Origin of the sequence: Sagittula sp. S175, assembly GCF_049800975.1 — a bacterium.
Taxonomy (GTDB): domain Bacteria; phylum Pseudomonadota; class Alphaproteobacteria; order Rhodobacterales; family Rhodobacteraceae; genus Sagittula.
Genome location: NZ_JBNAGB010000001.1, coordinates 413,715 through 469,673, shown reverse-complemented (window position 1 = coordinate 469,673; position 55,959 = coordinate 413,715). Strand labels below are relative to the sequence as shown.

The 55,959-nt window shown below is 66.4% G+C and carries 50 protein-coding genes, 1 pseudogene and 1 riboswitch (1 of these 52 cut by a window edge); of the genes and pseudogenes, 23 read left to right on the top strand and 28 right to left on the bottom strand.

The annotated features are described in order from the left end of the window. On the top strand, positions 1 to 567 hold the 3' portion of the coding sequence (locus tag ACP16H_RS02270; RefSeq protein ID WP_425070609.1) for a pilus assembly protein TadG-related protein. 1,185 nt of this gene lie to the left of the window's left edge; the window shows 567 of its 1,752 coding nt (coding positions 1,186-1,752); the start codon falls outside the window, past its left edge; it ends in the stop codon at positions 565 to 567. On the opposite strand, the gene ACP16H_RS02265 is transcribed toward ACP16H_RS02270, so the two are convergent. The 6 genes from ACP16H_RS02265 to ACP16H_RS02240 all read right to left on the bottom strand — a co-directional run bounded on the left by ACP16H_RS02265 (position 568) and on the right by ACP16H_RS02240 (position 5,994). Continuing rightward, positions 568 to 1,134, bottom strand: a complete 567-nt coding sequence (locus ACP16H_RS02265; RefSeq protein ID WP_425070608.1) for a helix-turn-helix transcriptional regulator — start codon at positions 1,132 to 1,134, stop codon at positions 568 to 570. It lies immediately after the preceding gene. Positions 1,135 to 1,263: 129 nt separating this feature from the next. Beyond that, positions 1,264 to 2,445: a vWA domain-containing protein gene (locus ACP16H_RS02260; RefSeq protein ID WP_425070607.1), complete on the bottom strand. Its 1,182-nt coding sequence runs from the start codon at positions 2,443 to 2,445 to the stop codon at positions 1,264 to 1,266. Between the two features lie 301 nt (positions 2,446 to 2,746). Next, a complete protein-coding gene (locus ACP16H_RS02255) occupies positions 2,747 to 2,914 on the bottom strand; it encodes an apolipoprotein acyltransferase (protein WP_425070606.1) in 168 nt (55 codons plus the stop codon). After that, positions 2,911 to 4,311, bottom strand: coding sequence for a DUF2927 domain-containing protein (locus ACP16H_RS02250; RefSeq protein WP_425070605.1), 1,401 nt, complete (start codon positions 4,309 to 4,311; stop codon positions 2,911 to 2,913). Before ACP16H_RS02250 ends, ACP16H_RS02255 begins: the two co-directional genes overlap by 4 nt. Continuing rightward, on the bottom strand, positions 4,311 to 4,766 hold the full coding sequence (locus ACP16H_RS02245) for an N-acetyltransferase family protein (protein WP_425070604.1): 456 nt from the start codon (positions 4,764 to 4,766) through the stop codon (positions 4,311 to 4,313). The genes ACP16H_RS02250 and ACP16H_RS02245 overlap by 1 nt, the downstream gene beginning before the upstream one ends. A gap of 325 nt (positions 4,767 to 5,091) precedes the next feature. Continuing rightward, positions 5,092 to 5,994, bottom strand: a complete 903-nt coding sequence (locus tag ACP16H_RS02240) for an AEC family transporter (RefSeq protein WP_425070603.1) — start codon at positions 5,992 to 5,994, stop codon at positions 5,092 to 5,094. Between the two features lie 151 nt (positions 5,995 to 6,145). Here ACP16H_RS02240 and ACP16H_RS02235 point away from each other — a divergent pair, with 151 nt between their 5' ends. Together ACP16H_RS02235 and ACP16H_RS02230 are read left to right on the top strand one after the other, a co-directional pair. Further along, a complete protein-coding gene (locus ACP16H_RS02235; protein WP_425070602.1) occupies positions 6,146 to 6,376 on the top strand; it encodes a hypothetical protein in 231 nt (76 codons plus the stop codon). Positions 6,377 to 6,798: 422 nt separating this feature from the next. Continuing rightward, a complete protein-coding gene (locus ACP16H_RS02230; RefSeq protein WP_425070601.1) occupies positions 6,799 to 8,559 on the top strand; it encodes a thiamine pyrophosphate-requiring protein in 1,761 nt (586 codons plus the stop codon). Positions 8,560 to 8,562: 3 nt separating this feature from the next. On the opposite strand, the gene ACP16H_RS02225 is transcribed toward ACP16H_RS02230, so the two are convergent. Together ACP16H_RS02225 and ACP16H_RS02220 are read right to left on the bottom strand one after the other, a co-directional pair. Next, positions 8,563 to 9,066, bottom strand: a complete 504-nt coding sequence (locus tag ACP16H_RS02225; RefSeq protein WP_425070600.1) for a hypothetical protein — start codon at positions 9,064 to 9,066, stop codon at positions 8,563 to 8,565. A 15-nt stretch (positions 9,067 to 9,081) separates the two neighbouring features. Next, positions 9,082 to 9,921: an AAA family ATPase gene (locus tag ACP16H_RS02220; protein ID WP_425070599.1), complete on the bottom strand. Its 840-nt coding sequence runs from the start codon at positions 9,919 to 9,921 to the stop codon at positions 9,082 to 9,084. A 688-nt stretch (positions 9,922 to 10,609) separates the two neighbouring features. On the opposite strand from ACP16H_RS02220, the gene dksA reads away from it, so the two are divergent. The 4 genes from dksA (at position 10,610) to ACP16H_RS02200 (ending at position 14,706) form a co-directional block, all read left to right on the top strand. Continuing rightward, positions 10,610 to 11,032, top strand: coding sequence for an RNA polymerase-binding protein DksA (dksA, locus tag ACP16H_RS02215; RefSeq protein WP_425070598.1), 423 nt, complete (start codon positions 10,610 to 10,612; stop codon positions 11,030 to 11,032). A 196-nt stretch (positions 11,033 to 11,228) separates the two neighbouring features. Then, the gene (locus ACP16H_RS02210; RefSeq protein WP_425070597.1) at positions 11,229 to 12,398 is read left to right on the top strand and encodes an FAD-dependent monooxygenase; all 1,170 of its coding nucleotides are present in this window, start codon (positions 11,229 to 11,231) and stop codon (positions 12,396 to 12,398) included. Between the two features lie 335 nt (positions 12,399 to 12,733). Beyond that, a complete protein-coding gene (locus ACP16H_RS02205; RefSeq protein WP_425070596.1) occupies positions 12,734 to 13,717 on the top strand; it encodes an XdhC family protein in 984 nt (327 codons plus the stop codon). Next, the gene (locus ACP16H_RS02200) at positions 13,714 to 14,706 is read left to right on the top strand and encodes a molybdopterin-binding protein (RefSeq protein ID WP_425070595.1); all 993 of its coding nucleotides are present in this window, start codon (positions 13,714 to 13,716) and stop codon (positions 14,704 to 14,706) included. Before ACP16H_RS02205 ends, ACP16H_RS02200 begins: the two co-directional genes overlap by 4 nt. Before the next feature lie 515 nt (positions 14,707 to 15,221). Here the strand turns inward: ACP16H_RS02200 and ACP16H_RS02195 are convergent. Continuing rightward, positions 15,222 to 15,830, bottom strand: coding sequence for a class I SAM-dependent methyltransferase (locus ACP16H_RS02195; protein WP_425070594.1), 609 nt, complete (start codon positions 15,828 to 15,830; stop codon positions 15,222 to 15,224). A gap of 169 nt (positions 15,831 to 15,999) precedes the next feature. Then, complete coding sequence (infC, locus tag ACP16H_RS02190) at positions 16,000 to 16,548, bottom strand: translation initiation factor IF-3 (RefSeq protein ID WP_425070786.1); 549 nt, start codon at positions 16,546 to 16,548, stop codon at positions 16,000 to 16,002. 194 nt (positions 16,549 to 16,742) lie between these two features. Between infC and ACP16H_RS02185 the strand changes: the two genes are divergently transcribed. Further along, a complete protein-coding gene (locus ACP16H_RS02185; RefSeq protein WP_425070593.1) occupies positions 16,743 to 18,071 on the top strand; it encodes a hypothetical protein in 1,329 nt (442 codons plus the stop codon). A gap of 328 nt (positions 18,072 to 18,399) precedes the next feature. Here ACP16H_RS02185 and ACP16H_RS02180 read toward each other — a convergent pair whose 3' ends face one another. From ACP16H_RS02180 to cysG, 6 genes are all read right to left on the bottom strand, one after another. Then, the gene (locus ACP16H_RS02180; protein WP_425070592.1) at positions 18,400 to 19,263 is read right to left on the bottom strand and encodes a ferredoxin--NADP reductase; all 864 of its coding nucleotides are present in this window, start codon (positions 19,261 to 19,263) and stop codon (positions 18,400 to 18,402) included. A gap of 93 nt (positions 19,264 to 19,356) precedes the next feature. After that, positions 19,357 to 19,719, bottom strand: coding sequence for a DUF934 domain-containing protein (locus ACP16H_RS02175; protein ID WP_425070591.1), 363 nt, complete (start codon positions 19,717 to 19,719; stop codon positions 19,357 to 19,359). A gap of 52 nt (positions 19,720 to 19,771) precedes the next feature. Continuing rightward, on the bottom strand, positions 19,772 to 20,548 hold the full coding sequence (locus ACP16H_RS02170) for a phosphoadenylyl-sulfate reductase (RefSeq protein WP_425070590.1): 777 nt from the start codon (positions 20,546 to 20,548) through the stop codon (positions 19,772 to 19,774). 1 nt (position 20,549) lies between these two features. Continuing rightward, positions 20,550 to 22,220, bottom strand: coding sequence for a nitrite/sulfite reductase (locus tag ACP16H_RS02165; RefSeq protein ID WP_425070589.1), 1,671 nt, complete (start codon positions 22,218 to 22,220; stop codon positions 20,550 to 20,552). Between the two features lie 15 nt (positions 22,221 to 22,235). Continuing rightward, positions 22,236 to 22,535: a DUF2849 domain-containing protein gene (locus ACP16H_RS02160; protein WP_425070588.1), complete on the bottom strand. Its 300-nt coding sequence runs from the start codon at positions 22,533 to 22,535 to the stop codon at positions 22,236 to 22,238. After that, on the bottom strand, positions 22,535 to 23,926 hold the full coding sequence (gene cysG / locus ACP16H_RS02155) for a siroheme synthase CysG (RefSeq protein ID WP_425070587.1): 1,392 nt from the start codon (positions 23,924 to 23,926) through the stop codon (positions 22,535 to 22,537). The genes ACP16H_RS02160 and cysG overlap by 1 nt, the downstream gene beginning before the upstream one ends. A gap of 140 nt (positions 23,927 to 24,066) precedes the next feature. Here cysG and ACP16H_RS02150 point away from each other — a divergent pair, with 140 nt between their 5' ends. Continuing rightward, on the top strand, positions 24,067 to 24,522 hold the full coding sequence (locus tag ACP16H_RS02150; RefSeq protein WP_425070586.1) for an Lrp/AsnC family transcriptional regulator: 456 nt from the start codon (positions 24,067 to 24,069) through the stop codon (positions 24,520 to 24,522). 202 nt (positions 24,523 to 24,724) lie between these two features. On the opposite strand, the gene ACP16H_RS02145 is transcribed toward ACP16H_RS02150, so the two are convergent. Beyond that, the gene (locus ACP16H_RS02145; protein WP_425070785.1) at positions 24,725 to 25,891 is read right to left on the bottom strand and encodes a cytochrome P450; all 1,167 of its coding nucleotides are present in this window, start codon (positions 25,889 to 25,891) and stop codon (positions 24,725 to 24,727) included. Between the two features lie 64 nt (positions 25,892 to 25,955). Between ACP16H_RS02145 and ACP16H_RS02140 the strand changes: the two genes are divergently transcribed. From ACP16H_RS02140 to ACP16H_RS02110, 7 genes and pseudogenes are all read left to right on the top strand, one after another. Continuing rightward, entirely contained in the window at positions 25,956 to 27,692 is a 1,737-nt protein-coding gene (locus tag ACP16H_RS02140; protein WP_425070585.1) for a sensor histidine kinase, read from the top strand. Positions 27,693 to 27,992: 300 nt separating this feature from the next. Further along, positions 27,993 to 28,876 (top strand): annotated as a pseudogene (gene purU / locus ACP16H_RS02135) (formyltetrahydrofolate deformylase). Between the two features lie 102 nt (positions 28,877 to 28,978). Further along, on the top strand, positions 28,979 to 30,217 hold the full coding sequence (locus ACP16H_RS02130; protein ID WP_425070584.1) for a sigma-54-dependent transcriptional regulator: 1,239 nt from the start codon (positions 28,979 to 28,981) through the stop codon (positions 30,215 to 30,217). Positions 30,218 to 30,324: 107 nt separating this feature from the next. Further along, positions 30,325 to 31,686: an FAD-dependent oxidoreductase gene (locus ACP16H_RS02125; RefSeq protein ID WP_425070583.1), complete on the top strand. Its 1,362-nt coding sequence runs from the start codon at positions 30,325 to 30,327 to the stop codon at positions 31,684 to 31,686. A gap of 276 nt (positions 31,687 to 31,962) precedes the next feature. Next, on the top strand, positions 31,963 to 32,967 hold the full coding sequence (locus ACP16H_RS02120) for a DctP family TRAP transporter solute-binding subunit (protein ID WP_425070582.1): 1,005 nt from the start codon (positions 31,963 to 31,965) through the stop codon (positions 32,965 to 32,967). A 172-nt stretch (positions 32,968 to 33,139) separates the two neighbouring features. After that, on the top strand, positions 33,140 to 33,826 hold the full coding sequence (locus ACP16H_RS02115; protein ID WP_425070581.1) for a TRAP transporter small permease: 687 nt from the start codon (positions 33,140 to 33,142) through the stop codon (positions 33,824 to 33,826). Between the two features lie 4 nt (positions 33,827 to 33,830). After that, entirely contained in the window at positions 33,831 to 35,258 is a 1,428-nt protein-coding gene (locus ACP16H_RS02110) for a TRAP transporter large permease (protein ID WP_425070580.1), read from the top strand. Between the two features lie 73 nt (positions 35,259 to 35,331). Here ACP16H_RS02110 and ACP16H_RS02105 read toward each other — a convergent pair whose 3' ends face one another. Beyond that, entirely contained in the window at positions 35,332 to 35,574 is a 243-nt protein-coding gene (locus ACP16H_RS02105) for a hypothetical protein (protein ID WP_425070579.1), read from the bottom strand. Between the two features lie 359 nt (positions 35,575 to 35,933). Between ACP16H_RS02105 and ACP16H_RS02100 the strand changes: the two genes are divergently transcribed. After that, positions 35,934 to 36,413, top strand: a complete 480-nt coding sequence (locus tag ACP16H_RS02100; protein WP_425070578.1) for a hypothetical protein — start codon at positions 35,934 to 35,936, stop codon at positions 36,411 to 36,413. Between the two features lie 268 nt (positions 36,414 to 36,681). On the opposite strand, the gene tpiA is transcribed toward ACP16H_RS02100, so the two are convergent. After that, on the bottom strand, positions 36,682 to 37,431 hold the full coding sequence (gene tpiA, locus ACP16H_RS02095; protein WP_425070577.1) for a triose-phosphate isomerase: 750 nt from the start codon (positions 37,429 to 37,431) through the stop codon (positions 36,682 to 36,684). Between the two features lie 118 nt (positions 37,432 to 37,549). Here tpiA and ACP16H_RS02090 point away from each other — a divergent pair, with 118 nt between their 5' ends. Next, positions 37,550 to 38,443, top strand: coding sequence for an isopenicillin N synthase family dioxygenase (locus ACP16H_RS02090; RefSeq protein ID WP_425070576.1), 894 nt, complete (start codon positions 37,550 to 37,552; stop codon positions 38,441 to 38,443). Positions 38,444 to 38,678: 235 nt separating this feature from the next. Here ACP16H_RS02090 and ACP16H_RS02085 read toward each other — a convergent pair whose 3' ends face one another. Genes ACP16H_RS02085 through araD form a run of 4 tightly spaced genes read right to left on the bottom strand, consistent with a single transcriptional unit; the run spans position 38,679 to position 43,790 of the window. Further along, a complete protein-coding gene (locus tag ACP16H_RS02085; RefSeq protein WP_425070575.1) occupies positions 38,679 to 40,193 on the bottom strand; it encodes an aldehyde dehydrogenase (NADP(+)) in 1,515 nt (504 codons plus the stop codon). A gap of 17 nt (positions 40,194 to 40,210) precedes the next feature. Further along, on the bottom strand, positions 40,211 to 41,125 hold the full coding sequence (locus tag ACP16H_RS02080; RefSeq protein ID WP_425070574.1) for a dihydrodipicolinate synthase family protein: 915 nt from the start codon (positions 41,123 to 41,125) through the stop codon (positions 40,211 to 40,213). An 11-nt stretch (positions 41,126 to 41,136) separates the two neighbouring features. Next, positions 41,137 to 42,048: a Gfo/Idh/MocA family protein gene (locus ACP16H_RS02075; RefSeq protein WP_425070573.1), complete on the bottom strand. Its 912-nt coding sequence runs from the start codon at positions 42,046 to 42,048 to the stop codon at positions 41,137 to 41,139. After that, the gene (gene araD, locus ACP16H_RS02070) at positions 42,048 to 43,790 is read right to left on the bottom strand and encodes an L-arabinonate dehydratase (RefSeq protein WP_425070572.1); all 1,743 of its coding nucleotides are present in this window, start codon (positions 43,788 to 43,790) and stop codon (positions 42,048 to 42,050) included. The genes ACP16H_RS02075 and araD overlap by 1 nt, the downstream gene beginning before the upstream one ends. Before the next feature lie 101 nt (positions 43,791 to 43,891). On the opposite strand from araD, the gene ACP16H_RS02065 reads away from it, so the two are divergent. Next, entirely contained in the window at positions 43,892 to 44,797 is a 906-nt protein-coding gene (locus ACP16H_RS02065; protein WP_425070571.1) for a LysR family transcriptional regulator, read from the top strand. A 36-nt stretch (positions 44,798 to 44,833) separates the two neighbouring features. On the opposite strand, the gene ACP16H_RS02060 is transcribed toward ACP16H_RS02065, so the two are convergent. From ACP16H_RS02060 to ACP16H_RS02040, 5 genes are all read right to left on the bottom strand, one after another. Next, positions 44,834 to 45,304, bottom strand: a complete 471-nt coding sequence (locus ACP16H_RS02060; protein WP_425070570.1) for a 6,7-dimethyl-8-ribityllumazine synthase — start codon at positions 45,302 to 45,304, stop codon at positions 44,834 to 44,836. Positions 45,305 to 45,377: 73 nt separating this feature from the next. Then, positions 45,378 to 45,508: riboswitch (FMN riboswitch) on the bottom strand. Positions 45,509 to 45,848: 340 nt separating this feature from the next. Further along, complete coding sequence (locus ACP16H_RS02055; RefSeq protein ID WP_425070569.1) at positions 45,849 to 46,346, bottom strand: bactofilin family protein; 498 nt, start codon at positions 46,344 to 46,346, stop codon at positions 45,849 to 45,851. After that, entirely contained in the window at positions 46,336 to 47,643 is a 1,308-nt protein-coding gene (locus tag ACP16H_RS02050; protein ID WP_425070568.1) for a DUF5930 domain-containing protein, read from the bottom strand. Before ACP16H_RS02050 ends, ACP16H_RS02055 begins: the two co-directional genes overlap by 11 nt. Positions 47,644 to 47,834: 191 nt before the next feature. After that, positions 47,835 to 48,641: a ferritin-like domain-containing protein gene (locus tag ACP16H_RS02045; protein WP_425070567.1), complete on the bottom strand. Its 807-nt coding sequence runs from the start codon at positions 48,639 to 48,641 to the stop codon at positions 47,835 to 47,837. A gap of 122 nt (positions 48,642 to 48,763) precedes the next feature. Beyond that, positions 48,764 to 49,213 (bottom strand): peroxiredoxin, encoded by a 450-nt coding sequence (locus tag ACP16H_RS02040; RefSeq protein WP_425070566.1) that lies wholly within the window; start codon positions 49,211 to 49,213, stop codon positions 48,764 to 48,766. A gap of 87 nt (positions 49,214 to 49,300) precedes the next feature. On the opposite strand from ACP16H_RS02040, the gene ACP16H_RS02035 reads away from it, so the two are divergent. The 4 genes from ACP16H_RS02035 (at position 49,301) to ACP16H_RS02020 (ending at position 55,716) form a co-directional block, all read left to right on the top strand. Then, entirely contained in the window at positions 49,301 to 52,570 is a 3,270-nt protein-coding gene (locus ACP16H_RS02035) for a DUF3971 domain-containing protein (protein WP_425070565.1), read from the top strand. Positions 52,571 to 52,587: 17 nt separating this feature from the next. Beyond that, positions 52,588 to 53,634 carry a tRNA preQ1(34) S-adenosylmethionine ribosyltransferase-isomerase QueA gene (gene queA / locus ACP16H_RS02030; RefSeq protein ID WP_425070564.1) on the top strand — a complete coding sequence of 349 codons (1,047 nt, stop codon included), beginning with the start codon at positions 52,588 to 52,590 and terminating at the stop codon, positions 53,632 to 53,634. Between the two features lie 136 nt (positions 53,635 to 53,770). Continuing rightward, positions 53,771 to 55,015, top strand: a complete 1,245-nt coding sequence (locus ACP16H_RS02025) for an MFS transporter (RefSeq protein ID WP_425070563.1) — start codon at positions 53,771 to 53,773, stop codon at positions 55,013 to 55,015. Positions 55,016 to 55,134: 119 nt separating this feature from the next. After that, a complete protein-coding gene (locus tag ACP16H_RS02020; protein ID WP_425070562.1) occupies positions 55,135 to 55,716 on the top strand; it encodes a DUF924 family protein in 582 nt (193 codons plus the stop codon). Positions 55,717 to 55,959: the final 243 nt, after the last annotated feature.

Sequence of the window (55,959 nt, the reverse complement as noted above, 5' to 3'; positions counted from 1 at the left end):
ATCACCGCTCCGACGCCGCTGCATCCCGCGAACGGAACGTCGGTGGCGGCGCTGTACCTTGGCACGTTGGAGGCGGTCGCGGGGAGCGGGCCGATCGACCCTGCGGCGCTGGGGTTTGCGGATCTCCTGACGCTGGACCTGACGATTCCCGTCCCTCTGCTGCCGGACATCCGAGTGGCGGACCTGGTGGTGCAGGTGCGGTCCGCGGCCACCGTGGGGCAGTCGATGGTCGAGGAAATCGCGTTTACACGTAGTGACTTGCAGGCCGGGGATACGTTGGGGCGCTTTGGGTCGGGCGGTCTGCTGGGCAGCGCGGTGACGGGACTGCTGGACCCGGCGCATACGGAGATCCGGCTGAAGCCCGGGCAAGAGGGACTGGTGTCCGGCGTGGCGGCTTCGTTGCTGTCGATCGTGCTGACGGTGCTGCCGCAGCGGTTGCTGGAAACGCTTGCAGCGCCGCTGGATGCGACGCTGCATGAGGTTCTGACGGAGGCCGGGCTGGCGCTGGGAGAAGGGGAGCTGGAACTGCTCGACCTGAACTGCGAGGCGATCCGGCTGGTGCAGTGATCAGCGGGTCGCGGCGAGGGGCGCGCTGTCCGTGCGACGGGCGCGGCCCACCAGCGGCAGGACGTTGCGGACGGGGACGCGGGTCGCGGCCTCTTGTTCGCGGGCCATGCCGACCACTTCGTCGGTGACGAAGGCCATCAGCTGGTAGCGCGTCTCCAGCCCGGATTTCTGATAGATTTTCGTGAGTTGCGATTTGACGGTGGCCAACGCGCAGCCACGCATCTCGGCGATTTCGTTGTTCGAAAACCCCTTGGCGACAAAGATTGCCACGTCGGCCTCGGCTTGGCTGAGACCCCAGTCGGGGGCGTAGCGGGCGATGACCGTCTCCTTGGCCACGGGCGAGGCGGAGCCCGGGGCGAGTCGCTTGCGGCGCTGGTCATCCATCAGGCGGCGGAGGGCGCGCCATGCCAAGGCTCCTACGGCAGCGGTCATGGCGGTGAAGAAGGCGAACAATATCAACGTGGTAGACAGGTCCGCGCCGGGCAGGGCGAAATGCACCACCAGTGCGGTTTTCAGCGCGGCAATGCCGAGAACGAGGGTGCTGGCGGTTGTCAAGAAGCGGGCCATGGCGAAGTCCTTTGATACATGCTGATCGCATGAAAAACAGGAAACTATGGCTGATTTGTGTTTAATCGGAAATTAATGCGCAAAAGCCGTATCTTTTCAGATGGTTGCGCGGTCAACGCTGCCGCTGCGTCAGCCCAATAGCTTCATGCCGCGGTCCAGGCCCTCGAGCGTCATGGGCACCATGCGATCCTCGAAGATCTCGCGTATCATGTGAATGCTTTGCGTGTATTGCCAATGGTTTACGGGGACCGGGTTGATCCAGAGGTGGTTCGGCCACTGCTGGCGGGCGCGGTCCAGCCAGACCTGACCGGCTTCGGCGTTCCAATGCTCGTTCGCGCCGCCGGGATAGGCGATTTCATAGGGCGACATCGACGCATCACCCACGAAAATGCATTTGTAATCATGGCCGTAGGTGTTCAGCACATCCCAAGTTGCAGTCTGCGCGTCCCAGCGGCGGCGGTTGTCCTTCCAGACGCCCTCGTAGAGGCAGTTGTGAAAGTAGTAATGTTCGAGGTGCTTGAACTCGGCGCGCGCCGCCGAAAACAGTTCCTCCACCACCTTGATATGCGGGTCCATGCTGCCGCCAATATCGAGGAATAACAAGACCTTGACGGCATTATGTCGCTCTGGCCGGGTCTGCACGTCGAGGTAGCCGTTGTGCGCCGTGGCGCGGATGGTGCCGTCGAGGTCCAGTTCCTCGTGCGCGCCCTGGCGGACCCAACGACGGAGGCGTTTCAGCGCCACCTTGATGTTGCGCGTACCGAGTTCGACGCCATCGTCGAGGTTCTTGAATTCCCTTTTGTCCCAGACCTTTACCGCGCGTTTGTGACGCGATTCATGCTGACCGATGCGCACGCCTTCGGGGTTGTAGCCATAGGCACCGAAAGGCGAGGTGCCCGCCGTGCCGACCCACTTGGACCCGCCCTGATGGCGCCCTTGCTGTTCTTCAAGGCGTTTCTTCAACGTTTCCATGAGCTTGTCGAAGCCCCCTAAGGCTTCGATCTCGGCCTTTTCCTCCTCGGAGAGGTGCTTTTCCGCCATCTTGCGCAGCCAGTCCTCGGGGAGGTCCACGGCCTGTAGCACCTGTTCGACACCTATCGCCTCCAAGCCTTTGAAAGCCTTGGAAAATGCCTGATCGAAGCGGTCGAGGTGGCGCTCGTCCTTCACCATGGCGGAGCGGGCGAGGTAGTAGAACGCCTCGACGTCATAGGTGGCGAGGCCCGCCTGCATCCCTTCGAGGAAGGTCAGGTATTCGCGCAGGGAGACCGGCACGCCGGAGGAACGGAGGGTTTCGAAGAACGGGACGAACATGGGACGAGTCTTAGGCCCAAGGCACGGGCGGCACAAGAAGCCGTAAAGCGGGCGCGCGCCAGGGTTAAGGCAGCGTGCGGCCTACCATGGGTGGTGGTCGAGGCGCGGGACGGACCGAGGCGTTAACCGGATCGCGGGCCGCGTTTACCCTATATTACTGGTGAACCGGCCGGTTTGGCCCCTGTTTCCGGCCGGTTGTTAACCCTTTTCCATGGACGTTACGTCACAGCGGGTTAACGGGGCGAGAGACGCAAAACCCCGGCGCGGGGCCGGGGTTGGTCACGCGACGATTGCGCGTGGGTCAGGTCAGCATCTTTTCGACAAAGATGGTCAGGAAGACCCCGACCACGCCGAAGGCGATGCCATGCACCGCCGCGTATTGTGCGATGTCGAGCTTGTTGCCCTTGCGGCGGGATGCGCGCACCCCGCCGAGGATGGCGCCGAACAGCGCCGCGAAAATCACGATCATAGAGCGCCCAGTCTCCGTCTGGCGGGGTTCAGCGAGCCGACCTCGCGCAGCTTGGCGCGGACGGCCCAGTCGGAGCCGAAGCCGTAGCGTGCCCAGCCCAGAGAGTCCAGCCGGACGGAGCGTGCCTCGGTCGGGCGACCGGCGAGGTCGAGCGCCTCGGCGCGCAGCATCATGAGGGTGGCCAGCAGGGCGGCGTTCTCGTGGACCATGGCGGTGTCGAGATGCGCCTGCAACAGGTAAAGCGCGTCATCGGCACGGCCCGCGCTGATGGCATAGGCGGCCAGCTGCGAGGCGACATAGGCCCGGTGCAGCGCGGTTTCCGGGGCATTGCCGAAGTACCGCTGTGCGAGGACGAAATGGTCCTGCGCCGCCGCCGGATCGACCGACTGCAACAGGCGGCCCATGGCGTAATGCGAGAAGGCGCGGCGGTGATCGGACCAGCCCATGGCGGATGCGACCTTCAGCGCCTCGGTCGCGGCCTGACGGCGCTGCGCGGGGTTCGCGCCCGGTCCAAGCGCCGTCTGCACGGCGTCGATCCAGATGCGCGGGGTCTTGGCCAGCCGTTTCGGCGTGCCGCCCTGACCGCGCGGGTTGATGCGGGCAAAGATCGAGGGCAGGCGGTCGGCCACCTGGCTGCGGGTCATGCCCGTGCTCAGCGAGGGGTCGTAATAGGCGCGCAGGATCATCATGTCGAAGCCGGTCAGGACGGTGTGGACGTTGTCGTCGTTGAACACCGAATCCGGCAGGCGATAGAGGTCGTTGAGCGGGCCGATGGCCTGGGCCAGTTCCTCGTGCAGGCAGTCGCGGACCTCCTGCGGGGCGGCGTCGGCGGGCAGGAAGATGGTCAGGCGCTCGCGCTTTTTCAGTTGCGACCAGGAGGTCTGCTTGGTGCGGCGGGCTGCCATGTATTCCTTCAGCGAGGAGACATTCGGCACCACGAAGCAGGCGGCGGAGGGCAGCGCCTTGCGGATGTCGGCGCGCGAGACGGCCTGCACGTTGATGTTGGCCTGCGCGTTGCCGGTCATCGAGATGTTGATCCCGGCCTCGTTGCGCAAACGGTGCAGCAGGCGGTTCAGGTCCGGGGTCAGCGAGACCGGCGCGGGGCCGGAGACACGGACGGTGATCGGCCCTTCGAACCGGGTGAGGATCGGGAGCGGGCGGCCGGATTCCAGCGTGAACGCCAGGTCGAGGAAATCGCGCGCCATGTCCGAGTTGGAGCTGACGGGGGCCTGCGGACGCGGCACCGAGAAGCTCTTCATCGGGGGGAGCGCGGAATCGGCCCCCATCGACGCGGGCGAGGCGGCCCGGGTGGCGGTGTCATTGGTGGGCGCGACCGGCATGCAGGCGCCCAGCAGGAGGTATAGCGGGAGGACGAACTTACGGGCTTTGCTGCGCATCACGGTCTCTGGTACTTGATGAACGGGGTCAGGACGCCGATGCGGTCGTAAAGTTGCCGGGCGGTGTCATTGAACTCCTGAGTCAACCAGTAGACGCTGGGGGCACCGTGGTCGTCGGCGGCCTTGTAGACGCCTTCGATCAGGGCACGCCCGATGCCTTTGCCGCGCACGGAGGGGTCGGCGTAGAGGTCCTGCAGGTAGCAGACCTCTTCGATTTTCCAACCGTGGCGGTGGAACAGGTAGTGGGCAAGGCCCACGACGCGACCGTCCAGTTCGGCGACCAGCGCGTTGTAGTCACGCGGGTCGTCGCCGAGGAGGCGCTCGAATGTCGAGGCGTAGACCTGTTCGGGCAAAGTGGATTCGTAGAAGGCGAGATACGCCTTCCAGAGTTCACGCCACACAGGTTCATCCTCGGCACGCAGAGCGCGCACGATCAGAGCCGTTTCTTGGGACACTTGTAAGCCTGCCTGCTTTTTGGTTGCTCGGATGTTATGACCATCCAAGGTTTTTCTGTCCTCTGTGGGGACACTATAGGGCAAAAGCAGGAATTCTGGACAGACGGAAACTCGCCTGTGGGCAAAATTTTCCCAATTCCGGAAAATGGGGGTATTTTTGTAGTGTAATCAGGGCGTTGGGATGTGCAGCGCAGCAACACATCGGGGCTTAAACTTGGTTAATGACCGATTAACCAAAGCCAAGTTTGGCTGCAATGAGGCGAAAAGGACCGGATTGTGGATCAACCCTTTGGGGTGGGGCTATACGATGGAATAGGGTGTCGGATCAGGCCAGAAGCGCCAGCGAAAACAGCGTCAGCGCCGAGGTCCAGACGATCACCGGGGCGATGGAGTCGGTCTTGACCCCGTGCAGCAATGCGAGGGCAAAGGCCATGGCGCCCGACGGCCCGGCGGCGGTCAGGGTGACGAGGGGCGCCCAGTCTCCGGGCGGTTGCAGGGCGGACATGGTCAGCCAGACCAGCGCCGGAAAGGCCGCGAGTTTCAGCAGCGTGACCGTGGCGATGGTGGGCGACAGGCGCAGCGAGTGGCCCGAGAGGATGATCCCCAGCGCAAACAGCGTCAGCGGGGCGGCAGCGCGGCCCGAGAAGTCGAGCGCGGTAAAGACCGGATCGGGCAGGGTGGCGCCCAGGATGTTCAGGCAGGCCCCCAGCGCGATGGCGATCAGCACCGGGTTGGTGGCGAGGCGGCGGGCAGCGGGGGGCGCGCCTTCGGGGCGGCCCGCGATCAGGTCCGTCGTGATGATGAAGAAGGTGAAGGACACGGCGGAGTCCCACGCCACGATGCCGGTCACCGGCAGCACGGCGTCGGGGCCATAGATCAGCTGGGCGATGGGCCAGATATAAAGTAGCGTGTTGACGAAGATCACCGCCATCGACAGCAGCCATGCCTCCAGCCGCTCGCGTTTGAACACGCGGCGGAGCAGTATGTACGTCAGGATGAACAGGCCGACCTGCGCGCCCGCGTAGCCCGCCAGCGCCGGGGCCGAGAAGCCCGACCAGTCGAGCCGCGCTATCAGCGGCAGGATCAGCGCCGGTTGCAGCACCAGGAAGGCCACGCGGTTCAGCACCATCGCCTCGGCCCGGGTGACGTAATTCACCCGCCCCAGCGCGAACCCGAGCGCCAGCATCGCAAAGACCGGAAGGATGTCATGGGTGAGCACGGTCAGCATGGCGCTGACAGACCACGCGCGACGGGGGTTGGCAAGGCGGGGGCGGCTGGTGGGCGAATGGGCGGGTTCTTGCTGCGGGTGCAAAATGTGATGGAACGCGGGATGGGGCGACAGCGTCGGGTTGGTACGACGTCCACAAAGGAGAGAGACGATGACCCACGTGATGTTCCTGCCGCAGCAGATGATGCTGACCTCGATGCAGATGATGCAGAAGTTCTTTACCAGCTACATGGAGGCTTCGCAGCGGATGATGAAGCAGGGGATGGAGACGACCGAGGAGCTGTCCGAGGACGCCATGGAGACCGCCCGCGAGGTGAACTGGCAGGGCCAGGAGGCGCTGAAGCGGGCGACCGAAGAGGGCAAGTCCGCGATGCCGGTCTGACGGGGCCGGCTGGCTTGACAGGGGATGACGGGGGCGCGGCATGGCTGCGCCCTTTGTCGTTTGGGTGCAGGAGGGGTTTCGCGCGACCGGCGGGGCTTTGCACCTTGGTTATGGTTTGTCGCGCTTTGCGCGATGGGGGGGCTTTGCCGCCCGATTTAAGGTATGTCGTGCTTTGCACGACGGGGGGCTTTGCCGCCCGATTTATGAATTGTCGTGCTTTGCGCGACGGGGGGCTTGGCCCCCGATTTAAGGTATGTCGTGCTTTGCACGACGGGGGGCTTTGCCCCCCGACCCCCAGAGGTATTTTTGCCAAGAAGAAGCAGGGGCGCGGTGGGTCTGGTCAAGGGGGGCTTTGGGTGCGGTGGTGCTGGCGCGGCTGGCGGGTTTGCGGCTAGGGTCGGGCGCAAAGGGGAGGCTTTTTCATGGGCATGACGGGCGGGATGACGGGTACGGCAGCGGACGGGACCACGGATGGGACTACGGGCGGCACCACGGGCGCGATGACGGCGGGCAGCGCGCTTTTTGCGCGGATGAAGATGCTGGGCGTGGATTGGGTCTTTGCCAATTCCGGCACGGATTTTCCGCCCATCATCGAGGGGCTGATCGCGGCGCGGGCGGCGGGGATCGACTTGCCGCAGGCGCTCACCATTCCGCACGAGCATGTGGCCGTGGGCATGGCGCATGGGGTCTGGCAGGTGACGGGCCGCGCGCAGGCGGTGATGTTGCACACCAACGTGGGCCTGTCGAACGGCGCGACCGGGGTCATCAACGCGGCCTGTGACCAGGTGCCGATGCTGGTGATGTCGGGGCGCACGCCGGTCATGGAGGGCGGGCGGTTTGGCGCGCGCACGGTGCCGATCGGCTGGGGACAGGAGATGTACGACCAGACGGCCCTCGTGCGGGAGGCGTGCAAGTGGGACTACGAACTGCGGTTCCCGGAACAGGTGCCGGCGCTTCTGGACCGCGGGATGGCCGTGGCGGAGTCCCTGCCGAAGGGGCCGGTCTACCTGAGCCTGCCGCGCGAGGTTCTGTGCGCGCCGTGCCCCGAGGCGGCGGTGGCCGCGCCGGTGCGGATGGCCCCGGCGGTGGGGGTGGCGTCGGAGGCCGCCGTGGCCGAGGCGGCGGCGCTGCTTGCGGGGGCAAAGCGGCCGCTGGTGATTGCGCAGCGTGGGGTTGGTGCGGCCTTCGAGGCGTTTCGGGCCTTTGTCGAGCGTTGGGGGCTCCCGGTCTCGCAATACTGGGCGAACCGGGTGTCGCTGGCGGCGTCCTCGCCCTGCGCGGTGGACTGGATGCCGGGGGACTGGCTGGCCGAGGCGGATGTGGTCCTGGTGATTGATGCGCTGGCACCGTGGTGGCCGGATCGGATGCCTTTGGGAGAGGAGGCCAGGGTGATCCAGCTGGGGCCGGACCCGCTGTTCGCGCGGACCTCGCCGATGCGGAGCTTCCCTGCGGATGTGGTGCTGGCCGGAGAGACGGCGGCGTCGTTGACCGCGCTGATGGCGGCGGTGGACGGGCTGGGCGGCGAGGAGGCGGTGATCGCCGCGCGGGCGGCGCGTTTGGCCGAGCGGGCGGCGGCTGTGCGCGCGGCGTCGCTGGCGCGGGCCGAGGCCGGGTGTCGGGCGCCCATGACGAAGGACTGGGTCGGGCTGTGCGTGCAGCGCGCCGCCGGGGGGCGGGCATTTTCCGTGTTTCACGAGTTGGGCTGCCCGCTGGTGTCGCTGGGGATCGAGGACCCTCTGGGCTATTTCCAGGAGCCGCATTCGGGCGGTCTGGGCTGGGGCTTGCCCGCCGCCATGGGCGCAAAGCTGGCCGCGCCGGAGCGGCTGGTCTTTGCGACGGTGGGCGACGGCAGCTACATGTTCGCCAACCCGGTCGCCTGTCACCAGGTGATGGAGGCGCTGGGGCTGGGCGTGGTGACGCTGGTGCTGAACAACGAGGAATGGGGCGCGGTGCGGGCGTCCGTATCCGGGGTCTACCCGGAGGGAATGGGGGCGAAGGCGAACGAGGTGCCGCTGACATCGCTGCGCCCGTCGCCGGATTTCACCAGGGTGGCCGAGGCGAGCCGGGGGTATGCGGAACGGGTGGAGCGCGGCGAGGACCTGCCGGGCGCGCTGGCACGGGCGATTGCCGCGGCGGACGCGGGGCGACACGCGCTGCTGGATGTGGCGATTGCGCGGGAGTGAGTGTCAGGACCCTTGTGGGATGTCAGCGGACGGGCGCAGGCGGTTCAACCCGTCCTGAAGGGCGGTGCAGAGCCTTTGAGCCTGTGCTCCGGTGGAGGTGTGCAGGAAGGTGTAGCCGTCCAGCCCGGAGGTGCCGAGTATATGCAGTTGGACGAGGGTCCGATGGTCCTCCAGACCGGGGCCGGAGCCGTCAAGGGCGACGTGGGACAGCTGTGAGAGCGGTGCGGACCAATGCCCCCGCCGCAGCCGGGAGGTGTCCCGGACGGCGATCCGATCCTGACCGGTGTCCATGGTGACAGTGACGGTGCCCCGGAAGCTTCGCCATGCGAGGATCAGGGCGATCAGCGCTCCGGCCAGCAGGACCATGGCCCCGTCGGAGCCATGGCGCGTGTTCGTGTAGAGGGCGCCGCCGAGGAAAACGACCGCGGCGCCGAGGGCGAACAGGGCCGCGCCGCGGAAATCGTCGCGGATCACCAGTCGGGTTTCGGTGGACGCGAGAACCTGCACCGGACGGGCCGGTCCTTAGCGTTCCCGCCGCGCCATGAAGGCCAGCCGTTCGAACAGATGCACGTCCTGCTCGTTCTTCAGCAGCGCCCCGTGGAGTTTCGGCAGCGCGTTCGCGCCGTCGCGTTTCAGGTCTTCGGGCGTCAGGTCCTCCGCCAGAAGCAGCTTCAGCCAGTCCAGCACCTCGGAGGTCGAGGGCTTCTTCTTCAGCCCCGGCTGCTCGCGCAGTTCGAAGAACTGGGTCAGGGCAACCGTCAGCAGCTGATCCTTGATGTCCGGGAAGTGCACGCGGACGATCTGGCGCAGGGTGTCCTGATCGGGAAAGCGGATGTAGTGAAAGAAACAGCGGCGCAGGAAGGCGTCGGGCAGCTCTTTCTCGTTGTTCGAGGTGATGATGACGATGGGGCGGGTGCGGGCGGCGATGGTCTCTCCGGTCTCGTAGACGTGGAATTCCATGCGGTCGAGTTCCTGCAACAGGTCGTTGGGGAACTCGATGTCGGCCTTGTCGATCTCGTCGATCAGCAGGACGACCTTCCGGTCGGTGTCGAAGGCCTGCCAGAGCTTGCCCTTCTTGATGTAGTTCTTCACGTCGTGCACGCGCTCGTCGCCCAGCTGGCTGTCACGCAGGCGCGAGACGGCGTCGTATTCATACAGACCCTGCTGTGCCCGCGTGGTGGATTTGACGTTCCACTCGATCATCGGCAGCCCCAGCGAGGCGGCCACCTGACGGGCCAGTTCGGTCTTGCCGGTGCCGGGCTCGCCCTTGACCAGCAGCGGGCGTTCCAGCGTGATGGCGGCATTCACCGCCATGGTGAGGTCGTCCGTGGCGACATAATCCTGGGTGCCGTCAAAGCGCATGGGTCTCTCCTGTTCGTTGCTGACAGGGGTAAAGGCGCGGGCGGCAGGGTGCAAGATGCGCGCCGCCCGACTGGTGCGGCGCCTTGTGCTTCTTCTTGGTGCAAATACTCCGGGGTCCGGAGGTGGAACCCCCGGTGGATCGGTGCCGTCAGGCGCCGAAACCCATAGCTGCATCACTCGCCCGGTGGATCGTCCGAGACGGCAAGGGTGCCCGCGCGGGAGGACGTATCGGGCGACCAGCCGGTCATCACGGTCCAGCCCTTCATCGGGGGGCAAAACGTGCCTTTGGCGAGGTCTGCGCCACACCCGGAGCGACCAGAATCGCTGCGGTTGCGAAGGTTGCTGCGAAAGCACGCATCGGTGTTTCCGTGGTCGTCCGTGCCGCGCCGGGGCGGCCGAACGGTTGTAACATGGGGTTATGGTTAACGGTGCCGGGCACCTGCTCGGACGGACAGGAAACCGGCCCCGTTGCCCTGTCAAGCGCTCCAAAGCACAGGCGCGCGGGGTTTGGCGAAGGCTGGTAAACAAATGCTCACTTTTGGTTTCACGCAGGGCGGGAAAACCCCCTCGGAAACGCGCTATTGTGTAGTGACAATGGGGGGCGAAGGGGGTAAGTGACCGCCCTAGGGGTGCCAGATATCTAAGGAATTTCAGTATGACGGATATTGGCGTTGATGAGGGAGCGGATATGAAAGCAGAGACCTTTCTGCCCGAGGACTATCGACCGGCCGAAGATGAACCTTTCATGAACGAGCGCCAGCTGGAGTATTTCCGGCGCAAGCTGCTCGACTGGAAAGCGGACCTTCTGGAGGACAGCCGGGACACCATCGAGGCATTGCAGGACAGCACGCGCAACATTCCCGACGTGACGGACCGGGCCTCGGAAGAGACCGACCGCGCGCTGGAACTGCGCACGCGGGACCGCCAGCGCAAGCTGGTCAACAAGATCGACGCGGCGCTGCGCCGGATCGACGAGGGCGAGTATGGTTACTGCGAAGTGACCGGCGAACCGATCTCGCTGAAGCGCCTCGATGCCCGTCCGATCGCGACCATGACGCTGGAGGCGCAGGAGCGTCACGAGCGCCGCGAGAAGGTGCATAGGGACGACTGATCGCGTCCGCGATCGGGGCGACGATTGATCGCGTCCGCGATCGAGGCGACGACTGATCGCATCCGCGATCGGGGCGACGACTGACGCGGTCAGGCTGGCCTGTCCGGTTGGAGACGGGCCGGATCGGAGCGCGACAAAGGTACGACAGGGGACGTCGGGGGCTTGCCCCGGCGTCCTTTTTCGTTTCCATGGCGGCATGGAACTGGATGGGCTGAAAGTCGCCGTTGTCGGCGCTGGGATTGGCGGACTGGCGGCGGCGCTGTGCCTGCGGACGCGCGGCGCGGATGTGCTGGTGCTGGAGCAGGCGGAGGCGATCCGCGAGGTCGGCGCGGGCATCCAGGTTTCGCCCAACGGGATGAAGGTGCTGCGGGCTCTGGGGCTGGCCGAGGACCTGCGGGCGCGCACCGTCGGGGGCCGTGCCGTGGTGCTGCGGGATTATCGCGGCGCGCAGGTGCTGCGGATGGAGCTGTCGGCGCTTGAGGACGCGGGCGATTACCGTTTCGTGCATCGGGCGGATATAATCGAGCTGTTGGCGGGTGCGGCGCGCGATCGCGGGGTGAAGATCCGTCTGTTGCAGAAGGCGACCGAGGTGGTGCCGGGCGCTCCGGCGCGGGTCGTGCTGTGTCACGGCGATCACGTCGAGGCGGACCTGGTGGTGGGCGCGGATGGTCTGCATTCGGTCTTGCGGCCCGTGTTGAACGGCTCTGCCGCGCCGTTCTTTACCGGGCAGGTGGCCTGGCGGGCGGTGGTGCCCAACGTGGTGGATCATCCGCCCGAGGCCTGGGTGCACATGGGGCCGGGGCGGCACGTGGTGAGCTATCCCCTGCGTGGCGGCGAAATGGTGAACCTTGTCGCGGTCGAGGAACGGCGCGGCTGGGTCGAAGAGGGCTGGGCGCAGGTCGATGACGCGGCCAACCTGCGCGCGGCCTTTGCGGCGTTTCGCGGACCGGTCACACGGCTGATTTCCGAGGTGGAGCAGCCCGGCTTGTGGGGTCTGTTCCGGCATCCGGTGGCGCAGACGTGGCACGGCACGGGCGTGGCATTGCTGGGCGATGCGGCGCATCCGACGCTGCCCTTCCTCGCGCAGGGGGCGAACATGGCATTGGAGGACGCCTGGGCGCTGGGTGCGGCGGTGGGCGCTGAGGGCTTGGGTGGTCTGGCGCGGTATCAGGACTGGCGGCGCGACCGTGTGGCGCGGGTCATCGCGGCGGCCAATGGCAATGCGTGGAAGTACCACCTGCGCAATCCGCTGGTGCGCGGCGTGGCGCATATGGGTCTTGGGCTCGTCGGGCGGCTGGCGCCGGAGAAGATGCTGCGGCAGTTCGACTGGGTATACGGCTATGACGTCACGCGGCTAGGCGGGTAAAAGACCTTTCGTCCGAAAGGTCTTGGGCCGCGCGTGGGGCGGGGGAAGAGTTTTCGGACGAAAACTCTTTGGCTGAGGGATGGCGACGTTTGTCCTGTGGCGGGGGCGTTGGGGCCGCTTTAAACTCACCAAAGCAGCAAGCTTCGGGGCCGGTCTTCTCTTGTTGCCTGACGTGACAGAGCCCGCCCCGGCCGGACAAGCAAAATAGCCGTATCCCCCTGCGGGGGCCCCTCGGCGATTTGGCTTGCAGGCCGGGTCTGCCTCTGTCCCTCTGGACACAGGCGAAGAACGGCTCCGAAGCAGCGGCCTTGGGGTGTGGAGCATGGGAGAGAGCGATGGCGCAGACCGATGAAACCTTGTTTGACCGGATTCCGGAGCAGGCCCTGGCGTGGCACCGGGCCGGTGTCGGTGCGGTCCTGGCGACCGTGGTGGAGACCTGGGGGTCGGCGCCGCGTCGTGTCGGATCGCAACTGGCGATTTCCGGCGAGGGGGTGATCGAGGGCTCAGTCTCGGGCGGATGTGTCGAGGGGGCGGTGATCGTCGAGGCGCTGGAGGCCCTTGAGGACGGCGGGGCGCGCGAGCTGGAGTTCGGCGTGTCGGACAACGATGCCTTTGCCGTGGGGCTGGCCTGTGGCGGCACCATCCGGGTGCTGGTGGAGCCTGTGGGCAAGGTGATCCCCGAGGCGCTTCTGGCGGAACTGTGTGCTGCGCGGGCGGCGCGCGAGGCGGTGGCCTACGTGGTCGATCTGGACAAGGGCGAGCGGCGGCTGGTGCGGGAGGGCTTTGCCGATCGGTTCCGCATGGATCGGTCCGGGTTCGAGGAGGACAGCCGGGTTTTTGTCGGTGTGCACAACCCGCCCTTGCGGTTGATCGTGGTGGGTGCGGTGCATATCGCGCAGGCTCTGGTGCCCATGGCGCGGATTGCGGGGTATGACCCGGTCATCATCGACCCGCGCGAGACCTTTGGGTCCGAGTTGCGCTTTCCCGGCGAGCGGCTGGTGCATGACTGGCCGGACGAGGCGGTGGAGGCCATCGGTCTGGACGGGCGCACGGCGCTGGTGCTTTTGACCCATGATCCGAAGCTGGACGATCCGGCGCTGGAGAAGGCCTTGCGGTCGAAGGTGTTCTACATCGGTGCGCTGGGGTCGACGCGGACCCATGGCAAGCGCCAGACGCGGCTGGAGGCGGCGGGGTTCTCGGAGGCGGAGATTGCGCGCATTCATGGCCCGGTGGGGCTGGATATCGGTGCCTCCGGCCCGTCCGAGATCGCCGTGTCGATCCTGGCCGAGATGACCCGCGTGTTGAGGAAAGGCGCGTGATCTTTGGCGAGGTAGCGCTGGAGGCGGCAGAGGGCTGCGTGCTGGCCAATTCGCAGGAACTGCCCTCGGGCAAGTTGAAGAAGGGCATCGTGCTGGGGCCGTCCGAGGTGGCGCTGTTGCGCGATGCCGGGCTGGAGAGCGTGCTGGCGGCGCGGCTGGAATCGGGTGATCTATCGGAGGATGTCGCCGCCGAGCGGCTGGCGCGGGCGTTGGTGCCGGACCCGGAGCGGGCCGGTTTGCGCCTGGGAAAGGCGTCGACCGGGCGGGTCAATGTCCATGCCGAGGCGCCGGGCGTGGTCGAGGTGCTGGCGGATCGCATCCATGCGCTGAACGCTGTCGATCCGATGATCACAGTGGCCACCGTGCCGGAGTGGCAGCGCGTCGGGCCTCGATCCATGGTGGCGACGGTGAAGATCATATCCTACGCGGTGTCGGAGGCGGCGTTGGAGGCGGCATGCCATGCGGGGCAGGGTGCCTTGCGCCTGCGGCGGGTGGTGGTGAAGACGGCGCAGTTGATCCAGACCTCGGTGTCCGGCGAAGATGACGGGGCCAAGGGCCAGAAGGTGACGGCGGAGCGGCTGGAGCGGCTGGGCGTGGCGCTGGGACCAGTCTGCGTGGTGCCGCATCGGGTGGACGCACTGGCCGAGGCGGTGCGGGGCGTGACGGCAGATGTGGTGTTGATTCTGTCGGGCTCGGCGACTTCGGATATGCTGGACGTGGCACCGCAGGCGGTGCGCGCGGCGGGCGGCGTGGTCGAGAGTTTCGGCATGCCGGTGGACCCGGGGAACCTGCTGTTCTTTGGTCGCCTGGGCGACAAGCCCGTGATCGGATTGCCGGGTTGTGCGCGCTCTCCGGCGTTGAACGGGGCGGATTGGGTGTTGGAGCGGTTGCTGTGCGGCGTTGCGCTGAGCGGGGCCGATGTGGCGCGCATGGGGGTTGGTGGCTTGCTCAAGGAGATCCCTGTACGCGGCCGATTGCGCGAGGCGTGAGGGTGTGGGCTGGGTATGCGGCTGGGTCCGGGTGTGAAGGTGGGGGTGATCTGATTGTGTGCTGCGCACGCTTTTTGGTTTGGTTTTCAGCTTCGGGACTCACCAAAGCGAAAGCCCGCTTTCGCTGCGAAGCCGACCATCCCCTGAGCCTTGCCTGACAGGACCCCGCGTCCGCGCCAAGCAAAATAGCCGTATCCCCCTGCGGGGGCCCCTCGGCGATTTGGCTTGTCCCGACCACGGGCCCCTGTCCGGGCGGCATCAGGCGACGGACGGCTCCGAAGCGAAAGCGGTCGGCCCAAGCCCCGTCTTGGGCCGACCGGCGGGAAGGCTGCCTTGTCCGCAGGACAAGGTCAGCACCCGCACGGCGCCATTCCGGGTGCAACAGTTTTGCCCAAGTCCCGTCTTGGGCCGACCGGCGGGAAAGCTGCCTTGTCCGCAGGACAAGGTCAGCACCCGCAGGGGGAGGGGACGGGTGCGCGGGATCGGTCAGGCGGCGTCTTTGGCCGACCGGCGGGTCAGGACGGTTTGTCGGCGATGAGGTCGATCAGGGCGGAGCGGCCTGTGTGGCCGGGGCCTTCGGTCAGGACCTTGTCGTAGGAGGCGAGGCGCAGGATGTGCAGGTCTTCGAAGGCTCGGGCGAGGAGGTCCTCGGTGTAGAGGTGGTCGGGGTGGCGCGGGCCGCCGCTGGCGTTGTCCAGTTGCGCGAGGCTGTAGCCCGACAGCATGAGGCGCCCGCCGGGTTTCAGGGCGCGCTTCAGCCCGGCAAAGGTCGCGTCGCGCAGGGCGGGCGGGGTGAACTGCCAGTGGATCGCCACCACGAGGTCGTATTGTGTGGCGTCCCAGTCCCAATGCGCGATGTCGGCCTCGTGCAGGGCGAGGGGGACGCCGTGGCTGTCGGCCAGCTTGCGGGCCTTGGCCAGCGCATTGGGGGCGCCGTCGAAGGCGGTGACGCTGAGGCCCTGGCGGGCAAGGAAGCAGGCGTTGCGGCCTTCGCCCTCTGCCACCGAGAGGGCGGTGCCGGTGCGGGGAATCAGCCCGGCGTTGTCGCGCAGGAAGGCGGTGGGTTCGGTGCCGTAAAGATAGTCGTCGCGGTCGAACTTGGCGTTCCAGTCGAGCGGATCCATGGGGGCTCCAATTCGTAATTGTTATGGTATAACGTGACTTTCTTTTGGCACGTGCCGGGGCGGGAGGTCAAGGCGGTCGAGGGGGCGGCAAAGCAAAAGGCCCGCCGGTGGGGCGGGCCTGTCATCGTGGTGTCTGTCCGGCAGAGGGGCCGGACTCGGGTGACCAGGGTCACTTGGCCGGGGCCGGTCCGATCATCATGACCATCTGGCGGCCTTCCATCTTCGGCATGTTCTCGACCTTGCCGACCTCTTTCACGTCCTCTGCGACGCGTTCCAGAAGCTCGCGGCCGAGGTTCTGGTGGGCCATCTCGCGGCCACGGAAGCGCAGGGTGATCTTTACCTTGTCGCCATTCTCGAGGAACTTGAGGACGTTGCGCATCTTGACGTCGTAGTCATGGGTGTCGGTGCCGGGACGGAACTTCACCTCTTTGACTTCGATGATCTTCTGCTTCTTGCGGGCCTCGGATTCACGCTTCTGCTGTTCGTACTTGAACTTGCCGAAGTCCATGATCTTGCACACCGGAGGGGTGGCGTTCGGCGAGATCTCGACCAGGTCGAGCCCGGCTTGTTCGGCCATTTCCATCGCGCGGGCGGGGGTGACCACGCCGACGTTCTCGCCCTCTGCGCCGATCAGGCGGATTTCGGGGGCGCGAATGCGGTCATTGATCCGGGGTCCGGTCTCGCGGGTGGGCGGCGCGTTGTGGGGTCGGCGTCCTATCTGAATGCTCCATTTTGCATTTTACGTCAGGGCGGCAAGGTAAACTTCGCGGGCCTTGCTTTCAAGCGCCAAATCGGTGTCACGCAGGGAGATTCATGCGGTTTTTCCTTGCGGATGCTGCATCGCGGCGTAACATTCCGCCCGGGCGCGTGAGGTGCCCGTGTTTCAAGTGACCGATCAGAGGGGGCAACGCCATGGGAAAACAGATCCTGGCCGTCGTCGTGGGGGCTGCGGCCATCGCGGCTTATATCTTTGCGACAAGCAAGGGCGAGGAGGTCGCGCCGGCGGTGCAGGCCAGCGCCGAGGCCGTGACGGAAACGGCGGATTCGGCGGTCGAGGCGGCGTCTGACGCGGTGGCGGTTGCCGAAGAGGCGGCGCAAGAGGCGGGCGATGCGGCTGCCGAGGCCGTGGCGGACGCGGTCGAGGCCGTCGAAGGCGCGGCGGATGCGGCGGTCGAGGCTGCGGCGGAGGCGGCAGAAGCGGCGGCTGATGCGGCGGTGAGCGCGGCGGATGCGGCGGAAGGCGCGGCAGAGGAAGCGGTTGCAGCGGCCTCGGAAGCGGCGGATGCGGCGGCGGATGCCACCACGGATGCGGCCGTGGCAGCGGCGGAAGGTGCGGCAGAGGCCGCCCAGGCGGCCACCAACGCGGCAGAGACGGCAGCCTCGGCGGCCGATCGCGCGGCGGATGCGGCGGCGGATGCGGTGGACGAGGCCGCGACCATGGCGGCGGCCACGGGCAGCGAGACGGCGGCAGCGGCGGCGGAGGCTGCGCAGGCGGCCGCGGATACCGCCTCGGATGCAGCGGCTGTGGCGGCTGATGCGGCGGCAGGTGCGGCGGACAATGCGGCGCAGGTCGCGGCGGACACGGCAGCCGAGGCGGCGGAGACCGCCGTGACGGCAGCCGGAGAGGCGGCTGATGCGGCGTCGCAGGCGGCAGAGGCCGGTATCGCGACAGCGCGCGAAAGCGTTGCAACGGCTGCGGATGCGGCAGAGCAGACGGCTGCGGCCACGGCTGAGGCCGCTGGCACGGCGGCGCAAACGGCAGCGGACACGGCGGCTGAGGCGGCAGATGCCGCCGTTGCGGCTGGCGAGGCGGCGGTGGCTGCCGGTGAAGACGTGGCAGAAGGCGCGGTGGATGCGGCCAATGCGGCGGTGACCGTGGCCTCCGAAGCGGTGGATGTGGCGGCGGGGGCCGCTGCGGATGCGGCGCAGGCGACGCAGGAGGCGGCAGCCGCCGCCGAGACCGCCGTGGAAATGGCGGAAGAGGCCAAAACGGCGACGACCGGGACCGCCGGGGAGACGGTGGATGCTGTTGATGAGGCGAAGACGGCGGTGGCCGAGCTGCTGACCGTGGACGGTTTCGATTATGACAAGCTGGCCGAGTACATCGACGGTTCGGACCTGAGCAACCTCAAGAAGATCTCGGCCAAGGCCGCGCTGGATGCGGTCAAGGACAGCCCGGAGATCACGCAGACCGCGCTGGATCAGGTGAAGGTCCTGTTGGGGCTGGAAACCGAAAACTGAGGCGCGGTTCAGGACCGTTCCGAAGGGGCGGCCGCGCCACCTGCGCGGCCTTTTTCATGTCCGCCGTTGTCAGATTGTGCGCCTGCGGCGCGCCGGTTGAGCGCGGCTGCGCCGCGCCGCCTGCCTCCGGCGGAGGGTATTTGGATCAAGATGAAGGCAGGGGTGCGCTGTTGTCCCTTCATCTTGATCCAAATACCTCGGGGAGCGCGAGGGGCAGCGCCCCTCGTCTTTTGGCTTTTCGGCAGCGAAAAGGCCGCGTTTCGAGACGCGGCCTTCTTGTCGGTTCGGGGTGTGGTCGGGCCGGGTTATCTGGCCCGATCGTCTGACCTCAGTCGAGGAAGGCCTTTTCCACCACGTAGTGTTTCGGGTCGGAGTTGGCGCCCTCTTCGAGGCCGTAGCCTTCGAGCATGTCCTTCAGTTCGAGATTGAAGGCGAGGTTGCCGCAGATCATCGCGCGGTCGGTCTCCGGATTGATCGGCGTCACGCCGAGGTCGGCGAAGGCCTCGCCCGAGCGCATCAGGTCGGTGATGCGGCCCATCTTCGGTGACTGTTCCCGCGTGGTGGTGGGGTAGTACTTGATCTTCTTCCAGAAGCCTTCGCCGATGACCTCGTTCAGCAGTTCGTCGGTTTTCAGGCCTTCGATGAGGGCGGCGCCGTAGTGCAGTTCGGCTTCTTCGCGGCAGGTGTGGGTGATGATGACCTCGTCGTAATCCTCGTAGGTCTGCGGTTCGCGCAGGAGCGAGGCGAAGGGGGCAAAGCCGGTGCCGGTGGCGAAGAACCACAGGCGCTTGCCCGGCAGCAGGGCGTCATGCACCAGCGTGCCGACGGGCTTGGGGCGCAGGACGATCTCGTCGCCCACCTGGATGTGTTGCAGGCGCGAGGTGAGCGGGCCGTCCTCGACTTTGATCGAGTAGAATTCCAGTTCCTCGTCCCAGCTGGGCGAGGCGATGGAATAGGCGCGCAGCAGCGGCTTTTCGCGGCCGGTCTTTTCGTCGGTGGTCATCAGACCGATCATGACGAATTCGCCGGAGCGGAAGCGCATCGACGCGGGGCGCGTGCAGCGGAAGCTGAACAGGCGGTCGGTCCAGTGCTTCACCTCGGTCACGGTTTGGGCGTCGGGGACGGCTTTCTTTGCCGGTTGCTGAGGGGCGGCGGTGGCGGTTGCTTCGGTCACGGGGCTCATCTCGGTCATGGTCAGTGTTGCAGGGGGTCTAGACCTGCACCTCATATCTAGCTTTGATCTGTGTCAGGCGAAACGCGGTTTGTGGTCGCGTGTCGTGGTGGCTCAGCCGCGGACGCGGGACTGGTAGTCGTGGGCCTGCCAGTCGGCGCGGAACTGCCATTGCTCGGCGGGTTGGCGTTGGGCCAGATCGTCGGAGATCTCCACCTCGTCAAAGCCGCAGCGGCGCGCCATGGCGTATTGGTCGGCCAGCACGTGGCCCTTGGCGCGCAGGGTGCCCGAGAAGCCCTTCAGGCGCAGGATGCGGGCGAGGGAGAAGCCGCGGCCATCGGCGCTGGAGGGGAAGGCGATGCGGATATGGGTCGCGGTGCCCGGGTCGAGCGTCGCCGGATCGGTGTCGCTGGCGAGGTCTAGGAAGGCGATGTCGTCGGCGGGGTGAAAGCCGGTGTCGCGGACGATGATGGTCATGTGTCGGGTCCTTTTCAGGGGGGAGAGTCGGGGCCGAGCCCCGACCTACGCATTACGATGTGGAGCGCACGGGTTTGCCGTCGGCGCCGAAATGGATGCCGCATTCGACCTTGTCCTGACCGCGCCAGCGGCCCGCGCGGGGGTCTTCGCCCGGCGCGACCTTGGACGTGCAGGGGGCGCAGCCGATCGACGGATAGCCCTGTGCCACGAGCGGGTGCTTTGGCAGGCGGTTTTCCTCCATGTAGGCGCGGACGTCGTCGGGGCCCCAATGGGCGAGCGGGTTGACCTTGATCCGGCCGGTGGCTTCTTCGAGTTCGAAGAAGTCCATCTCGGCGCGGGTCTTCGACTGGTAGCGCTTGCGCCCGGTGATCCAGCCGTCGAAGCCTTCGAGCGCCTGTTCCAGCGGCTGGGTCTTGCGCAGGTCGCAGCAGCGGTCCTGGTCGGAGAGTTTCAGCGCGCCATAGGGGTCGTGCTGTTTCAGCATCGCCTCGTCGGCACGGATGATGCGCAGGTCCGTGAGGTGCAGCCGTTCGGCCACCTCCTGCTGGTAGGCCAGGGTTTCCGCGAACAAGAGCCGGGTGTCGATGAAGAGCACCGGCGTCTTGCGATCCACCATGGCCACGAGGTGCAGCAGCGCCACCGATTCCGCGCCGAAGGACGACACCATGGCGATCCTGCCCGCCTCGGGGTCCTTGAGCGCGCCGGTCAGCACCGCCGTCGCCGAGTGGTGGCGATAGCGCGCGTTCAGCGTGGCGACGCGGGCGCGCTTGGCCTCCAGGTCCTCGGCCTCGGGCGTTCTGCCCGTGGGGGTGTCGTTGAGGGCCAGCATGTCAGGCGGCTTTCGACCGTTTGGCGGTTTCGCCGTAGAGCGCCAGTTTGAACGGGTCCATGCCGACACGGCGGAAGGTTTCGAGGAAGGTTTCCCCGGGGGTGGCGCGCTCGGCGAGGTAGGTGTCGACGATCTTCTCGATGGCCGGGACGATCTCGTCCGCCGAGAAGCCGGGGCCGGTGCGTTCGCCCAAGGCCAGCGTTTCGGTGTGGTCGCCGCCAAGTGTCACCTGGTAGTTCTCGACGCCCGCGCGGTCTAGGCCGAGGATGCCGATATGGCCCACGTGGTGATGCCCGCAAGCGTTGATGCAGCCGGAGATCTTGATCTTCAGGTCGCCGATCTCGTGTTCCAGTTTGAGTTCATCAAAGCGGGTGGCGATCTGCTGGGCGATCGGGATCGAGCGGGCGGTGGCCAGCGCGCAGTAGTCCATGCCGGGGCAGGCGATGATGTCCGAGATCAGGCCGATGTTGGCGGTGGCCAGCCCGTGTGCCTTCAGGATCTTGTGGATCACCGGCAGGTCGGATTTGTGGACGTGGGGCAGGACGACGTTCTGCTCGTGGCTGATGCGCAGTTCGTCATGGGCATAGTCGCGGGCGATCTGGGCCATGACGCGCATTTGCTCGGCGCTCGCATCACCGGGCGTGGCGCCATGGGCCTTCAGCGAGATCTGCGCGATGGCGTAGCCGGGGGCCTTGTGGTCGCTGAGGTTGGTGTCGGCCCAGGCGCGGAAGACCGGGTCGGCCGCGTAAGCGGCGTCGAAGGCGTCGGTCGGCGCGTTGCGGAAGGCGGGCGGCTGGAAGTGGGCCTTGATCTCTTCGAAGAGGTCCATGTGCGCGCCGTTGAAGGTCGGGCGGACGAGGGCGTAGCGTTCCTCGACGCGGGCGCGGATCTCGTCGAGGCCGTGCTCGTGCACGGTGATCTTGATGCGCGCCTTGTACTTGTTGTCGCGGCGGCCCAGCAGGTTCCAGACCGAGACGACGGATTCGAGGTAGGCGGGCAGGTCGGCGATGGCGACATGCTCGGCGATGGTCTTGCCGATCATCGGGGTACGGCCAAGGCCACCGCCCACGATGACCTCGGCGCCCAGGACACCGTCGACCTCGTGCAGGCGCAGGCCGATGTCGTGGGCCTTGATGACGGCGCGGTCGTTCTGCGACCCCGTGACTGCAATCTTGAACTTGCGCGGCAGGGCCTGGAATTCCGGGTGGTCGGTGGACCACTGGCGCACCAGCTCGGCCACGGGACGCGGGTCGAAGACCTCGTCCGCGGCGGCCCCGGCGAAGTGATCCGCCGTCACGTTGCGGATGGTGTTGCCGGAGGTCTGGATGGCGTGCATCTCGACCTTTTCCAGATCGTCCAGCATGTCGGGAATGTCCGACAGCGTCGGCCAGTTGTACTGGATGTTCTGGCGCGTGGTGAAGTGCCCGTAGCCCTTGTCATAGGTCTCGGCCAGATGCGCCAGCATGTCCATCTGCTCGCCGCGCAGCGTGCCATAGGGGATGGCGACGCGCAGCATGTAGGCGTGCAGCTGGAGGTAGACGCCATTCATCAGGCGGAAGGGCTTGAACTCGTCCTCGGTGAGCGAGCCGTCGACGCGGCGGGCGACCTGCGCGCGGAACTGGCGGTTGCGCTCGGCGACGAAGGCCTTGTCGAAGTCATTGTACTTGTACATCTTTCAGGGCCTTTCTCAGAGGTCGACTTGCTTGCCGTGGGTGTAGTTCGAGGGCCCGGTGCGGCGGAAGCCCTCGCGGAAATGGGTGGGTTCGGGGCCCTGCTCGGTCGCCGCCATGTCGGCCAGGTAGGCGCCGACGATCTCGGACTGGCGGCGCGAGGCCTCGACCAGCCGCAGGTCCGCATGGGCCTCGTCGGTCAGCAGTTCGGCCTGCGACAGGTGCGGCGTCCAGTCGTCATTGGCGGCGAGGTAGACGACCTCGCCGGACAGCAGCGCATTGGCGGTGACGACCTTGGGGGTGAATTGGCGGGGCATCAGGAGACCTCCTGTCGGCGAAGCGATTGAACGGTGGGCAGGGCGTCGCGCGGGGCGAGGCCGTAAAGGATCAGGGCGGGGCCGTCGGGACAGAGGTCCAGGTCGGCAGAGAGCGTGGCGAGCGTGCATTCCACGACCGACTGGTCGGGGCGCGAGGCGTTGGAGACGACGGTGACGGGCGTATCCGGCGCGGCGGAATGCATCAGCAGGCGGCCCTGGACGAAACGCGCGGCGCGCTTGCCCATGTAGATGGCGGCGACCTGACCGGGGGCGGCCAGCGTGCGCCAGTCGTGATCGGCAAAGCCTTCGGTGTCATGGGCGGTCAGCAGGCGCACCTGCTGGTTGCGGCCACGCTTCGTGAGGCTCTGCCCGATGGCGGCGACGGCGGCAGAGGCCGCGGTGATGCCCGGCACGATCTCGTAGGCGATGCCATGGGCTGTGAGCGCGTCGATTTCCTCGTCCAGACGGCCAAAGAGGGTCGGATCGCCGCCCTTCAGACGCACGACCTGCGCGCCCTTCGCGGCATGTTCGACGATCAGGGCGTTTATGGTCTCCTGCGGGGTGGAGGGGCCGAAACCGGTCTTGCCGACCTCGATCAGCACCGCCTCGCGGCGGGCGAGTTCGAGGATCGGCTGGGGCGCGAGGCGGTCATACAGAACCACGTCGGCACGGTCGAGCAGGCGGCGGGCCTTCAGCGTCAGCAGGTCCGGGTCGCCCGGGCCGGAGCCGACGAAGGAGACGAAACCGGCGCGCTGGTCGCGGGTCAGATGGCCCTCCAAGAGCGCGTCGAGCGTGTCCCGCACGGCGGCCTCGCCCTGCGGCAGCGCGCGCGGGCCGGCGTTGAAATAGTAGTCCGACCAGAAGTCGCGGCGCGCGCGACCATGCGGCAGGGCCTCGGCCATCTTGCGGAAGGCCTGCCCGATGCGCGCCAGCGGGCCGGTGGCGGCGGGGAGGGTTTCCTCAAGTTGCGCCTTGATCGCGCGGGCGAGGACGGGGGCCGCGCCCTCGGTGCCTATGGCGACGGTGACCGGGTCACGATCGACGATGGCGGGGGTGATGAACTGGCTTTCCTCGAGGTTGTCGACCACGTTCAGCAGCACACCCTGCGCGCGGGCGTGATGAGCCGTGCGCGCGTCGAGAACGTCATCCTCGTCAGCGGCATAGACCAGCGCCGCGCCCGCGACGTCGTCATGCGCCAGCAGGCGACGGTGCAGGGTCAGGCGGCCCTCGGTGGCCCATTGCGCGATCTCGGGCGCGGGGGCCTCGGCGTAGACATGCAGCGCCGCTTCGGTCTTCATCAGCAGGCGCAGCTTGGCCAGCGCGGCCTCGCCGCCACCGGAGACGATGACGATGCGCTCGGAAAGCGCGAGGAAGATCGGGAAGTGGCGCATGTGGGACCTCTTTGCTTGTGCAGAATATAGAATATCGTCCCGTGTTGTTGCTACCGGCTTGCCGAAATAAGGAATTCTGTTCTATCTCAGGGCGCGCGGCGGAGTGTTTTCCGCGTTCGGGCGGAAAAAAGGAACGACGCATGAAGATCGACGACACGGACCGGAAAATCCTCATCGAACTGCAGCGCGATGCGAGCCAGTCGCTCGACGAGATCGCCAAGGCGGTGGGGTCCTCCAAGACCCCGGTCTGGAACCGGATTCGCAAGATGAAGGAGGCAGGCGTGATCGGCGCGCAGACCGTGCTGCTGGACGCCGAGGCGCTGGGGTTCGAGGCCTGCTTCTTTGTCCTTATCCGTACCAGCGAGCATGAGGCCGAATGGCAGCGCAAGTTCCTGAAAGCGCTGCGCGATCGCCCCGAGGTGCAGGAGGCGCACCGGCTGGCGGGGGACATCGACTATATCCTGAAGGTCCGGGTGAAGAACGCCCGCGCCTACGACGCCTTTTACCAGGCGCTGATTTCCGAGGTGAAGGTGCACAACGTGACGGCGCTTTTGTCGATGGAAGAGATCAAGACCACCGTTGCGCTGCCGCTCTAGCCGTTTTCAAAAGGAGTGCGCTGGCGCGCACGCAGGGGAGCACGGCTGCGCCGTGCCGTTGCCTCCGGCGGAGGTATTTCGAAAACCAAAGAAGCTGGACGCCGCGCCCTTGCTTCTTTGGTTTTCCAAATACGCTCGGGGGAGTCTGCCAGAGGCAGACGGGGGCAGAGCCCCCTGGCAACCCCTGGGCCAGCCGTTTACCTCAGTAAGAGACGCGCAGTGCCTCGAGGCCGTGGAAGTGGTAGAGGTTGGCGTAGCGCAGCGGTTCGGCCAGTGCGAGGCGGGGCAGACGGGCGACGAGGATCGGCAGGGCGGTTTGCAGTTCCAGCCGGGCGAGGGGCGCGCCGACGCAGAAGTGCAGACCGGCGCCGAAGCTGGTGTTGGGCTGGACGGGTCGGTTCTGGTCGAAGCGGTGGGGGTCGGGCCAGCGCTCGGGGTCGCGGTTGGCGGCGCCGAGCAGCAGGGCCACCTGATCGCCGCGTCGGAACCTGTGGCCGTGCAGGGTGACCTCTTCGTAGGCGGTGCGGGTGAACATGTGCAGTGGCGGATCGTGGCGGAGGATTTCCTCGACCGATTGTTCGGCGCTGTCCGCGGTGATCGGAGTGCCGGCTTCCAAGAGGGCCTTGATGCCGTTGCCGAGGGTGTGGACGGTGGCCTCGTGGCCCGCGTTCAGCAGCAGGATGACCGTGGTCACCAGTTCCTCGGGCGTGAGGCGGTCGCCCTGTTCCTCGGCGGCGATGAGGTGGGTCAGCAGGTCGTCGGCGGGGGTCTTGCGCCGATGCGCGATGAGGTCTTGCAGGAAGGTGGTGAACTCGGCGGCGGCGCGGGCGGCGGCGTCTTCGATCGCGCGGGTGCGGCGGGCCTGGTACATGGCGACCATGGCGTTGGACCAGCGCAGCAGTTGGTCTGCGTGGCTTTCGGGCACGCCCAGAAGGCGGCAGATGACGATGACCGGCAGCGGCTGGCAGAAGGCAGGGAGGAGGTCGGCGCCGCCTTCCGGCAGGGCGTCGATCAGCTGGTGGGTGAGCGTCGCGATGTCCGGTCGCAGCGCGGCGATGCGGCGCGAGGTGAAGGCGCGCGTCACCAGCCCGCGCAGCCGGGTGTGGCGGGGCGGTTCCAGTTCCAGCATGGAGTGGGCTTCGACGGCGTAGAAGGCGGCGAGGTGGTCCGGCACCACGGGCGGCGACAGCGGCTCGCGGCCAAAGCGGCGGTCGCGCAGCACGGCGTTCACGGCGCGGTAGGAGACGGCGCAGACCATGTCGTAATCCTGCCAGTACGCCAGGTCGCCGCCCGCGCGCAGGCGGTCGTAGAACGGGTAGGGGTTCTGGACAAAGGCGGGGTCGGTGGGCGATTGCGAGAGGCTGAGCATGGGGCGAGGTGACACGGGGCGCGCGCCCTTGGCAAGGGGCTGTGGGCGCGGGTAGATTGCGGCCATGAAGAACGGGATGCGGCGGATCTGGGCGGTGCTGGTGTTCCTCGGGGCGGTTTGTGTGCTGTCCTGGGGGGTTTGGGCCTATGGGTACAGCGCCGCGCTGGGGCAGGTGGCGGCGCGCGGGCAGGCGGATCTGGCGCTGGCCGCCGACCGTCTGGTGACCGGGTTGATGCGCTATCGCGCCGCGTCGGTGTTGCTTGCGGATCACCCCTTGCTGGAGAGCCTGCACGCGCAGGACGGCGCGACGCGCCGGGCAGCGGCAGAGCGGTTCCTTCTGGCCAGTGCAGACCGCACCGGGGCGGCGCTGGCGATCTATGCCGACCGCGAGGGGCGCGTGCTGGCGGCCTCGCGCGAGGGCGTGCCGGATGTGGCGGCCGAGCCGTGGTTCCGGCGCGCGGTGAATGGCGCGCTGGGGGCCGGGTATGGCGTCGATCCCGAGAGCGGCGCGCGGCTGTATTCCCATGCCGCGCCGAGCTTTGGCCCTGACGGGCGGGTGCGCGGTGTGCTGGTCATGGTGGTCGACCTCGAAGGGATCGAGGGCGAGTGGCGGGGCTCGCGGCCTTCGGTGTTCTTTACCAACGCAGAGGGCGAGGTGATCGTGACCAACCGGTCCGAGATGCTGTTCTGGCGCTGGGACGATGCGCGGGTCACGCAGGCGGATGGCGTCGAGGCTGAGGTCGCGCGCGGGCATGTCGCCGGGTTCGAGATCTGGCGGCAGGGCTGGTCGGTTTACGTGCCCGGGCGGGCGCTGCACCTTGTGCGCCCCTTGCCCGTGGTGGGGCTGACCGCCGAGGCGCTGGTGGACGTGGCCCCGGCGCGGCGGGTGGCGGGGCTTCAGGCGGCAGTGGTGGCGGCGCTGTGCCTTGGGTTCGGGGCGGTGCTCTGGACGCTGGGGGCGCGGCGGCGTGTGCTGGCGGAGGCCAACCGGCTGCTGGAAGGCCGGGTGCGGGCGCGGACGTCGGAGCTGGAGCAGGCCAACCTGGCCTTGCGCCGCGAGGTGGCGGAGCGCGAGGAGGCCGAGGCGGCCCTGCGCCGGGCGCAGGCGGATCTGGTGCAGGCGGGCAAGCTGTCGGCGCTGGGGCAGATGTCGGCGGGGATCTCGCACGAGCTGAACCAGCCCTTGATGGCGATCCGGCAGTTTGCCGAGAACGGGCAGGCCTTCCTGGCGCGCGACATGGGCGACAAGGCGAACGACAACCTTGGCCGGATCGTCGCGCTGGCGACACGGGCGGCGCGGATCATCAAGAACCTGCGCGCTTTTGCCCGCAACGAGAACGAGCCCATGGGCCGTGTCGATCTGGGGACGGTGCTGGAGCAGGCGGTGGAGCTGACGGAATCGCGGCTGCGCAACGAGGGCGTCGTGCTTGAGGTGCCGCGCGTCGAGGGCGTCTACGTGACCGGCGGCGAGGTGCGGCTGGGGCAGGTCTTTGTCAACCTCATCAACAACGCGCTGGATGCCATGGCGGGGACGCCGGACAAGCGGTTGCGGATCGCGGTCGAAACCGGGCCGCGCGTCATCGTGCGGGTGCGCGACAGCGGGCCGGGGATCGCCGATCCGGAGAAGGTGTTCGAGCCGTTCTATTCCACCAAGGAGGTGGGCGACGGCATGGGGCTGGGGCTGTCGATCTCTTACGGGTTGGTGCAGAGCTTCGGCGGCAATATCCGCGGGGCCAATGTCGAGGGCGGTGCCGAGTTCGCGGTGGAGCTGGAGCCGTGGCAGGCCGAGGCGGCTGCCTGAATTTTCAGCACGGCTTTCCGGCGGGGGGAACGATTTTTCCGCGAAAAATCGCGCCCCCGGCCGCCGCGTCGCATCCGTTCGTCACCCGGTCGTTTTGACGTGCACAGGGCGCGCGGGTTTCCGATGGGATGCATCCTGCGTGCGGTTGCGACGCGCGGGTCGTGAAAAGCGTGTGTCATGAGGAGGCAGCACCGTTTTCAACCCGCCGCCGCGTTGCTACCGCCTGTTCAAAGCCACGCTGTTCAAAGCCACGCTGTCCAAACCCAAGCGCGCTGCGCCCATCTGACCGGAGACACCTGAATGACCCGTTACTGCCTCACCGTTGCCTGCCCAAGCACGCGCGGAATCGTGGCCGCCGTTTCGACCTTCCTTGCGGAGCAGGGCTGCAACATCACGGACTCCAGCCAGTACGATGATCTCGGCACCGGTCAGTTCTTCATGCGGGTCAGCTTCGCCTCCGAGACCGGGGCAACGCTGGACGCGCTGCGGGAGGCCTTTGCGCCGGTGGTGGACAAATTCGCCATGGAAGCGTCCTTCCACGACGAGGCCGAGAAGATGAAGGTGGTCATCATGGTCTCGCGCTTCGGGCATTGCCTGAACGACCTGCTGTACCGCACCCGCATCGGCGCGCTGCCGATCGAGATCGTGGCCGTGATCTCGAACCACATGGATTACCAGAAGGTCGTGGTGAACACGACATCCCGTTCCACTGCATCAAGGTGACGCCCGCGAACAAGCCGCAGGCGGAGGCGGCGATCATGCAGGTGGTCGAGGATGTGCAGGCCGACCTGATCGTCCTCGCCCGCTACATGCAGATCCTGTCGGACGAGATGTGCCAGAAAATGTCAGGGCGGATCATCAACATCCACCACTCCTTCCTGCCGTCCTTCAAGGGGGCGAACCCCTACAAGCAGGCCTACGAGCGCGGTGTGAAGCTGATCGGGGCGACCTCGCACTATGTGACCGCAGATCTGGACGAGGGTCCGATCATCGAGCAGGACATCGTGCGGGTGACCCATGCGCAGTCGGCTTCGGATTACGTGTCTTTGGGGCGCGATGTGGAGGCCTCGGTTCTGGCGCGGGCGATCCATGCCCATGCGCATCGCCGGGCGTTTCTGAACGGTGACAAGACGGTGGTCTTCCCGGCCTCTCCGGGGTCGTATAGCTCGGAACGCATGGGGTAAATTTGGGCGCGCTTTGGCGCCGTGTTGAATCCGGCCCCGTTTGGCGGCAGGTATGGACCCGGGGGAGGCGCATCCCCCGGGTCTTTTCGTTGGAGGAATACCATGGTCCGGCGCGTCCTGCTGGTCGACGACGATGCAAGCGTGCGCGAGGCGCTGGGTCAGACGCTGGAGCTGCACGACTTTGTCCCGGTGACGGCGGGCAGCTTCGTCGAGGCCAAGGACCTGATCGCGCCGGGGTTCGACGGGGTGATCGTGTCGGACATCCGCATGCCGGGGCGCGACGGGTTTCACCTTCTGGATTACGCGCGCGGCGTGGACGAGGAACTGCCGGTGATCCTGCTGACCGGCGAGGGCGATATTCCCATGGCGGTGAAGGCCATGTCGCAGGGCGCGTTTGGCTTCCTCGAAAAGCCCTGCGGCCCGGCGGAGCTGACGGCGTTGCTGGAGCGCGCGCTGGGGGTGCGGCGGATGGTGCTGGAGAACCGCGCCTTCAAGCGGCAGGTGGAGGCCGCCGAGAAGGCGGGCGACCCGGCGGCGCGGCTGATCTTTGGCCGCTCACCGCAGGCCGAGGCGCTGCGGGCGCAGGTCCGCGTGGCGGGCCGGGCGGGCACCGAGGCGCTGGTCATCGGGGCTCCGGGATCGGGGATTTCCAAGGTGGCGGAGGTGATCCACCTGTCGTCCGTGGCCTCGAAGGGGCCCTTCGTCAAGCGTGCGGCGGCGGGGCTGACCCGCGCGGCGCTGGACGAGGCCTGGGAGGCGGCACGCGGTGGGGCGCTGTTCCTCGACGAGGTGGGGGCGCTGCCGGTGGACACGCAGGTGGCGCTGTCGGATGCGCTGGAGCGCGGCGGCGCGCGGCTGATCGCGGGCACCACGCAGGACCTGCGCGCGGCAGTGGAGGCGGGGCGGCTGTCCGCCGACCTGTTCTACCGTCTGGAAGTCTGCCAGGCGCGGGTGCCGTCGCTGGCGGAGCGGCCGGAGGACATTCCCGTGCTGTTCCGGCATTACGTCGCGCAGGCGGCGGAGCAGGCCGGGATTGCCGCGCCCGAGGTGTCGCCGGAACATGAGGCGGGGCTGATGGCGCAGGACTGGCCGGGCAATGCACGCTCGCTGATGTCCGCCGCCATGCGCTTCGTGCTGGGGATGCCCGAGGAGCTGTCGCAGGCGCGCGATCTGGGGCTGGCGGAGCAGATGGCGCAGGTGGAACGCTCGCTCTTGGCGGCGGCGCTGGGGCGGCACAACGGGCGGGCCGCCGAGGCGGCGAAGGCGCTGAAGCTGCCGCGCAAGACCATGTATGACAAGCTGGCGAAGTACGGCCTCAAGCCCGAGGCGTTCAAGCGGTAGGCCGGTTGAGCGGTGGCGGCGAAGTCTTGAAAAGACTTCGAGGCGGAAACTTTTGAAGTTTCCGGGGTCGCGCGGCATCCTGAGCGGCAGCGACTCGGGAGGACTGGATGCGCACGATCACGGAACCCGCACGGCAGGTGCCGGTGGTGCATGAGACGGACGTGCTGGTGGTGGGCTCCGGCCCCGGCGGGCTGGCGGCGGCGCTGGCGGCGGCGCGTTGCGGCGTGGCGGTGACCCTGCTGGAACGCTTTGGCTGCTTTGGCGGCAATATCACCACCGTGGGGGTCGAAGGCTTTGCCTGGTATCGTCACGAGCAGACCGTCGAGGCGGGCGGCATCGGGCGCGAGTTCGAGGACCGCGCCAAGGCCATGGGCGCTGCCGTCCCCGAAAGCCAGTCGCTGAGCTATGAGCTGGACAGCGAGGGGTTCAAGCTGGTGGCCGACCGGCTGGTGCAGGAGGCGGGCATCCACCCGATGCTGCACCGGCAGTTTGTCGCGCCTATCGTGGACGGTGATACCATCACCGGCGTGATCGTGGAATCGAAGGCGGGGCGCGAGGCGATCCTTGCGAAGCGGGTGATCGACGCCACGGGGGACGCCGACGTGGCGCATCGCGCGGGCGCGCCGACGCACAAGACCCCGGTGGAGCACATGCAGGCGGCGAGCGTGATGTTCCACCTCGCGGGGGTGGACAAGGCGGCATTCCTCCAAGGGGTCAAGGACGATCCGCAGACCTACGGCGACTGGTCCACCGGCGAATGGACCGTCGAGACCGACGGCAAGGAGGATGCGATGTTCTCGCCCTTCCTCGCCAAACCCTTTGCCCGGGCGCTCAAGGAGGGGGTGATCCCGGCGCATCTCAACACCATCGGGGGGACATGGGGCGCGGTGCATGACACCGGAGAGATGACCTACATGAACCTCGTGCATCTGGCGGGCTGTGATGGCACCGACCCGGACAGCCTGACGCGGTTCGAGATCGAGGGACGCGCACAGGCGATGCACGCGATCGAGGCGCTGCGGCGGTACACGCCCGGTTGCGAGGGTGTGCGGCTGCGGAACTTCGGCATGACCATCGGCATCCGGGACACGCGCAAGATCGACGCGGTTTACAACATGACCGAGGCCGACGTGCGCCACGAGGGGCGCTTTGACGACAGCATCGGCATCTACCCGGAGTTCATCGACGGCTACGGCATCCTGATCCTGCCCACCACGGGGCGTTACATGCAGATCCCCTATCGGGCCATGCTGCCGAAAGGGGTGAAGGGGCTTTTGGTGGCGGGTCGGGCCATCGGTGGCGACCGGGTGTCCCATGCGGCGGTGCGCAACATGGCCTGTTGCGCGGTGGCCGGGCAAGGCGCGGGTGTGGCGGCGGCGCTGTCGGTGAAGGAAGGGCGGGCACTGGACGATCTGGACCTTTGCGCGGTGCAGGGCGTGCTGCGCGGGCAGGGGGTGCGGGTGGACTGAGCAGGGACGGCGAATCAACGATTCGCAACTTTGTGCGGATTTTCGCACATGCGCCGCTAACAGTCGTGCGGGATTTCGCACACAGTATGTGCAAGGCCGCCATGCGCTATCTGCATGTCCTCTCGCAAGTACACGATTTTTATCCAAAAAATCGTATCCCACCCAATGCTGCAGCAGCAGTCTTGCGCCGTTTTCCGCACATGGGTCTTTTGGCTCCAGACGGCGCGCCTTGAGGAGGGGCGTCGCGGAAACACTGGTATTCCCGGGAGGACACCCATGAAGAAGTTTCTCATGACCGCAGCAGCGGCCGCCATCACCGTGACCGGCGCAACCGGCGCAATGGCCGCTTGTGACGACGGCGAAATGGTCATCAAGTTCAGCCACGTGACCAACACCGACCGTCACCCCAAGGGCATCGCGGCCACCCTGCTGGCCGAGCGCGTGAACGAAGAGATGAACGGCGTGGCCTGCATGGAGGTCTACCCGAACTCCACGCTGTACAACGACGACCAGGTTCTGGAAGCGATGCTGCAGGGCGACGTGCAGATGGCCGCGCCCTCGCTGTCGAAGTTCGAGCAGTTCACCAAGGTCTTCCGCATCTACGACCTGCCGTTCATGTTCAAGAACGTCGCCGCCGTGGACGAATTCCAGGCCTCCGAAGCCGGTCAGGCGATGAAGGAAGCCATGGTCAAGCGCGGCCTGCTGGGCCTGCAGTTCTGGCACAACGGCCTGACGCAGATCTCGGCCAACAAGCCGCTGATCTCGCCGGAAGACGCCAAGGGCCTGAAGTTCCGCGTGCAGCCGTCGGAAGTGCTGAAGGCGAACTACGAGCAGCTGGGCGCGAGCCCGCAGCCGATGGCTTTCTCGGAAGTTTACGGCGCGCTGCAGACCGGCGTTGTCGACGGGCAGGAGAACACCTGGTCGAACATCTACGGCCAGAAGTTCTTTGAGGTGCAGGACGGTGTGACCGAGACCAACCAGGGCGTGCTGGATTACCTCGTGGTGACCAATGTCGACTGGTGGGATGGTCTGGACGAAGCCGTGCGCACGCAGCTGGCGACCATCCTCGAAGAGGTGACCAACGAGCGCAACGCCGCCGTGGGCCAGGTTGACGCCGAAGCCCGCCAGGCGGTGCTGGATGCCGGTGGCAAGATCGTCGAGCTGGACGACGCACAGCGTCAGGCCTGGATCGACGCGCTGACCCCGGTTTGGGAAAAGTTCGCCGAGGAAGTCGGTCAGGACAACATCGACGCCGCACAGGCGATCAACGCGAAGCACTGAGCCTCGTGTGAAGGATACCCGGCGGCGGTGGTGATCGCCGTCGGGTCAGCATTGGGGGCGCTGCCCCCATCGCGGCAAGCCGCGCTTCCCCCGGAGATACTTGGACCAAGAAGAAGCGCAAGCGGCGCTTGTCGGCCGGGCCGGGGACATTCCTTAGACATCGGAGGGGGACATGTCCGTTCACACTGCCTCGGACTCCATGCTCGGCAAATTCGTCAACGAGCTGGAAGAGAGCTTCATCGCCCTGATCCTTGGGCTGATGACCATCATCACATTCGTCAACGTGGTCCTGCGCTACGTGTTCAACACCGGGCTGATCTGGGGTCTGGAGGTCACGTCCTTCCTGTTCGCCTGGCTGGTGCTGTTCGGGGTGAGCTACGCGGTCAAGACCACGGCGAACCTTGGCGTGGACGCGCTGACCAACATCCTGCCGCCGCATGTGCGCAAGGTGCTGGCGCTGGTCGCGGGCGCGGTCTGCATCGCCTACGCGGCGCTGTTGCTGAAGGGGGCCTGGGACTACTGGGCGAACTTCGCCAACCTGCCGCAGACCACGGGGCGTTGGTTCCCCACGGGTTTGGAGGAGATGAAGCGCACCTCGTACCGGGGCTGGTACGAGATGGTCGATACGCCGATGCCGGGGTTCCTGCGCTTTCTCGAAGACTGGATGAACGACGGTGACGCCTACGAGAAGATCCCGCGTTTCCTGCCGTATTTCATCCTGCCCTTCGGCGTGGCGCTGCTGCTGTTCCGGTTCGTGCAGGCCACCGTGCGGGTCTGGACCGGGCAGGCCGAGAGCCTGATCGTTTCCCACGAAGCCGAAGACGCCGTCGAAGACGTCGCGCATCTGAACAAGGACTGAGGTCATGGACGTCGTACTTCTTTTCGTGATGATCATCGGTCTGATGCTGATCGGCGTGCCGATCGCGGTCAGCCTGGGCATCTCGTCGATCATCTTCCTGCTTGTGTTGTCCGAGACCTCGCTGTCCTCGGTGGCGCAGACCTTTTACCAGGCGATGGCGGGGCACTACACGCTGCTGGCGATCCCCTTCTTCATCCTCGCGTCGTCCTTCATGTCGACGGGCGGGGTGGCGCAACGGATCATCCGCTTCTCCATCGCCTGTGTCGGGCACCTGCCGGGCGGTCTGGCGATTGCGGGGGTCTTTGCCTGCATGATGTTCGCGGCCCTGTCCGGGTCGTCGCCCGCGACCGTGGTGGCCATCGGCTCCATCGTCATCGCCGGGATGCGCCAGGTCGGCTATTCCAAGGACTTCGCGGCGGGCGTCATTGCCAACGCCGGCACCCTGGGCATCCTGATCCCGCCGTCCATCGTGATGGTGGTCTATGCCTCGGCCACGGATGTCTCGGTCGGCCGGATGTTCCTGGCGGGCGTCATTCCGGGCCTCATGGCAGGCACCATGCTGATGGTCACCATCTTCGCCATCGCCGTGATGCGCAACCTGCCCAAGGGCGAGTGGCGCGGCTGGGGCGAGGTCATGGAGTCGGGCGGTGACGCGATCTGGGGCCTTGGCCTGATCGTCATCATCCTTGGCGGCATCTACGGCGGCATCTTTACCCCGACCGAAGCGGCAGCTGTGGCAGCGATTTACGCCTTCGTCATCGCCAACTTCGTCTACCGCGACATGGGTCCGCTGCGGCAGACCGATGGCCACCACAAGGCGCTGTGGCAGAAGCCCATCGCGCTGGTCACCGCCTTCTTCCACCGCGACACCAAGATGACGCTGCTGGAGGCGGGTAAGCTGACAGTCACGCTGATGTTCATCATCGCCAACGCGCTGATCCTCAAGCACGTGCTGACCGACGAGCAGATCCCGCAGCAGATCGCCGCGGCCATGCTGGACGCAGGCTTTGGCCCGATCATGTTCCTCGTGATCGTCAACGTTATCCTGCTGATCGGTGGCCAGTTCATGGAGCCCTCGGGCCTTCTGGTGATCGTCGCGCCGCTGGTCTTCCCGATCGCGCTGCAACTGGGCATCGACCCGATCCACCTGGGCATCATCATGGTGGTGAACATGGAAATCGGCATGATTACCCCGCCGGTCGGCCTGAACCTCTTTGTCACCTCGGGTGTGGCGGGGATGCCGATGATGCGGGTGGTGAAGGCGGCGCTGCCCTTCCTCGCGGTGCTCTTCGTCTTCCTCATCATGGTGACCTACATCCCGTGGATTTCCACCGTGTTGCCGGACAGCGTGATGGGGCCACAGGTCAACTGCTCGGGCGTGCCACCGTCGAACCCGCTGGAGGCGGCCTTCTGCGAGGCGCGCGCACAGTAATCCGGACGACAGACACAAAAGGGGGCGCCCCACCGGCGCCCCCTTTCGCGTGTTCGATGCGGTGTGCGTCAGCTCAGCGGCAGGCCCAGACCACCTGGCCGTTGCGCATGGTGCGGTACGGGTTCTGGCAGACGTAGGTCACCTGCTTCTTCGGCTTGGTCGCGGACTGGATCGCCATCGTGCCGAGCACGCCGAGCGCGATGCCACCGACGATGTTGCGCTGGTCCTGGTTCAGGGCGGCGGCCTGCGTCGGCATGGACAGCGAAGCAGCCATGGCACCGGCGGCGATGAGGGAGGTGAGGAACTTGGCAGACATGGTGTATTCCTTTCTGGAATGAACGGGTACAAGGTCGGACACCCTCAGCAGCGAGGCCGCCCGGACGCGGGGACTATTCCCGCAAGGCTGTCGAAATGCGATATCAACGGTGTGTTAACTGATAACACGGGGGCGGGGTTCCGGGGTATAGGGGTAAACCCTACCTTTGACGGCGGGGGAATGCGGGCCTGCAAACACCTTGGCCAGTGCACCCATGACGCGACTGAACGATTTCCGGAACGCCCAATGCGGCAGGCGCTGACGTGGTGTCAGAGCCGGGTTCGACACAGCGCACGACCGCGACGTTGAAGTCCTGCGGATTTCTGCGACGGTCACGGTCTCAAGCAAGGGGAGCAGAGGTGAGCTTTTTCAGAAGGATTGGCGTCTGCCTGTCCGTCGGCGTGCTGGCGGCTTCGGTCGCCGAGGCTGGTGGGCCGCGGGATATCGGGGGATTCGTGCTGGGGGGCACGATGGACGCGGCGCAACGGCACGCGGCGGAACAGGAATGGACCCTCAAGCCTCTGTCGGACAATTTGCCGGGACGGTGGGTTGTCGAGGGGGAGGCCCTGACGCTGTTCGTATGCGAGGGGACCATCACATCGGTCGCCAAACAGTTGGACGGCGATCTGGAAGAGTTTGCTGCGCTCGTCTTCTCGATGCAGCTGGAGCTTGGCGAACCGGACATCCAGATTACGAGCGTTCCGTCCGGCGTCGGGTCCATCGCAACCATAGATGCGCGTTTTGAAACGGACGATGGCGCCGCCAGTGTCGTGCTTCAAAGTCTCGGTGGCGCGAGAACTTTCGCGGTCAATCACTGGATTGCAAGCGCGTGCCACTGACCGCGTGCGCCTGAGCGTTTCGCCGAGGTTGCGATCGGCGTGACGCCATCTTGCGGGACTGCGGTCAGGGGACGTCTTTCGGGACCGATGTGGCCTACCCGCTATTGGTGTTTCAGAAACACTCTGTCGCCATTGCCGAAACACCACCCCGAATCCCCCGCACAGCCCGTATGCATGGTTTGCGCATGGTTTCCGCATGGATTGTGCATCGTCCTGATCCGGGGCCCCGCGCTGTCAAACGGGGCCCGTGCGGTCAGGTGACGGTGGCTCAATCATTCGATGCGTTCAGCGCCTCGATGATCGGGACGAAGTCGTCGGCCTTCAGGGACGCCCCGCCCACCAGCGCGCCGTCGACGTTCGAGGTGTGAAAGATCTCGGTGGCGTTCGACGCCTTCACCGAGCCGCCGTAGAGCAGCCGCACCGACCGCCCGACGCCCGCGCCAAAGCGGCGTTCCAGACGGGCGCGGATGAAGTCATGCACATCGCCGATCTCGTTCACCGTGGGCACCTTGCCGGTGCCGATGGCCCAGACGGGTTCGTAGGCGACCACGAGGTTGTGGCCGGTGGCCTCGTCGGGAATGGACCCGGCCAGTTGTCCGCCGATGATGTCCAGCGTGTTGGAATGTTCATATTGCTCAAGGGTTTCACCAACGCAGACCACGGCCTTCAGACCCGCCGACCAGGCCATGCGGCACTTGGTGCGCACCAGCGCGTCGCTTTCGCCATGGTCGGCGCGGCGCTCGGAATGGCCGAGGATCACGTAAGACGCGCCCGCGTCCTTCAGCATCTCGGCGGAGATGTCACCGGTATGCGCGCCGGAACCTGCCGCGTGGCAATCCTGCCCGCCGATGCCCACGGGACCGGCGACCTCGGCTGCGGCGTGGATCAGCGTGGCGGGCGGGCAGATCAGCACCTCGGACGGGCCATTGCCTGCAACGGCGGCGATTCGCTCCAGCTGCTCGAGGGACGCGCGTGTCCCGTTCATCTTCCAGTTCCCGGCGGCAAGCTTCGTGCGCATGGTGTTATCCCTCGTTATCCCTGACTGAAGTCTCATTTACCTCCCCCCCGGTCAAGCCGCCAACTTGCCCCGCCGCGCGCCGCGTGGCATGGCCCGCGGGTCAAACCGGAGGATGCCCATGTTCCCTACACTGGATGCCGCAAGGATCACCGCACGCGACCCGGACACGCTGGAGGCGCTGCGCAAGGGCGCCTTCGAGACCGGCTTTCTGAAGGTCGCCAACACGGCGATCACGCCCGCGCGGATGCGGCTGGTGCTGGCCGCCTATGCCGCCTTCTTCGACCTGCCCGAGGCCGAGAAGCGCGCCGTGGACATGGCGGCCACCGGATCGAACCGGGGCTGGGGCGCGCCGCTGTCGGAACAGGTCGACCCCGAGGCCAACCCGGACTACAAGCAGGTCTTCGACTGCGGGTTCGAAGCGCCGGAAACGGGCCTGTCGGTCTATGCGCCGAACCTCTGGCCCGCCCGTCCCGAAGGGTTCCGCCAAATCATCGAAGCCTATTACCGCGACGCCCGCGCCGTGGCGCTGGACCTTTTGCGCGGCATCGCCGAGGGCATCGGCGCCGACCGCCATTTCTTTGACGACAAGTTCGACCGACCCATGGCGCTGCTGCGGGGCAACTTCTATCCGCCGCGTCCCGACTGGGCGGGCGACAAGGATTTCGGGATTGCCGCGCACACGGATTACGGCTGTCTGACGCTTCTGGGAACCGACGGCGTGCCGGGGCTGGAGGCTTTGGGCCGCGACGACCAATGGCACGCGATCAACGCGCAGCCCGGGGAATTCATCATCAACTTCGGTGAAATGCTGGAGATGTGGACCAACGGTCAGGTGCGCGCGACGTTGCACCGGGTCAGGGGCTCGGCGGACCAGCGCATCTCGGTGCCGCTGTTCTTCAACCCCAACCACGACACCAACGTGGCGCCCATCGGCTCGGGCAAAACCATCCTCGCGGGGGACCATTTGGCGAAACGCTTCAACGAAACCTACCGTCACTTGCAAACCGGGTGACCCATGCTTGCAGGCTTGGCGCTTCCCTTGGCCTTCATCTTGATCCAAATACCCTCGGGGGGGTGGGGGCAGAGCCCCCACTGTCATGCTTTGCATGACAAACAACAGTTGGGCGTGGGGGCAGAGCCCCCACCCGTCGTGCGCAGCACGACAAACGCTTGACTGCCCGCGCAACAAGATAAATGTCCCGGAAGGTCTGCCCCTGCACACCGGGGTACAGGGGTAGGCCCGATTTTCAGGCCAGATCGCCGGGCAGCAGGGCGTCCGGGAGGTTCTGGTAGCACACGGGCCGCAGGAAGCGGCGGATGGCCAGGGTGCCGACCGAGGTGGCGCCGAAGTTCGTCGAGGCCGGGTATGGCCCGCCGTGGACCATGGCGTCGGCCACCTCGACGCCCGTGGGGAAGCCGTTGGCGAGGATGCGGCCTGCCTTGCGTTCCAGCACCGGCATGAGGCGTTGTGCCGTGGCCATATCGCCCTCGTCCATGTGAAGGGTGCAGGTCAGTTGGCCCTCGAAGCCCTTGGCAAGGGTCAGCATTTCCTCGGGGCCGGAGACGCGGACCACGAGGCCGAGGGGGCCAAAGACCTCTTCGCCAAGTGCATGGTCCTGCAGGTAGTCAGAGGCGTCGGTTTCATAGAGGTTGGGCGCGGCGTTGCGGCCTTCGCTGTCGGTGGTCAGCACCGGGCGGACGGCGTTACGCCCGTCGAAACGTTTCTTGCCGTCGGTGTAGGCGGCGGCGATGCTGTCGGTCAACATGCATTGCGTTGCCACGCCGCGCAGGGCCTCGGCGGCGGCTTGGACCAGCGCGTCGCCTTCGGGGCCGGTCTGGACCACGGCGATGCCGGGGTTGGTGCAGAACTGGCCCGCGCCCATGGTGAGGGACGCCGCCCAGCCCTGACCGATGGCCGTACCGCGTGCGGCGGTGGCCTCGGGCAGGACGAACATCGGGTTCACGCTGCCCAGCTCGCCGAAGAAGGGGATCGGTTCGGGGCGCCCGGCACACAGGTCAAACAGCGCGCGACCGCCGCCCAAGGAGCCGGTGAAACCCACAGCCTTGATGAGCGGATGCTGCACGAGGGTGGTGCCGACGTCGCGCTTGCCCCCCTGGATGAGGGAGAAGGCGCCCTTGGGCATGCCGGTTTTCCGGATGGCGGCGTGGATGGCTTCGGCGATGATTTCGCCGGTGCCGGGGTGGGCGGAGTGGCCTTTCACGACCACCGGGCAGCCTGCGGCGAGGGCCGAGGCGGTGTCGCCCCCGGCGGTGGAGAAGGCCAGCGGGAAGTTCGATGCGCCGAAGACGGCGACCGGGCCGATGGGGCGCTGGACCATCTTGAGGTCGGGGCGCGGCAACGGCTGGCGGTCTGGGAGGGCGGCGTCGTGGCGGCGGTCGAGGTAGTTGCCCGCGCGGATATGCGACGCGAACAGGCGCAACTGCCCGGTGGTGCGGCCACGCTCGCCCTGGAGGCGGGCCTCGGGGAGGCCGGTTTCCTGGGTGCCGATCTGGGTGATCTGTTCGGCGCGGGCCTCGATTTCATCGGCGATGGAGTCGAGGAAGTCGGCGCGCTGGTCGCGGGTGGTGTAGCCGTAGGTCCAGAAGGCGTCCTCGGCGGCCTCGCAGGCGCGGTTCACAAGGTCGGGGGTGCCGACGGAGAAGGCGTGCGCGGGGCCGTGCGCCGGTTCGGACTGGAAGGTGTGATCGGAGGCGATCCATTCACCTGCGATCAGGTGCTTGCCGTGGGGGGTGAAGGTCATTGTTCGGGTCCTTTCGGTCACTTGCCCCAGCGCAGGGCGATCAGGTCGAGGTCGCGCGAGAGCGACAGGAGGCGGTCCTTGGTCCGCGCGCTCAGCGGTTTCAGCGGGTGCCGGACGAAGTCGGAGCCGATCACGCCGCCCTCCATCATCACGGTCTTGGCCGCGCGCAACCCGCATTGGCGGTTCTCGTGGTTGATGAGCGGCAGGCACAGCTGCCATTGCGCCAGCGCGGCGGCGTGATTGCCCGCGAGGTATTCCGTCACGATGGGGCGGATCTTTTCGGGCTGGAGCGCGCTGGTCATGGTGCCGGTGCAGCCTGCATCGAGGTCGGCCAGCAAGGTCACGGCTTCTTCGCCGTCGAAGGGACCGACGATGTGGTCGCCGCCCGCCTCGATCAGGGCGGCGAGCTTGTCCGCGGCGAAGGGGGTTTCGATCTTGAAATAGCTGACGTTCTCGATCTCTGTCGCCATCCTGACCAGCAGCGGCACGGGGAGAGAGACACCCGACAGCGGCGCGTCCTGCACCATGATCGGGATGGAAATAGCATCCGAGACGGCGGCGAAATGTTCAAAGATCCCCTCGGGCGCGGGGACGAGGCCGACGCCGTGGTAGGGCGGCATCATCATCAACATGGACGCGCCCATGGCCTGCGCCGCCTTTGCACGGGCGACGACAATGTCGGTGGAGAAATGCGAGACGGTGACGATGACGGGCACGCGGCCTGCGACCTGTTCGAGGCAGAGGCGCATGACGGTGGTGCGTTCCTCGTCGGACAAAAGGAACTGTTCCGAGTAGTTGGCGAGGATGCAGATGGCGTCGACGCCCTGGTCGATCATGCAGTCCATGACGCAGCGGCAGCCGTCCTCGTCAAGGCGGCCATCGGCGTGAAAGGGAGTGGGTGCGACCGGCAGGATGCCTGTGAGAGTTTGCATGAGGGGTCTCCTTACCAGTGGAAGGGGGCGGCGGTGCGACGCTCGCCCAGCATGAAGGCGTCGGCCACGTGGCGCAGGGGGGCGAGGTCCATGTCGATCCCGCCCGCCGTCACGAGGCTGGCCATTTCGTTGTAAAGGCGGGGGTATTCGCCGGTGAGCCCTGCGGCGGAGCCTTGGGTTTCGCCGTCGATGACCATGCGCGCGCCGCCTTCGTGCAGGGTCAGCTGTCCCGCGTCGGTGTCGACGGTGATGTCCCAGAACTCGGGGCCCTGATGGTCCCAGTTGAAGAAGGCGGTGACCTTGTCGGTAAACGTCAGATCGGCGGTGATGGGCGTCTGGCGATTTTCCGGCGTGTGCAGCGTGGCGCGGGTCAGGTGGACCGGGCGCGGCAGGATGCGGGTCATGATCGAGAGCGCGTTGATACCCGGATCAAAGACTCCCATGCCGCCCGGTTCAAAGCACCAGTCCTGACCGGGATGCCACTTGCGCACATCCTCGCGCCAGTTGATGTGCAGCGCGCGCACGGTCTTGTCCGACAGCCAATCGCGGGCGGCGGGGATCATGTCGGCGTGCTGCGAGTGCCACGTGGCATAGAGCGAGACGCCATTGGCGCGGGCCATCTCCAAGAGGCGGTGGCATTCGGAGAGCGTCGCGCCGGGCGGCTTTTCCAGCATGACGTGGCGCCCTGCGGCGATGGCGCGTTCCGCATAGGCAAAGCGCGGCACCGGCGGCAGGCAGAGCGAGACGACGCGGATTTCCGGGTGCTCGGAGAGCAGCCTGTCGAGGTCGGTATAGGCGGGCACGCCGGGGACGGTCCCGGCGCGCGAACAGGTGGCGGCGAGGTGCCAGTCGGGGCTGGCGGCGATGGCGGGGACGTGTTGATCGAGGGCGATCTTGCCCACGCCGACGAGGGCGATGTCCATCAATGCGAGTCCTTTCCGACGGGGGCGCCTCGGCAGCCCTTGAGGAAGTCCAGATCCGCCCCGGTGTCGGCGCCCATGACGTGCTGCTGGTGCAGCCATGCGTAGCCGCCCGTGGGCGTTTCGTGGGTGGGCTGCCATTTGGACAGGCGGTCGGCCAGCTCGGCGTCGGAGATGTCGAGGTGCAGGCGGCGGTTCGCCACGTCGACCTCGATCAGGTCGCCATTGTGGACCACGGCGAGCGGGCCACCGGCGGCGGCCTCGGGCGAGGTGTGCAGGATGACGGTGCCATAGGCGGTGCCGGACATGCGCGCGTCGGAAATGCGGATCATGTCCTTGATGCCCTTTTTCAGCACCTTGGGCGGCAGGCCCATGTTGCCTACCTCGGACATGCCGGGGTAGCCCTTTGGGCCGCAGTTCTTCAGCACCATGATGCAGGTTTCGTCGATGTCGAGGGCATCGTCGTTGATGCGCGCCTTGTAGTCGTCGATGTCCTCGAAGACCACGGCGCGGCCTTTGTGCTGCATCAGTTCGGGCGTCGCGGCGGAGGGTTTCAGGACCGCGCCATTGGGGGCGAGGTTGCCCTTGAGCACGGCAATGCCGCCCTGTTCGCGCAGGGGCTTGTCGGCGGGGAGGATGACGTCCTCGTTCCAGTTCCTTGCGTTTTTGACCTCTTCCCACATGGTGGTGCCGGAGACGGTGAGAGCGTCCTTGTGCAGTTTGCCTGCCTCGCCGAGGCGTTTCAGGACAACGGGAAGGCCGCCGGCGTAGAAGAATTCCTCCATCAGGTAGGTGCCGGAGGGCTGGAGGTTCACGATGGTGGCGACGTCGCGGCCGCAGCGGTCCCAGTCGTCAAGGGTAATATCGACGCCGACGCGGCCCGCGATGGCCAGCAGGTGCACAACGGTGTTGGTCGAACCGCCCACCGCGCCGTTGGTGCGGATGGCGTTTTCAAAGGCCTCGCGGGTGAGGATGTCGGAGGGTTTGAGGTCGTCCTTGACCATCTGCACGATGCGCCGCCCCGAGAGCTGCGCCATGACGCGGCGGCGGGAGTCGACGGCGGGGATGGCGGCGTTGCCGGAAAGCGCCATGCCGAGCGCCTCGGCCATCGACGCCATCGACGAGGCGGTGCCCATGGTGTTGCAGGTGCCCGACGAGCGGGTGACGGCGGCCTCGGCGTCGAGGAATTCACCTTGGGTCATCTCGCCTGCCTTGACGGCTTCGGAGAAGCGCCAGAGGTGGGTGCCCGCGCCGACGCGTTCGCCCTGGAACCAGCCGTTCAGCATGGGGCCGCCGGTGACGACGATGCTTGGCAGGTCGCAGGAGGCGGCGGCCATCAGCAGGGACGGCGTGGTCTTGTCACAGCCGACCATCAGGACGCAGCCGTCGATGGGCTGGCCGCGGATCTGTTCCTCGATCGACATGGCGGCGAGGTTGCGGAACATCATCGCCGTGGGGCGGAAGGTGTTTTCCGAGGCGGAGAAGACGGGGACCTCGACCGGGAAACCACCGGCCTCCCAGATGCCGGCCTTTACCTTTTCACACAGCTCGCGCAGGTGGCCGTTGCAGGGCGTCAGGTCGGACCATGTGTTGAGGATGCCGATGATCGGACGGCCGTCAAAGAGGTCGTCGGGGTGGCCCTGGTTCTTGAGCCAGCCGCGATGGTAGATCACGTCGCGGGACGTGCCGCCGTACCATTCCTGCGAGCGCAGCTTGCGCGGCCATTTTGCCGGTGTGAATGCCATGGTGTCCTCCCGCTTTTGCGATGAGGCGTAGCAGCGGGTTTGCATATCATTCAAATTCGTTTAACGCTGTTTTGTATAACATTTCTGATAAGTGGAACGCCATGGACCTCGCCAGTCGCCTGAAGCCATCTCATGTGGAGTTGTTGCTGCGCATCGCCGAGACCGGGCAGTTGCAGCGCGCCGCCGAGATGGCGGGGATGTCGCAGCCCGCCGCCTCGCGCGTGCTGGCGGAGATCGAGGCGCGGGCGGGCGAGGCGCTTTTTGTGCGTCATCCCAAGGGCATGAGCGCGACCGCGCTGGGGGAGATCTATGTCCGGCACGGCAAGGTGATCCTGGAGGAATACGAACTGCTGGCGCGCGAGGCGTCGCGCGTGGCGGGCGGCGAGGTGGGGCAGGTGCGCGTTGGGGCGGTCACGGGCCCGGCGGTGGGCGTGCTGATGCCCGCGCTACGGCAGGTGCGGGCCGAGGCGCCGGATCTGGAGATCACGGTGGAGGTCGCCCCCTCGACCGATCTGGTGCGCGGGCTGGTGGAGGGGCGGTTCGACTTTGTCATCTCGCGGCTGCCAGCGGATCACGACAGCCGTGATTTCCACATGGTGCCTGCGCGCAGCGAGCAGGTGGCACTGTTGGTGAACCCCGCGCATCCGCTGGCAGAGGCGCGGGCGGTGCGGCTGGATCAGCTGGGCGGGTTCGAATGGGTGATGCAGGAGCCTGGCTCGCCGATACGGCGCGCGGTGGAGGCGGCCTTCCTCGGGCGCGGGCTGCGCGCACCAGAGCGGGTGCTGAACTCGTCGTCGCTGCTGGTGGTGCTGTCGCTGCTGGCGGACGGGGCAGTGATCGCGCCGCAGACGCTGGAGGTGGCGCAGATGCTGGCGGGGCAGGGCATCGCGGCCTTGCGGCTGGAGCAGCCGATCACGGTCTCGCCGTGTTTCGTCATCCGCAACCGGTTCCGGCAGTTGCCGGTGGCGGCGGAGCGGGTGCTGGGGCGAGTGCTGGGTCGCCTGTAAGCGGGCCGGGGCCTGTGGCGGCCCCGGCGCATGGGGTCAGGCGACGGCGCGCGGCTTGGTGTCTTCCAGAGACGCGTTCAGCGCGACGATCTGCATGGCGGCATCGGCGGCCTCGCGGCCCTTGCCGACGAAATGCGCGTGGTAGAAGTCCTCGTGCTCGGACTTCGGCTGGAAGTGGTGCGGGGTCAGCGAGACCGAGAACATCGGCACCTCGGTGTCCAGCTGGGCGTCCATCAGGCCCGAGACCACCGCCTGCGCGACGAAGTCGTGGCGGTAGATGCCACCGTCCACCACGAGGGCGGAGGCGGCGATGCCGTCATAGCGCCCGGTCTTGGCGAGCTTTTTCGCGAGCAGCGGCATTTCGAACGCGCCCGGCACGTCGAAGGATTCAACCGTTGCCTCGGGGGCGAGTTCGGCCACGCGGGCGCAGAACCCGGCATAGGCCTGATCGACGATGTCGGCGTGCCAACGTGCCTTGATGAAGGCGAAGGTAGGGGATTTTGTCATGCGTCTGGTCCTTTCACAAATGACAAGATCCCAGAGCATTCCACAAACGTACCCCCGCAAAACGGGTGCACGCCTGAGTTCTCTTCCATCCGGACTATGACCGTCGGCCCCGGAATTTCACCGGATCTGCTGACCCCCTCCGAAAAGGGGCGCTCGCGGGCTGTAACCGCCGGTGGGGAATTTCACCCCGCCCTGAGAATGACCCCTTTTTAACGCGGGCGCGCCGGGCGGTCAAACCCTGCGCGCGACACCTTGGCGCGGGAAAGCGAAGCGGCTGTGCGGTGGTTCACGGATCGTTTGGAGGTTGTCGTCAGGGTTAGCGCGATCTTTGCAAGGCGTGTGAATGGCCACCCATACCCCTTTACCTGTTCGATCTGAGCGCGATCATCTACAGATGACCCGATCCCCCGGTCGGTTTTTCAGTCAGTGGCGGTAATGCAGGGGGCCTTCCTCGGCTCGTGCTCTGACCGCAGTATCGGAGATGCTGCGCGGCGCAAAACAAAAGGCCGCCCGAAGGCGGCCCTGAAAACCAATGCAGCGGCGTTCAGCCCTGCTGCGTCGGAACAACCGGCGCCTGACCCGGAGCGGGACGTGCCTTGCCGCCGTTGAGCGGATCGTCCTGACGCTGCACGGAGCCTTCGAAATGGGCGCCGGATTCGATGGCGATGGTCTTGTGGATGATGTCACCCTCGACGCGCGCGGTGGCGGTCAGGCGGACCTTCAGGCCACGGACGCGACCGACGATGCGACCGTTCACGACCACGTCGTCGGCGACCACTTCGCCCTTGATCGTGGCGGATTCGCCGATGGTCAGCAGGTGCGCGCGGATGTCGCCCTCGACGGTGCCTTCGACCTGGATGTCGCCGGTGGTGCGGATGTTGCCGGTGACGTGCAGGTCAGCGGAGAGCACGGAGGCCGGCGGCTTTGCCTTGGGCGCGGTCGGTTTGAAGTCGGTCGACGGCTTCGGGGATTCGGGGATGGAGGGCTTGGCGGCGGTGTCGTTACCGGGACCAGGTTCGTTGATTTTGCTCTTAGAAAACATCGTTCGCAGCCTTGATATAGATCATCGGATTGACGGGGTTGCCGCCGACGCGGACCTCGTAGTGAAGGTGGGTCCCAGTCGACCGTCCAGTGTTCCCCATATCACCGATCCGCTGACCGCGCGAGACCCTTTGGCCGGACTTCACCCGAATTTTCGACATGTGGGCGTAGCGGGTTTCGATGCCGAATTCATGCTGGATCTTGACGAGGCGACCGTAGCCCGAGGACCAGTCGGCGTGGGTGACGACACCATCGGCGGTGGCGTAGATCGGCGTGCCATGCGGCGCGGCGAAATCGGTGCCCGCATGCAGGCGGCCCCAGCGGTAGCCGAAACCGGAGGTGAAGCGGAAGGCGTCCTTCAGCGGCGAGGAGAACGGCGCCTTCTGTGCCGCGATGCGGTAAAGGTTCAGCCGGTCCATCTGGTTGAGGATGCGGTTGGCGCGCATGGTGTCCTCGGAGGGCTCTTCGCCACGGGTCGAGAACGACAGGGGAGTCAGCGGGCCGCCCTGGCCGGAGTAGCCCTTGCGGACCTGCGCCAGGATGGTGTCGGGGTTCATGCCGGCCTTCTCGAACATCTTGTCGAGTGGCTTGACCGAGACGGTCATGGCGTCTTCGAGCTGGCGGAAGATGGTGTCGTTCTTCACCTGCATCTGCTCGATCTCGGCCTGCATCTCGGCGGCGCGCACCAGAGCGGCCTGCGCGTCGGCGACCACCTGATCGCGCTCGGCCGCGGTCTTGGCCAGTGCGTCGGAGAGGATGTCGAGGGTGCTGTCGTCACCGGAGGCCGCCATGGCGGTGGTGCCGCCCTGGATCTGTTCCTGCAAGGAGGCGAGTTTGTCAGAGACGTCCTCGCGGTCCTTCATGGTGTCGCGCAGGGTGGCTTGGATGACGTCAATGCCGGTCTCCAGCTCGCGGCGCCGGGTCTCGGACTCCAGCAGTTCGGACTGCATGGAGGAGATCTGCTTCAGCGCGGCGTTGAACCGGTTCTGCGCGGCCAGCGCCTCGGAGGCGCGGCTGTCGCGTTCGTGAGAAAGCGCATTGAGGCGCTGCTGGTAGGTGATCTGCTCGCGCTTGGCCTGTTCGCGGAAGTTGCCCGCACCGATGGAGTCCATCAGCAGGATCGCGGTGGCGATCGTGGTCCAGGAGACCACCAGCACGGCGCCGGTGAAGGCCACCGCCTGGGTCCCGGACTTCAGCCGGATGAACCGGGTGTCGTTGTCGGATCGCAGGAAAAGGCGGCGCTCCGGAAAGAACCGCTCGAGAATTGCATGTGTCTTGATCGCCAGACGTGTACGCACCTGACCGTCCCTATGTTGTCCCCTTCGAAGCGTGAGGGTCCCCCAACCCAGCCTCAGCGAAGGGCTTACTGGCCAAGGGATCATCGCGCAACATTTTTGGGCGGCAATGTCGGATCGGCAGGCGCCATGCTGCCGAATGGGCGAGAAACCGCCGATATGCAGCGGATTCAAAGGGTTCGGTTAGGGATAACTCAGGTGAGTGGCCAGTAGAAATCCGGCGGCAGGCCCGCTTCGGCGCGTTTTTCCTCGTTGAACGGCGGTTTTAGCGTCCCTTTGAAATAGCGCCGGACGAGGCTGTGAAAGGCCTCCTTGGGGTCCATGTCGTGGCGGCCACAGAGAAAATGGAACCACTTTGATCCATAAGCGACGTGACCCACTTCTTCCGCATAGATCGTGTTCAGGGCGGCCACGGCAGAAGTCGCCTGGGCCTTCTCGAACAGCGCGATCATGCCCGGTGTGACGTCCAGCCCACGGGCCTCGAGCACCATGGGAACGACGGCGAGGCGGCCCATGAAATCGTCCACGGTGTCCTCGGCGGCCTGCCACATGAAGGCATGCGCAGGCAGTGCGCCGTAGAAACTGCCCAGTTCCTCGAGGCAATCACACATCAGGTTGAAATGCTTGGCCTCCTCGGCGGCAGACTTCACCCAGTCGTCATAAAAGCCAACCGGCATCCTCACATGGGCAAAACGCGGGATGATGTCCCAGTGCAGGTCGACGGCATTGAGCTCGATATGCGCCACGGCGTGCAGCAGCGCGATGCGGCCTTGCGGGCTGCCGGGCTTGCGCTTGGGCACATCGCGCGGGTCGCGCAGCTCGGGCTTCTCGGGGCGCGACGGGCGCAGCGGCGGCAGGGCTGTGCCGATCTCGATCGTCTCGCCCGCGTCGCGGGCGGCGAACCAGCGTTCGGCGTAGGCACGGGACTTGGCGGTTTTTTGCCGCCCGTCGGCGGTGGTCAGAACGTCCACCGCCATCTCGGAAAGGGTCATCTGTGTCATGGGGATCGTGTGCCACGCAGGATGGTGACGACGCAACGCCCTGCCTTCATCTTGACCAAATTACCTCGGGGTCCGGGGCAGAGCCCCGGTGCGATTTTTCCCCGGAAAAATCGCCCACCCGCTCAGAGGGCGCGCGCCGCGTCCAGCACCTCTTCGGCGTGGCCCGGCACCTTCACCTTGCGCCATTCCCGGACAATCGCCCCGTCTTTGCCCACGAGGAAGGTCGACCGCTCGATCCCCATGAATTTCTTGCCATACATGGATTTTTCCTTCCACACGCCCAGCCGTTCGCTGAGGTCGCCAGCTTCGTCCGAGATCAGCGGCACGGTGAGGGCCTTCTTCGCCATGAACTTCTCATGGCTGGCGATGGAGTCCTTGGAAACACCATAGAGCTTCACGCCGAGGGCCTCGAAGTCCGGGGCGAGCGCGGTGAAGGCCTCGTTCTCCTTCGTGCACCCCGAGGTGTCGTCGCGCGGGTAGAAGAACAGCACGTAGGCACTGCCTTTGAGCGCGTCCGAAGACACCTCGCCGGAGGTGGCGGGCAGGGTGAAAGCGGGGATGTGATCGGACATGCGTGTAAACCTCGTCTGAATTGGTCTATGGTCTGCTGAGCCGGAGAATAAGGCATCGAGCGCAGGCTTCCAGTGAGCGAAGAACAGGTGACAGAAAAACCCCGAGGACGGCGGCGCAGGCGGGCGCTGGGTATCTTGCTGTCCGTGGTGGTGCTGGTGGCGGTTCTGCTTGGCGGCACCCTGTGGTTCATGGTCGGGCGCGAGGTGGCGGCCCCGGCGTGGTTGCGCGAGAAGATCGAGACGCGCATCGCGACGGCCCTGCCGGGCATCCGCGTGGACTTTGGCCGCATGAGCCTTTTGATACAGGAGTCCGGGCTGGCACGGATCATCCTGTGGGACGTGGCGATCCGCAATGACAAGGGTGTGATGATCGCCCAGCTGAACGACATCGAGGCGGGGATCGCTCCGGTGTCCTTCCTGAACCGTGAATGGGAATTGCGCGAGGCGCAGGTCTCGGGCGCCTTCGTTACCTTGCAGCGCGATGAACAGGGGCGGCTGGGTCTGGCGCTGGGGGATGCCTTTGCCGCCGGGACGCAGGTGCCGGACATCGGGCAGATGGTGGCGCAGGTCGATGCGCTGGCGCTGGACCCGCGACTGGCGAAGCTGGACCTGTTCGAGGCGGATGCGCTGACGCTGCGCTACGAGGATCTGCGAGCGCGGCGTGGCTGGACGGCGGATGGCGGGCGGCTGCGGTTGGCGCGCGAGGGCGACCGGCTGCGCCTGTCGGGTGACGTGGCGCTGCTGTCGGGGGGCGACGGGGTGGCGACGGTCGAGGTGGATACCTCCAGCCAGATTGGCGAAAACGGGTTCGATTTCAGCGTGATGCTGGACGGTCTTGCCTCGGAGGACATCGCCACGCAAAGCCCTGCGCTGGCCTGGCTTGACGCCCTGGACGCGCCGATTTCCGGCGCTTTGAAATCGTCGCTGGCACCGGACGGCAGCCTTGGCGTCATGGAGGCCTCGCTGGAGATCGGGCGCGGTGTCCTGCAACCGAACCGCGAGGCAAACCCGTTGCGGTTCCACGACGCGCGCACGGCCTTTACCTACGATCCGGCGGCGGGCGTGATGCGGTTCAGCGAGATCCGGTTGTCCTCGCCGCTGGTCAATGCCCGCGCCATCGGGGTCACCCAGCTGGATGTGGCGCAGCCGGGGCAATTGCCCAAGGCGCTGACCGCGCAGTTCTCGCTGAAGGACCTGCGATTGGCAAAGGGCACCGTGCTGGACCGCGAGATCAGCCTATCGGGCGCGGACATGGCGTTCCGGCTGGCGCTCCAGCCCTTCCGGGTTGATCTTGGCAGCCTGACAATCACCGATCCCGCGTTTCCGATCCGGGCAAAGGGGTGGTTCGAGGCGGGCAAGGACGGCTGGCAGGTGTCGCTGGATGCACAGGCCGCCGAGACGGACGCGGTGCAGGTCAAGGACTACTGGCCCGCGCAACTGGTGCCGCGTACGCGCGACTGGGTGATGCGCGCGGTCGAGAAGGGGCAGGTGACGGATGTCATCTTTGCCCTGAGGGCGCGGCAGGGCGAAAAGCACCCGATGACCTATTTCGACCTCGGCATCCGGGACGCGACGGTGGCCTATGCGCCGAACCTGCCCGCCATCAGTGGCGGAGCGGGGCGGCTGACGATTTACGACCGGCGTCTGGGGTTGCGGCTGGACGAAGGCCGCGTCGACATGGGCGAGGCGGGCGTGCTGCGGCTGGATGGCTCGGAGTTCGTCATTCCGGATTTGCAGCTGAAGCCGCCGGATGGGGTGTTGGACCTGAAGGTGCGCGGACCGCTGAGCGCAGCGCTGGCCTTTGTGGACAATGACCAGTGGCAGGTGCTGCGCAAGGTCGGCAAGGACGCGACACTGGCGACCGGCGAGGTGGATCTGAGCGGGACGGTAAAGCTGCCGCTGGGGGACAATATCACCTTTGATGACGTGAAGCTGGCGCTGGCCGGGACGGCCAAGGATGTGCGCAGCGCCAAGGCGGTGCCGGGCAAGGTGCTGACGGCGCAGGCGCTGGACGTGGCGCTGGACAACCGCGCGTTGCGGATCGAGGGCGCGGTGGATGCCTCGGGCCTGCCTGCGACGGGTGTCTGGACGCAGCCGCTGGACGGCGGCGGTTCGCGATTGGCGGCAACAGTGGACGTGACGGCGAAAAGCCTTGCCTCGCTGGGGATTACCCTGCCGGATGGTATGGTGCGCGGCGCGGGCAAGGGGGCACTGACGCTGGAGCTCCCGAAGGGTGGCGCGCCGACCTTCGCGGTGGAAAGCGATTTGGCGGGGCTGGGGCTGTCGGTGCCGCAGATCGGCTGGTCGCTGGCGCCGGGAACCAAGGGGCGGTTCACGGTCTCCGGCAGCCTCGGGCCGCAGGTGAAGATCGACGCCATGGCGCTGAAGGGCGCGGGGCTGGAGGCGGCGGGGCGCGTGGTCCTGACTGCCAGCAATGCCTTTGATCGGCTGGAGTTCTCGCGCCTGAAGGTCGGCGACTGGATGGAGGCTGTCGGGCGTTTGAAGTCGCGCGGCAAGCAGGCCCCGGCGGTCGAGATCGCCTCGGGGCGGATCGACCTGCGCTCGGCACCCTTTGGGGCGAGCGGGTCCTCGTCTGGCGGAGAGGGCGACGGCGCGCCCATCGCGCTGACTCTGGACAGCCTGCGGGTGACGGACAACATCGAATTGAAGGACTTCCGCGGGAACTTTGTCACCACGCGCGGGCTGGAAGGACGGTTCGACGCGCGGCTGGGCGGCATGACGCCGGTGCAGGGGCAGGCCATTCCGCAGAACGGCGGCAGCGCGTTTCGTATTTTCGGCGAGGATGCGGGCGATGTGCTGAAGGCCGCTAATCTGCTGAAGACGGTGCAGGACGGGACCTTCCAACTGGACCTTGCGCCGGTGCGCGGGCAGGCGGGCAGCTTTGACGGGCTGCTGACCATCCGCGAGGCGCGGTTGCAGAAGATGCCCGCGATTGCCTCGCTGCTGGATGCGATTTCGGTGGTGGGCCTGCTGGACCAGATGAACGGGCCGGGGATCTTCTTTTCGGATATCGAGGCGCGGTTCCGCCTGACTCCAAGCCGCGTGATCGTGACCGAAAGCAGCGCGGTGGGGCCGTCCATGGGCGTGTCGCTGGACGGGTATTACGACCTCGCCAGCGGCGGTATGGACATGCAGGGGGTAATTTCGCCCATTTACGTGGTGAACGCCATCGGGCGGCTGATCGCGCCGAGAAAGGGCGAGGGCCTGATCGGCTTCAACTTTGACCTGCGGGGGACGGTGGGCGCGCCGAAGGTGTCGGTCAACCCGCTTTCCGCCTTGACCCCCGGCATGTTCCGCGACATCTTCCGCCGTCCACCGCCGAAGTTGTCGCAATAATAACAAGGATTTGTCGCGTGAAGCTGAGCGATTTCGATTTCGATCTGCCGGATCGGCTGATTGCCACGCGGCCTGCCAAGCCGCGATCCTCGGCGCGGCTGCTGGTGGTCGAGGGTGACGCGATCACCGACGCGCGGGTCAGCGATCTGGTGCGGTGGCTGCGGCCCGGCGACAGGCTGGTGCTGAACGATACCAAGGTGATCCCGGCGCGCCTGTCCGGCGTGCGGCGGCGCACGGGCGAGGCAGGCGAGACCGAGGCGGCGGTCGAGGTGACGCTGCTGGAGCCGCGTGCGGATGGCTGTTGGGCGGCGCTGCTGAAGCCCTTGAAGAAGGTGCGCGAGGGCGAGGTGGTGCGGTTTTCCGATGACCTGTCCGCCGAGTTGGTGGCCAAGGAAGACGGGCAAGGACTGTTGCGCTTCAACCTCGCGGGCGAGGATTTCGACGCGGCGCTGAATGCGGCGGGGGCGATGCCCTTGCCGCCCTATATCGCCGCGAAGCGTGCGGCGGATGCGCAGGACAAGGACGATTATCAGACGGTTTGGGCGCGGAACCGTGGGGCCGTGGCGGCGCCGACGGCGTCCTTGCACTTTGATGAGGCTTTGTTGCAGGCGCTGGCAGAGATCGGGGTGCAGTTTACCCATGTCACGTTGCACGTCGGCGCAGGGACCTTCCTGCCGGTCAAGGTCGAGGATGTGACCACCCACAAGATGCACGGCGAATGGGGAGAGGTCTCGGCGCAGGCGGCGGCGGAAATCGCGGAGACCAAGGCCGCAGGCGGGCGGGTGATCCCGGTGGGCACCACGGCGCTGCGGCTGATCGAGACGGCGGCGCGCGGCGGGGCCATCGCGCCCTTCGAGGGGGTGACCGATATCTTCATCTACCCCGGCTTCACCTTTCATGTGACCGACGCCTTGATGACGAATTTCCACCTGCCGAAGTCGACGCTGCTGATGCTGGTCTCGGCCCTCATGGGGCAGGACCGTATTACGCGCATCTACGATCACGCGGTGTCGAACGACTATCGGTTCTTCTCTTACGGGGATGCCTCGCTGCTGATCCCGTGAACCGGACATGCGCAAAAACTGGCGCATTTGCCGGATATTGGTCGCGCTGCGACATGGTTTCGTGACAGGGGTCGCCTATGACGGCCCGACGTGCCATGCGTCATGGGACTGTGACGGGAAGAAAGAGGATTAGACGATGCTGGGTGTTCTGAGGTCGACATGGCCGCTGCTGCTGGGGATGCTGTGCCTGATGCTGGGCAATGGCCTGCACGGGTCACTGCTGGGTGTGCGCGGACCGGCGGCGGGCTTCGCGCCGTTGACGATGTCGCTCATCATGTCGGCCTATTTCGCGGGCTTCCTGTTCGCGTCGCGCATGGTGCCCGAGATGATCCGCCGCGTCGGGCACGTCCGCGTGTTCGCGGCGCTGGGGTCGTTCATCTCGGCGGCGCTGATCCTGTTTCCCGCCATCCCGCATCCCGTGGCCTGGATCGCCGGGCGGCTGGTGCTGGGGTTCTGTTTCTGCGGCGTCTACGTCACGGCGGAAAGCTGGCTGAACAACACGGCCACGAACGAGACTCGCGGCCAGACGCTGTCGGCCTACATGATCGTGCAGATGCTGGGGATCATCGTGGCGCAGGCCATGCTTCTGATCCCGGATGTGTCCGGTTTCCTGCTGTTCGTGATTCCATCCGTGCTCGTTTCCATATCGTTTGCGCCGATTCTGCTGTCGATTTCACCAACGCCCGCATTTGAGTCGACCAAGCGCATGACCCTGCGCGAGCTTTACGGGATCTCTCCGCTGGGCATGGTCGGCATCTTCCTGCTGGGGTCGGTCTTTGCCGCGCAATTCGGCATGGCGGCGGTCTACGGAACCGAAGCCGGGATGACGCTGAAGCAGATCTCGATCTTCATCTCGGCCTTCTACGTCGGCGCGCTGTTCATGCAGTATCCGCTGGGCTGGATTTCCGACCGGGTGGACCGGCGCGGGCTCATCATGGCGGTGGCGGCACTGGGGGCGGCGGCGGCTGTGGTCGCCTGGCTGGCAAGCAGCTTCTGGCTGATCGTGGCGGCGGCCTTTGTCATCGGTGGATGCTCTAATCCATTGTATTCGCTGTTGATCGCCTACACCAATGATTTCATGGAGGCCGAGGACATGGCCGCCGCCTCGGCGGGTCTGCTGTTCATCAACGGTGTGGGGGCCATCGCCGGTCCGCTGGTGATCGGCTACGTCATGCAGGCGTTCGGCGCGTCGGGGTTCTTTGCCCTGATCGCGGGCCTGCTGGCGGCGGTTGCGGCTTATGCGCTGTACCGGATGACACAGCGCCCGGCGCCCAAGGTCGAGGACACCGGCGCCTATGCTCCTGTCATGCCCAACTCGACGCCGATCGCCATGGAGGTTGCGCAAGAATATTTCATAGATCACGCCGAGGATGATGAATAATTACTTCGCCGCACTTGCGATCTTGTCAAAATATGACAAGAATCGTGATTGGGCAGCGTCTTCACCCTGTGTGTAACGTTTTCTTAACAATCCGTGGCAGGACCATCGAGGAGGATCACATGGTGGGGCCGGAAGAGATACTGAAGTTCTGGTTGGACGAGGTCGGACCGGAGGGCTGGTACAAGCAGGACGCGGCGCTGGACGACGAGATCCGCGCGCGCTTCGGGGCCGCCTGGGAAGGGTTGATGCAGGGGCGCTACGGCCTGTGGCTGACCTATCCGTCGGGCGTGCTGGCCTACATCATCCTGTCGGACCAGTTCTCGCGGAACATGTTCCGCGGCGACGGCAAGGCCTTTGCCTCGGATCGCATCGCCCTGGCGGCGGCCAAGCAGGCGATTCATCGCGGCTGGGACATGAAGATCGACGAACCGGCGCGGCAGTTTTTCTACATGCCGCTGATGCATTCGGAAAACCTGTGTGACCAGGACCGCTGTGTGCGCCTGATGAAGGAACGCATGCCCGAGACCGGGGCGGGCAACCTACTGCACGCGCGCGTGCACCGCGAGGTCATCCGCCAGTTCGGGCGCTTCCCCTATCGCAACGACGCGCTGGACCGCAAGACGACCAGCGCCGAGGCGGCGTACATGTCGGATGGTGGCTACGGCGAGACCCTGCGCGGGATGCAGGCCGAGGCAGCCTGAGTCTGCAGCCGGGTCTGAAATGGGCGCGTCCTGCGGGCCGCGCCTTTTTGTGACCGCCGCCCTCTGACGCGGCAAAACCCAGCATGCCGCCTTTTCCAAGGTGCGGGAACCACCTGCTTTTCCCGCGCTTTTGCCTTCATCTTGATCCAAATACCTCAGGGGTCCGGGGGTGGAACCCCCGGTGGGGGGGCGCCCACATGAGCGGCGCAGCCCCAACCCCCCCCCCCACCCCCGCCGCGCCCC

Coding starts and splice junctions, on each gene's coding strand:
- ACP16H_RS02060 (WP_425070570.1), bottom strand. CDS start 45,304: ATGACAAAATCCCCTACCTTCGCCTTCATCAAGGCACGTTGGCACGCC.
- ACP16H_RS02110 (WP_425070580.1), top strand. CDS start 33,831: ATGGACGTCGTACTTCTTTTCGTGATGATCATCGGTCTGATGCTGATC.
- ACP16H_RS02045 (WP_425070567.1), bottom strand. CDS start 48,641: ATGACACAGATGACCCTTTCCGAGATGGCGGTGGACGTTCTGACCACC.
- ACP16H_RS02080 (WP_425070574.1), bottom strand. CDS start 41,125: ATGCAAACTCTCACAGGCATCCTGCCGGTCGCACCCACTCCCTTTCAC.
- ACP16H_RS02115 (WP_425070581.1), top strand. CDS start 33,140: ATGTCCGTTCACACTGCCTCGGACTCCATGCTCGGCAAATTCGTCAAC.
- ACP16H_RS02055 (WP_425070569.1), bottom strand. CDS start 46,346: ATGTTTTCTAAGAGCAAAATCAACGAACCTGGTCCCGGTAACGACACC.
- ACP16H_RS02040 (WP_425070566.1), bottom strand. CDS start 49,213: ATGTCCGATCACATCCCCGCTTTCACCCTGCCCGCCACCTCCGGCGAG.
- ACP16H_RS02130 (WP_425070584.1), top strand. CDS start 28,979: ATGGTCCGGCGCGTCCTGCTGGTCGACGACGATGCAAGCGTGCGCGAG.
- ACP16H_RS02105 (WP_425070579.1), bottom strand. CDS start 35,574: ATGTCTGCCAAGTTCCTCACCTCCCTCATCGCCGCCGGTGCCATGGCT.
- ACP16H_RS02090 (WP_425070576.1), top strand. CDS start 37,550: ATGTTCCCTACACTGGATGCCGCAAGGATCACCGCACGCGACCCGGAC.
- ACP16H_RS02160 (WP_425070588.1), bottom strand. CDS start 22,535: ATGCCCCGCCAATTCACCCCCAAGGTCGTCACCGCCAATGCGCTGCTG.
- ACP16H_RS02075 (WP_425070573.1), bottom strand. CDS start 42,048: ATGGACATCGCCCTCGTCGGCGTGGGCAAGATCGCCCTCGATCAACAC.
- ACP16H_RS02020 (WP_425070562.1), top strand. CDS start 55,135: ATGGTGGGGCCGGAAGAGATACTGAAGTTCTGGTTGGACGAGGTCGGA.
- ACP16H_RS02125 (WP_425070583.1), top strand. CDS start 30,325: ATGCGCACGATCACGGAACCCGCACGGCAGGTGCCGGTGGTGCATGAG.
- ACP16H_RS02235 (WP_425070602.1), top strand. CDS start 6,146: ATGACCCACGTGATGTTCCTGCCGCAGCAGATGATGCTGACCTCGATG.
- tpiA (WP_425070577.1), bottom strand. CDS start 37,431: ATGCGCACGAAGCTTGCCGCCGGGAACTGGAAGATGAACGGGACACGC.
- ACP16H_RS02250 (WP_425070605.1), bottom strand. CDS start 4,311: ATGCGCAGCAAAGCCCGTAAGTTCGTCCTCCCGCTATACCTCCTGCTG.
- ACP16H_RS02065 (WP_425070571.1), top strand. CDS start 43,892: ATGGACCTCGCCAGTCGCCTGAAGCCATCTCATGTGGAGTTGTTGCTG.
- ACP16H_RS02165 (WP_425070589.1), bottom strand. CDS start 22,220: ATGTACAAGTACAATGACTTCGACAAGGCCTTCGTCGCCGAGCGCAAC.
- ACP16H_RS02025 (WP_425070563.1), top strand. CDS start 53,771: ATGCTGGGTGTTCTGAGGTCGACATGGCCGCTGCTGCTGGGGATGCTG.
- ACP16H_RS02240 (WP_425070603.1), bottom strand. CDS start 5,994: ATGCTGACCGTGCTCACCCATGACATCCTTCCGGTCTTTGCGATGCTG.
- ACP16H_RS02255 (WP_425070606.1), bottom strand. CDS start 2,914: ATGATCGTGATTTTCGCGGCGCTGTTCGGCGCCATCCTCGGCGGGGTG.
- ACP16H_RS02260 (WP_425070607.1), bottom strand. CDS start 2,445: ATGTTCGTCCCGTTCTTCGAAACCCTCCGTTCCTCCGGCGTGCCGGTC.
- ACP16H_RS02085 (WP_425070575.1), bottom strand. CDS start 40,193: ATGACCTTCACCCCCCACGGCAAGCACCTGATCGCAGGTGAATGGATC.
- ACP16H_RS02145 (WP_425070785.1), bottom strand. CDS start 25,891: ATGCTCAGCCTCTCGCAATCGCCCACCGACCCCGCCTTTGTCCAGAAC.
- ACP16H_RS02265 (WP_425070608.1), bottom strand. CDS start 1,134: ATGGCCCGCTTCTTGACAACCGCCAGCACCCTCGTTCTCGGCATTGCC.
- ACP16H_RS02220 (WP_425070599.1), bottom strand. CDS start 9,921: ATGCGCTTTGACGGCACCCAGGATTATGTCGCCACGGACGACCTCACC.
- ACP16H_RS02170 (WP_425070590.1), bottom strand. CDS start 20,548: ATGCTGGCCCTCAACGACACCCCCACGGGCAGAACGCCCGAGGCCGAG.
- ACP16H_RS02230 (WP_425070601.1), top strand. CDS start 6,799: ATGGGCATGACGGGCGGGATGACGGGTACGGCAGCGGACGGGACCACG.
- ACP16H_RS02185 (WP_425070593.1), top strand. CDS start 16,743: ATGGGAAAACAGATCCTGGCCGTCGTCGTGGGGGCTGCGGCCATCGCG.
- cysG (WP_425070587.1), bottom strand. CDS start 23,926: ATGCGCCACTTCCCGATCTTCCTCGCGCTTTCCGAGCGCATCGTCATC.
- araD (WP_425070572.1), bottom strand. CDS start 43,790: ATGGCATTCACACCGGCAAAATGGCCGCGCAAGCTGCGCTCGCAGGAA.
- ACP16H_RS02205 (WP_425070596.1), top strand. CDS start 12,734: ATGGCGCAGACCGATGAAACCTTGTTTGACCGGATTCCGGAGCAGGCC.
- ACP16H_RS02175 (WP_425070591.1), bottom strand. CDS start 19,719: ATGACCATCATCGTCCGCGACACCGGCTTTCACCCCGCCGACGACATC.
- ACP16H_RS02150 (WP_425070586.1), top strand. CDS start 24,067: ATGAAGATCGACGACACGGACCGGAAAATCCTCATCGAACTGCAGCGC.
- ACP16H_RS02180 (WP_425070592.1), bottom strand. CDS start 19,263: ATGACCGAGATGAGCCCCGTGACCGAAGCAACCGCCACCGCCGCCCCT.
- ACP16H_RS02120 (WP_425070582.1), top strand. CDS start 31,963: ATGAAGAAGTTTCTCATGACCGCAGCAGCGGCCGCCATCACCGTGACC.
- ACP16H_RS02195 (WP_425070594.1), bottom strand. CDS start 15,830: ATGGATCCGCTCGACTGGAACGCCAAGTTCGACCGCGACGACTATCTT.
- ACP16H_RS02140 (WP_425070585.1), top strand. CDS start 25,956: ATGAAGAACGGGATGCGGCGGATCTGGGCGGTGCTGGTGTTCCTCGGG.
- ACP16H_RS02210 (WP_425070597.1), top strand. CDS start 11,229: ATGGAACTGGATGGGCTGAAAGTCGCCGTTGTCGGCGCTGGGATTGGC.
- dksA (WP_425070598.1), top strand. CDS start 10,610: ATGAAAGCAGAGACCTTTCTGCCCGAGGACTATCGACCGGCCGAAGAT.